A 53,820-nucleotide genomic window follows, 5' to 3' on the forward strand; every position below is an offset into this window, starting at 1 on the left:
GGACTAATCCTTTCGGGATTTTTCTGTTAGGTGTTAGTTTCTGCAGCCACATTTCTTGCGGCGGCGGTCACGATCGTCATCCCGATCATCCCGAGCACCGGCTACTAAATCCTCGATCAAACAACGGCGCACAGCACGGCAAAGGTCATCAAAATCAACAGTTGCCCTGACTCTGTCTCTGTCACGGTTAGGGTAAAATACGCCTGCTACATCATTGTCATTACGATTGTATCCCATTAGAAACTCAACTCCTTTCCATCATGAAAGATACTTACACAATATCTTATGTGGAAAGGGACAAGGTGTTAGGGTTCATGCCTATGTATTCATAAATGTGCTAGTCTCATATGATAAAAGTTCAATAGAAAGAAAAAAAGCAAGCGAAGCCCGCTTGCTTTTTTAATGCATATGCCGGTATACACCGATGACTTTACCAAGTATGGATACGTTTCGTAGGATGATTGGATCCATCGTAGGGTTTTCCGGCTGGAGCCTGAAATAATCCTTTTCTTTGAAGAAACGCTTAACTGTTGCTTCATCATCCTCTGTCATTGCTACAACAATATCTCCGTTATTAGCAGTTTTTTGCTGCTTAACAATAACATAGTCACCGTCGAGGATGCCTGCTTCAATCATACTGTCACCCATGATTTCCAGCATGAAAACCTGCTCATCATGTGGAACAAGTCGATCAGGAAGAGGGAAGTACTCTTCTACATTTTCTATGGCCGTGATCGGCATACCAGCTGTTACTTTACCGACAACAGGTACGTTCACCACATTATATTTAGGAATGCGGCTATCTTCTTCTATTTCCAGAATTTCAATTGCACGCGGCTTGGTAGGATCACGTCGGATCAAGCCTTTGCTTTCAAGTCTTGCAAGGTGTCCATGGACAGTAGAGCTTGATGCAAGCCCAACCGCTTCACCGATTTCGCGTACGGATGGCGGATACCCTTTTTTCTTGACTTCGCCTTTTATGAATTCAAATATATCTTGTTGCCGCTTAGATAACTTTGTCATATTCACGCACCTCGTATATTTTCTTGTCCTAATTATACCATGTCTATTTAATAGATACAAACATAAGTTCGAATTTTTGAGTTGACACAAAACAAGTGTTCGCTTTATAATAAAATCAACTAATCGAACATACATTCGTTAAGGGGTGCCGTAAATGAAAAAACTATGGGAAAACTATTCATATGCCTTGATCCTGCTTGCAGTCAGCTTAATCTTTACATTGGTAGCAAAAGCGCAATTAAATAACGAAGATGCATACATAACTGTTACTATAGAAGAAGGACAATCACTGTGGGAAATTGCAGAGGAGTTTGCCAGCGAACATAATTTTACCGAAAATGAATTCGTTAGCTGGGTAGAAAAAGAAAACGGAATTATCGGGGAAATGGTCTTTCCGGGAGATGAACTGGTGATCCCTGTTGTGGCTGAACAGATGGAGCCTACCCAGATTGCCGGAGCAGAAAGATAGATTGGACTAGAAATAAGGTGACAACATGAAAGCGATCATTTATTGCCGCGTAAGTACAACGAAGGAAACGCAGGAGACTTCGCTGGTCAGGCAGGAAGAAGAGTTGCTGCGTCTGGCAAGCAATTATGGTTTTGAAGTAGCGAGTATAATTAAAGAAAAAGCTAGTGGTTATGATCTTGAAAGGGAAGGAATCCTTGAACTGCTGGAATTGATCAAGGACAAGAAAATAGGGGCATTGCTCATCCAGGATGAAACAAGACTTGGAAGAGGAAATGCCAAGGTTGCGATTCTTCATTGTATCTTAAAAGAAAATGTGAAATTATATAGTGTCTCCCATAGTGGAGAACTTCAGCTTTCTGAATCAGATTCCATGGTGCTGCAGATTGTCAGTATGGTTGAAGAGTATCAGAGGAAAATCCATAATATTAAGATTAAGCGGGGCATGAAACGAGCGATTGAGCATGGATACAAGCCACAGCGCAATCTGAAAAAACAAGGTGTGCATACCGGCCGTGACCGGAAAGAGATGCCGGTTGAGGAAATCGTCAAGCTGCGGAATAATGGATTGACGTTTGCTGAAATCGCCGCCACATTAAGAGGATTTGGTTACAATGTATCTAAGGCTACAGTGAACCGGAGATATCTTGAGTACATAGAGACAAAAGAATAACGAAGCTCTATTCTTGTAAAATCGCAAGAAATTTAGTAAGATGTCATTTGACGTAATTTTTTACAAAGGAGCTTTACAATGCTATCAAGTGATAAAATTGCTAGAATCAATGAACTGGCAAGGAAAGCAAAATCATCTAAGTTGACGGAAGAAGAAGCGAAGGAACAGACGAAGCTTCGTGCAGAATATCTCCAGTCTTTCCGGTCTTCTATGCTCAATACACTTAAAGGTGTTACCATTGTGGATCCAGAAGGCAATGACGTTACGCCTGATAAGCTCAAGGAAGAAAAAGCGAAGAATAAGCTTCATTAAATATATACTAATTTGGAATACATGCGACATGTATTCCATTTTTATTTTTGTTGAATTTATAATAAATAATTCACTAGTTTGTTTCAACTCCCTAAATAATTGGGAAGTAGACTAAGGTAAGATACAGAGATAACCATGCGAGCACTAAAAAGCGCTTCTTAGGATTTATTTTTTTACTCACAAAGGCTATCATTTACATATCAACAGCGAGTTTGTGTCAAAATAGATAACAATACGGCCATTTCTGTCTCTTTCAGGCACAATTTGTTGTATAATAATTTCTCTCGCTATAATATTAAGGATGTAGCCAGTACCTATAGAAAGGATGTATATAATGTTTAAAGAAATTGATATGCTTTCAATTGATTCCATTCGTACTTTATCAATTGATGCAATTGAAAAGGCAAATTCCGGCCACCCAGGAATGCCGATGGGGGCAGCTCCAATGGCATACACATTGTGGACTCGTTACATGAACATCAACCCTAAAAACCCAGAATGGTTTAACCGTGATCGTTTTGTATTGTCAGCTGGACATGGTTCAATGCTGTTATACAGCTTGCTGCACCTTGCAGGATATGATCTGACAATGGATGATATTAAACAATTCCGCCAGTGGGGAAGCAAGACTCCAGGACACCCTGAGTTCGGGCATACTGCCGGTGTAGACGCAACAACTGGACCACTTGGCCAGGGTATTGCTATGGCAGTTGGTATGGCCATGGCTGAACGCCACCTTGCTGCTGTATACAATAAAGATAACTATAATCTCGTTGATCACTATACATATAGTATTTGCGGTGATGGCGATCTAATGGAAGGTGTATCTGCTGAAGCAGCATCACTGGCAGCTCACCTGAAACTAGGCAGAATGATCGTCCTTTATGATTCAAACGATATTTCTTTGGATGGAGATCTTGATAAGTCATTCTCTGAAAGTGTTGAAGGCCGATTCAAGTCGTATGGCTGGCAATACATTCGCGTCGAAGACGGCAACAACCTTGAAGAAATCGCAAGAGCAATTGAAGAAGCTAAGATGGATGAAGACCGTCCAACAATGATCGAAGTCAAGACGGTCATCGGATATGGTTCACCTAACCTTTCTGGTAAATCAGATGTTCACGGCGCTCCACTGGGTGCTGATGAATTGAAGCTTACTAAGGAAGCTTATAAGTGGACTTTTGAAGAAGACTTCCATGTACCAAGTGAGGTATATGAACACTTCAAACAGCAAATCGCTGATAAAGGTGAACAAACGGAACAAGCTTGGAACGAGCTTTTCGCAAAATATAAGAGCGAATATCCTGAACTAGGAGCCCAGCTTGAAAAAGCAATGAAGGGTGAGTTAGTTGTAGGATGGGATAAAGACATTCCAGTATACGAAGAAGGCAAGAGCCTTGCTAGCCGTGCATCTTCAGGAGAAGCACTTAATGGAATCGCGAAAAACCTTCCTTACCTGGTCGGCGGATCGGCTGACCTTGCCGGATCAAACAAAACAATGATCAAAGGAACGGGTGACTTCTTCCCAGGTTCATTCGATGGCCGTAACATCTGGTTCGGTGTTCGTGAATTCGCAATGGGTGCTGCAATGAACGGTATGGCACTTCACGGTGGACTTAAGGTATTTGGCGGAACATTCTTCGTGTTCTCCGACTATTTAAAGCCGGCAATCAGACTTGCTGCACTAATGGGCTTGCCTGTAACATACGTATTTACTCATGACAGCATAGCAGTAGGGGAAGATGGCCCAACGCATGAGCCAGTTGAACAGCTTGCTGGACTTCGCGCTATGCCGAACCTGTCTGTGATCCGTCCTGCAGACGGCAACGAAACAGCAGCTGCATGGAAGCTTTCAGTCGAATCAACTAAGACGCCTACAGCTCTTGTGTTGACTCGCCAAAACCTGCCAACAATCAAAGATACTGACAAGAATGCGTACGATGGCGTATCAAAAGGTGCTTACGTCATTTCTCCAGCTGGAAAAGAAACTGCAGATGCAATGCTTCTAGCGGCAGGTTCAGAAGTCGGCCTTGCGGTTAAAGCACAAGAAGCTCTTGCTTCTGAAGGCATAGACGTAGCGGTTGTAAGCATGCCTTCATGGGATCGCTTCGAGCAGCAGTCTAAGGAGTACAAAGAAAGTGTCATTCCTAAGTCTGTCAAGAAGCGCCTTGGAATCGAAATGGGTTCTTCTCTTGGCTGGCACCGTTATGTTGGTGACGAGGGTGAAGTACTTGCGATCGATACATTTGGTGCATCAGCTCCAGGAGACAAGATTTTGGAAGAGTACGGTTTCTCTGTTAACAATGTAGTAGCACGCGTAAAGGCATTGCTAGAGCAAAACTAATTAACACTTAAAATGACGAGTATGGGATTTGATTCCGTACTCGTTTTTTTTTGTTAAATAAAAATTTGTCCGGTAAAGATGATTATTGTATTCTAATGGAGTATATGGTAAAATTTAATATAGAACAAATGTTCCTATTTTAAAATTGAGGTGTTGTCATGATAACAGGTATTGTTCCTTATCTTGTAACAAACGGAAATGGCCAGGAAGCGGTACAATTTTATCAAGATGCTTTAGGCGCAGAGATCATCAGTCTGCAGACATTTGGAGAGATGCCTCCCAATCCAGAGTATCCTCTTCCTGAAGAAGCAAAAGATCGGGTAATGAATGCACAAATGAAAATTGGCAACGCCAGCATAATGTTATCGGATACTTTTCCCGGTCAACCATACCAGCTTGGATCCCAGGTAACGATAGCACTTTTGGTAAATGATGAAGCAGAAGCAAAAGAAATTTTTGAGAAGATACAGGTGGATGGAAAGGTTACCATGCCTATCCAGGAAACCTTCTGGAGCCCTGCATATGGCCAGGTAACGGACAAATTTGGCGTAGAGTGGCAAGTATCAACAGAGAGTGAAAAATAAAATTCAAAGGCCAGACTGTGCCTAGTCTGGCCTTTGAATCATAAATATCACCGATTACTTCATATTTTCATTAGTTTTATGATGCTCCTAATAATTTCATCTTTCCACAGCATTCTGTGTGTAATCCACCAATTACCTTTTCCTTCGAATCGACGAACAAATTTAATTACGCCATAAACACTTTTTACCACCACTCTTTTTATCCCTTTCCATTAATAATACTGAGGGAATTTGTTTTTAGTTTTCATTAATATAAAGATATTGGAGAAGCTATTAAAAAAAGCTGGAGTGTAACTCATGCATTTTATTTACAACGGCTTGTTTCTAATAGCGGGAATCATTTGGGGTGATTGGAAACAGTGGCGAGAATATTATCCTACAATCCTCTACTATATTATTGGAGATTTATTAAAGTTTGCTTTGCTTTACAATTTCTCCATGTGGACCTATCAAGAGACAATTTGGGGTGAGAACATCCTTATGAATCATACCATCATCTCCCTCATGATCATGGTCATTGTTTATCCTTCAACCATCCTTATATACCTCGGCAGATTTCCACAAACGAGGTGGAAGAAGCTAGCGTGGATTTCCTTTTGGGCATTCCTTTATACATTCGTTGAGTTCATCATGAAAAGTATTTAAATTTAATCAATCATCACCATGGCTGGAACATAGGTTGGTCCCTTTTGTTCAACTTCGTTATGTTTTCATTGCTAAGAATTCATTTCAAAAATCCTCTTTTAGCATGGGGATTGTCAATTCTATGGGTTATCTATTTACTGAACGTCTTTAATGTCCCGATTGATCGGATGAAATAAGCTGGATTTTTATATTATATTGCAACGGTTTTGATAAAGGCGCACTTACTAAAATTGGAGTTATAATGGATAAATATGAGTGATAACAAAATAAAAGGGGAAAAGCCAAAAAGATAGATGTGAGGAAGGGGTTTTACAGAAATGAGAGGAACATTAGAGGGAAAGGTAGTCATCGTAACGGGAGGATCGAATGGGATTGGCAGAGGAATAGCCGAGGCTTTTGTTAAAGAACGGGCCACTGTTTGCATTGCGGATTTAGATGAGGAAAAGGGCAAAGAAGTTATTCGACTGCTGGAAGGCATGGATGGACAAGCCGCCTTTTATAAAACAGACGTCAGGAAAGAAGAAGATATTTTAAATCTAGTAGAAAGTGCAATTAAAGATTTCGGCAAAATTGATATTTTAATCAATAATGCTGGGGTTTCGAGATTCAAGCCTCTATTTGAACTGACGACTGCAGAGTGGGAGGATGTCGTGTTTACTAATCTCAGGAGTGTTTTCATCGGTTCACGTGAAGCTGCCCGCAGGATGAAGGCAGGAGGCCGGATTATCAATATAGCATCAACAAGAGCAACCATGTCCGAACCCAACTCAGAAGCTTATGCTTCATCTAAAGGCGGAATCATTGCATTGACCCATGCTCTGGCAGCTTCTCTTCAAGAGAATGGGATCACGGTCAATTCCATAAGTCCTGGCTGGATTCAAACAGAAGATTATGACCAGCTCAGGGAGAAGGATCATAATCAGCATTGGTCCAATCGTGTAGGAAAACCTGAAGATATAGCCAAAGCCTGCCTCTATTTAGCGGACCCAGATAATGATTTTATTAATGGACAGGATCTGATCATCGATGGTGGAATGACTCGTAAAATGATTTATGAAGAATAATTAAATGAAAGGGAGCTGCAAAAATGATTGCGGCTCCCTTTCAACTTTCAATATTTTTTTATAAAATAGGAGGAGGAGAAAGTACGCAATTGGGAGAGAAGTAATCGATGAAATACACGAAAAAGAAGCCCAAAAAGAAAAAGCAAGTCCAGAGAAACTTCAATCTGGCAATCTTATTCTTTATTGCCTTTATTGGTTTTTTCCTGCTTGATAGATTCCTGGATTTATATAATCAGAGTTTCAAAAAAATGAATGTTGGTGGAAATAGTTCAATTGGAGAAGTTGCCAAGTATACTCCGATGATTGAGGAGGAATTAAAAAAGGTTGGACTGGACGGACATACCGTCACAGTCGCAGCTTTAATGATGCAGGAAAGCCGGGGGAAGGGCGGGGATCCTATGCAAGCCTCTGAATCTGCTGGCCTTGCACCAAATACAATTCAGGATCCTAAACAAAGCGTCCAACAAGGTGTAAAGTACTTCAATCGAGTTGTTGAATATGGAAATAAGAAGCAAGTGGACTTCCCCACAGTCATCCAGTCATACAATATGGGAATCGGCTATATTGACTTTGTAGCAAAAAATGGTGGTAAGCACAGCGAGGAGCTGGCAAAGAAGGCTTCGATGATCCAGGTTGAAAAAAATCCGCAAACATATAATTGCGGCGGTGATAAGAACAATTTCCGTTATCCTTATTGCTATGGTGACTTCACCTACAGCACAAAGGTTGCTAAACATATGGAATCAATTACGGTTAGTAATCCAGCTAATTTAAACGAGGCAACTACGAAGCGTTCTTTTTAAAGTCAAAACATCCGAGTATTCGGGTGTTTTTTTATTTAGAAAATTTTTCAGATAAAGCAGGAAAAAAGAATGGACACGGTAAATATATTAGTAACAAATACCTATACTAATGATCAGGAGGTGTGTATATATGTTTGAATATGGCAAGGACATTCCACTGGACGGGGCGGCAGTAACTCAGGCTACTCAACAAGCGAAATCTAATGAACAGGCAATCTCGGAAGGTGCTGTTTACAGTTTCGACCATCGGATGGACATTCCATTGGATGAAGTAAAATAAAACAGTAAAAAAGCCTGGAAACAGGCTTTTTTTACTGTTTTAAAATTGTTTCGCAAGCTCGTTCGCGCGTTGAATTGCTTGTTGTTTGATATCCTGAGCTTTATCAGGCGTAGCTGCCATACCTTCTACCGCCAGTGTTTCAACATCAGTCACACCCATGAAGGCAAGAACCGCACGAAGATAACGATCGCCAAATTCCAGATCTTTAGCAGGACCTTCTGAGTAAACACCGCCTCGTGCCTGGATATGAAGGGCTTTTTTACCACCAAGCAAACCAACAGGACCTTCTGCCGTATACTTAAAAGTCTTACCGGCGATTGCAATATTGTCAATGTAAGCTTTCATTTTTGGAGGGAAACTGAAATTCCATAAAGGAGTTGCAAAGATGTACTTATCCCCTGCGATAAATTGGTCTGTCAATTGATTAATCGAGCTGACTTTTTGTTTTTCATCGTCACTAAGCTGTTCGAAAGCAGATCCTTGCTGTAATTTGCCCCAGCCGCTGAAAACGTCGGTATCAATGAAAGGCACGTCCATTTTATAAAGGTCCAATCTGACAACCTCATCTTCAGGGTTAATTTCACGGTAGGCTTTAATGAACTCCTCCCCAACCGATAAACTGAACGATTCTTCAACCGGTTTTGGATTCGCTGTAATGTAAAGTACTGTAGCCATGCATAGTCATCCTTTCTCTTTCTAATTAACATTGATATATTCCCCTGATTACATGCGAGTATTCCATTTTTGAAAGAAAAACTGTATAACCTCTTATTTCGTGACAAAGGAATTGGTGAAAATTATAATAAAAAGTGAGAAAGTTTTGAATTCGACATAATTAGTGGATTTTTTCGGCATCTTTAGACAAACGCAGACTGAACGTTTTCCTATAATAAAGACAAAAGCTTGTCTGCAGAGGAGGGGATCATGTGAGATCCTACCAGCTATATCTAATAGAAGATGAATTTGCCTCCCATTATTTCGGAAGAGAACGGATGTTTTATCAATTGTTTTTGGAATATAGTCAAGCTAACGATGACCTTAAATCTATCATTGCCAAGCAAGTCAAGTTCGTTACAAAATCCATTCCTGTCCTTCGCATCCATCAGCTCCTGCATCAACAGCTTGCCAAGGCAAAAGGGTTCCATGTTGACAACGGCACATATATTTATGAAAATAACACAAATAACAGTTCAGCCACGCTTAGAGTCCATGAGAGATGGCTAGAACTGGACTCCCATGGGCAAGTAGACGCGGAAACAGTCTTTTTTGAAATCCTCCGGAAATGTGAATCATCATTCCTGGCTATCGATCTCGAATCAAACAAATACGGCTGGCTCAAGCCGATTAAAGAACGTAAATATGTATAATGAAGGCTGATGCACTTAATGCTGATTGCTTTTAGCGTATTTAATGCAAAAAGTTTTCTAAATAAGCTTATTTAATAGAGAAAAAAACCTACAGATATTGTATAATAGCTGTTGGTTTAGTACACTGTATGTTAGACAACATGAAGGAGGAAGTTTTTATGTGGACGTATATTCTAGTTGGTATACTGGCATTAATTGTCGGTGTAGCGCTAGGATTTTTCATTGCTCGTAGATACATGGAGAGCTACTTAAAGAAAAATCCGCCAATCAACGAACAAATGCTTAAAATGATGATGATGCAAATGGGTATGAAACCATCCCAGAAGAAAATCAATCAAATGATGTCAGCAATGAACAAGCAGACAGGAAAATAATAAAGGACAAGCACTCATTTCTTTCGCGATGGGTGCTTTTCTTATTTGGAGAGTATCTTAAGGACATTTTATGGTTGGTTGGAATCAAGATGTCTAAGAAGAAGGGTTTAATGGACATTTTGAGGTGTGGATTAGATTGAAATGTCTAAGAAGAAGGGTTTAATGGACATTTTGAGGTGTGGATTGGCTTGAAATGTCTAAGAAGAAAGGTTTAATGGACATTTTGATGTGTAAATAGAATTGAAATGTCTATTAAGAACTTAATACATCGCGACCATTAAAATGTTTGGATAAAAATAACGCCGAAAATGGCGTTATTTTTGCTTCTTTGCTAGGTCTCCATCTTTATTCTTAGTACCTTGCTGAAAAATAGAATCGAAAAATTCGTCCGCAGTTTCCATTACGCCTCCATGAAGCTGGCCGTCAGCACCGGCTTTGTTTTTATCGCCTTTAACTGGATTATGGATTCTTACCATAGAAAATACACCTCCTATAATTAGGCTTTGTTATCAAAGAACAAAATAACCAGGCCTGTAGCGAATGTTAAACAATGGCAGGACATCTGATGGTAAATACAGAATATGAAACCTAAGGAATTTTTAAAAGGGGATTATATATGTATCAATATTTCAACGGACTTGTCATAAGGGAAGGCACGGAAGGAATACCGGCGGAAAAGGTTGAGAAGCTTTTTGAAGACGCGGGCTGGGTAAGGAATACTCCAGATTGGCAAAAGGAAAAGTTTTCTCTGATATTCAAAAATTCCACCTGGGCGTTTACAGTGTGGGACCAAAATGAAATGGTCGGAATGGTCAGGGTCATTTCGGATCAGATTATGGCAGCGAATATTATGGACCTGGCCGTTTTAACGGAATATCGTGGAAAAGGCATTGGCCAGAAGCTCGTGCAGCTTTGCGTTCAAAGACTTCCCCATGGAGACTGGTTTGCCCATACTTCTGCCAACAATTTCAGCTTCTATGAAAAATGCGGTTTTGAGGTAAAGGACCTTTCGCAAAATGGTACTTGTGCGTATTATGGGTATATTCAGGCGCGTAAAGATGGGCATAGATAGGAGTGCTGTAATTGAATCAACGTGAATTTGATGCAGTCATCAGGCAGCCAGCTGCTGTAAGGTACGAATACTTCATAAAAAAAGCCGCAGATTATGAAGAGGTATGGGGACTATATAACGAAGGCTTGGCAACTGCTCAAGATGATTTCGGCAATACGCTTCTCCCATTATTCCCTAATGAGAAGTTCGCAAAAGCCTTTGCGAAGAAAGAATGGGAAGGCTATAGTCCGAAAAGAATTGAATTGGACCACTTCCTCGAAAAGTGGCTTCCGGGAATGGAATCTGGCGGAGTCAAACCTTCCATTTTTCCAACGGACACAGATTCTGCCGTAATTGATGTGAACACATTAAGGGAAGATTTAGAAACTGAGCTGGAGAACTATTGAATCTACGATTGAATTTAAATGATATTCAAATTATACCCAATGTGGTATAATTGCTGCATCTTGGTTTTAAGAAAGTGAGAGCTGGAAAATGTCACATCAAACAGATGATGCAGCGGCTTTGGAGAGTCAACCCGAGTGGCTGCAAGCTTATGTTGAATCACCTGAAAAACAAAAAACATTGTATAAAAAGACATTATTAATAGTTGTTTTATCTCAGATTTTCGGCGGAGCAGGTCTCGCTGCAGGTATTACCGTTGGTGCGCTGTTGGCTAAAGATATGCTTGGCACGGATAGTGTCGCCGGTCTTCCAATAGCTCTGTTCACCCTGGGATCTGCTGGAGCGGCTCTCGTTGTCGGACGTCTTTCGCAACGCTATGGCAGGCGGGCGGGCCTTGCTTCAGGATTTTTAACAGGCGGAATTGGCGCCATTGGGGTAATCATTGCCGCGGTAACGCACAATATCTTTTTGCTTTTTGCGGCGCTTTTAATATACGGTGCGGGAAGTGCGACAAATTTACAGGCGCGGTATGCGGGGACAGACCTGGCCAGTTCGAAACAACGTGCGACAGCAGTCAGTATCGCGATGGTGTCCACGACGTTTGGCGCTGTGGCCGGTCCTAATCTTGTCGAGGTAATGGGGGAGTTTGCCATTTCTGTAGGGCTACCGGCTTTGTCCGGACCATTCATTCTCGCAGCCGCAGCTTATATCGTTGCTGGATTAGTGCTATTGTTTTTCCTCCGACCCGATCCGTTTGTGGTCGCAAGGGCGATTGCATTGGCAGAACGAAATGCTAAAGCCAGTTCCCCTGATTATGTAGAGGAAGAACTCGTAACGGATAAGAAGGGTATCGGAGTTGCCGCCCTTATTATGGTCCTCACACAAATGGTGATGGTAGCGATCATGACGATGACTCCGGTGCATATGGGCAGCCATGGACACGGTTTAAGCGCTGTTGGGATGGTAATTGGGTTCCATATTGGGGCTATGTATCTGCCTTCTTTATTGACTGGTGTACTTGTTGATAAAGTTGGGCGTGCGACGATGGCGGTCGCTTCAGGCGTTACACTGCTGATTTCCGGTGTGATGGCTGCTGTTGCTCCGGGTGAATCCATGCTCTGGATTACTCTTTCACTCATTCTTCTCGGTCTCGGCTGGAATTTTGGCCTGATCAGCGGAACCGCATTGCTTGTCGATGCAACTAATCCAACCAACCGCGCTAAAATGCAAGGAACTGTAGATGTGATGGTCGCGTTGTCGGGAGCCACGGGCGGGATGCTTTCCGGGATGGTTGTAGCGAATTCTAGCTTTGCCTTCCTGTCACTGGCAGGAGGCGTACTATCCTTAGTTTTAATACCATTTGTGGTTTGGTCAAATAAAAAGTAATAGTTCAATCTTAAGAGTCTGGATGGCCCAGGCTCTTTTTATTTGGCACTTTTGCAGGTTTTTACAGTTTTATTAGCGAACTTATCATGATGAAAAATTTGCAGAAAGAGTTGGTCTAGATGAGTAAATTAGTGTTGCTGAGTGATTTAAGAAACATGAATCCTGCGTTAAAAAACAGAATCAAGGAATTAACAGGCTCTAAGCCTTTTAAGTTAGCTTATATCCCATCACGAACTGATAAAGAAAGATGGTATTTCGAAAAGGCCAAGCCAGAGTTAACGAGTTGGGGTGTTACAGAATTCTTCTATTTTGATGTAGACGATGAGTTCGAGGAATCCAAACTGAAGGAGTTCAGAGGCTGTGACGGCATTTTCCTGTCAGGGGGTAATACATATCATTTTTTGAAAAACCTGAAGGAATGGACCGTTGTTAAATATATTAAAGAAATGGTGAACGAGGGAAAACCTTTAATCGGTGTTAGTGCGGGAAGCATCATGATGTCAAAGTCGATCAAGATTGCCGAATTCCATGATGAAAATGAAGTTCAGTTAAAGGAATTAAATAGCTTAGGATTGGTGGATTTTGAATTTATGCCACATTGGAACAGAGAATATAATCAGCTGGATGAGCTATTAAAATATTCTCTTCTCCAGGAAGAAAGCATATTTACCTGCCGTGATGGCGATGGAATTGTCATTGAAGGAGATACAATCGAGTCTTACGGAGAAATAAAAGAAATCCGAAAAGGTAAATTGTTATAAATTTAAAAAAATGCATGATAAACAGTGCTCTAACGGACAAACGGAAGGCGGAGACCGAGAAAAATGTCCGATAGAAGAGCTCTAATGGACAAACGGCAGGCGGAAATCAGCAAAAATGTCCGATAGAAGAGCTCTAACGGACAAACGGAAGGTGGAAACCGAGAAAAGTGTCCGATAGAAGAGCTCTAACGGACAAACGGAAGGTGGAGACCGAGAGAAGTGTCCGATAGAAGAGCTCTAACGGACAAACGGAAGGTGGAGACCGAGAAAAATGTCCGATAGAGGTCTAAACTATAACAGGTCTTTTACTTTCGAAACTACATCCTTCGGGCTGAATGGCTTTAGGATGTATTCACTGGCCCCTAATTCTTCTCCTCGTTTGAGGTCATGAGCTTCCCCTTTGGCAGAAAGCATGATCACGGGTGTGTTTTTAGTTTTCCTGATTTCCTCTAAAACTGAAAAACCATTTCTTCCTGGCATTAAAATGTCCAGGATGATGATGTCAAAGGAATCTTGGAGCGCTTTCTCCAAAGCTTCGTCGCCATTGTCCGCGACTTCCACAACAAATGCTTCTCTTTCTAGGTACATCTTTAATAAATGGCTAATTCTTTGCTCGTCCTCTGCAACTAGCACTCTTTTCCCCATTTTTTCCCCCTGAAATGTCTTTGTTTATAGTAAGTATACACTATTATTGAGTTGTTTTCTTCGATGCAAAGGGAATTTCATCCCGATAAAATAAATTGATTTAGAAAATTGAGTATGCTAATATGTGACCTATACTATTTTAATTCATACTATACATATAGGAATTATAATAATTAAAAAGTGGGTGAATATTTTGGGCAGAGAATTTATCCCCTTGTTTGACGAATGGGCAGAGTTTTACGATGAAACGGTCTCTGGGCAAGACGCTGAATATAAAGATGTTTTTGAGAATTACGAGGCAATTTTAGATTTAGTAGCTCGAAAGTCAAAGGGGAAGGTGCTTGAATTTGGTGTTGGAACAGGGAATCTTACAGAGAAACTAATCGGCTTGGGCAGAGAGGTATATGGAGTGGAGCCTTCAAAAGTCATGAGAGAAAAAACGAAGGCTCGGTTCATGAAGCTAAAATTATACGATGGAGATTTTATTCAATTTTCAAATCTTCCTGAAAAAATAGATTCAATTGTCAGTACTTATGCTTTTCATCATTTAACTGATGATGAGAAGAATACCGCCATAAAGCTATACAGCGAAATGTTAGAAACAGGTGGAAAGATCGTATTTGCGGATACTGCTTTTTTAAATGAAAGTGACCGCAATGAAAGGCATAGGATAGTAAAGGAACAAGGCTACGAGAATCTCCTCAAGGATTTGGAGAGGGAGCACTATACGACTCTGGAGGTATTAAAGCAAATCTTTGAGATACATGGTTTCCAGGTTAATTTTGAAAAGTTAAACTCCTATGTTTGGCTAATGGAAGCCGTGAAAGAAAAGTAAAATTAAAGATAGTATGGGGGAGAGGCACGATGAGAGTTGGGATTATCGGTGCAATGGATGAAGAAGTAGATTTGCTTCGCAGCAAACTAGAAAACAGGGAAGATCTCTATCTTGCAGGAAGTGAATTTTACCAAGGTGAAATTGATAGCTTGCAAGTAGTCCTGCTGAAGTCAGGAATCGGCAAAGTAAATGCGGCAATGGGGACAGCGATCCTTATTGATAAATTCCAACCCGATGTCATCATCAATACAGGTTCTGCAGGCGGATTTCATAAAAATCTGAATGTCGGAGATGTCGTCATCTCGACAGAAGTAAGGCATCACGATGTCGATGTCACAATCTTTGGATACGAATATGGCCAGGTACCAAGGATGCCTGCTTACTTCGCCCCAGATGAAAAGCTTGTCACTGTCGCGTTAATGAGCGCTGAAAAGATTGACGGCATTCAGATAGTTAAAGGCTTGATCGCTTCAGGTGATTCCTTCATGAATGACCCGGAGAGGGTAGAGTTTATCAGAACCAAGCTTCCTAATTTGTATGCAGCAGAAATGGAAGCAGCAGCGATCGCCCAGGTAGCCCATCAGTTCGAAGTTCCATTTGTCATTATCAGGTCGCTTTCCGATATTGCAGGAAAAGATTCAAATATCTCGTTTGATCAATTCCTTGAAACGGCCGCAAAAAATTCCGCAGAACTGATTTTACTAATGTTAGAGGAGCTGAAGAAGCAATGGTAAAGAAAATGAATGTAGAAAGCTTTAATTTAGATCACACGAAGGTGGCGGCACCATATATCCGTTTGGCGGGAACAACACAAGGAGCAAGTGGCGATGTCATCCATAAATATGATATCCGATTTTGCCAGCCGAACAAGGAGCATATGGAGATGCCTGGTCTTCATTCACTTGAACATTTAATGGCAGAAAATATTCGTAATCATCATGCCAGTGTCGTAGATATCAGTCCAATGGGTTGCCAGACTGGGTTTTATCTATCGGTAATCAACCATGATGATTATGACAATATTCTTGAAGTGTTAGAAAAAACTCTGAATGATGTGCTTGAGGCAGATGAGGTTCCTGCCTGCAATGAAATTCAGTGCGGATGGGCTGCGAGCCACAGCCTGGAGGGTGCAAAAGAAATCGCAGCGAAAATGCTGGCAAAAAAAGATGAGTGGCGCCAGGTATTCGCTGAATAAGGAGAGTTAAATGCAATGACGGTTTACCGCAGTATCCATGAAATTATAGGGCATACACCCATGGTTGAGCTTACCCAATTCCCTGTTCCTGACGAAGTTCGAATATTTGCGAAGCTGGAATACTTAAATCCGGGAGGGAGTATTAAAGACCGACTGGGATTAGAGTTGATCGACGAGGCGTTCCGTTCAGGGAAACTGATTAAAGGCGGTACCCTAATTGAGCCAACTGCAGGTAACACGGGGATCGGGCTGGCGTTGGCTGCAATCAATAAAGGTATTGATGTTGTTTTTGTAGTGCCGGAAAAATTCAGCATTGAAAAACAGACGATGATGAGGGCTCTCGGCGCTAATATCGTCCATACACCTACTTTGGAAGGGATGGCTGGAGCAATCCGCAAAACTGAACAATTGCTGGAAGAAATTCCTGATTCCTACTCACCATCCCAATTTTCCAATCCGTCAAATCCGGAAACTTACTATAAAACGCTGGGACCTGAGATTTGGCAAGACTTAGATGGTGAGATTGATATTTTCGTAGCTGGTGCCGGTACCGGAGGAACATTCATGGGTACTGCGAAGTTTTTAAAAGAAAATAATCCAATGATAAAGACCGTCATTGTTGAACCTGAGGGGTCAATCCTAAATGGAGGCCAGTCAGGGTCCCATAAAACAGAAGGAATCGGCATGGAATTCATTCCGCCTTATATGGATTCTGCTTTATTTGATGAAATCTATACTATTTCCGATAAAGATGCATTTAACACCGTGAAGGAACTCGCGGCTAGAGAGGGAATACTCGCTGCAAGCTCGTCTGGCGCAGCTCTTCACGCAGCTTTACAAGAAGCATGTAAGGCCCCTCCTGGCACAAACATCGTTACGATCTTCCCAGACGGAAGTGAGCGGTATCTTAGCAAAAAAATATACGAGGGGGGAATGTAAATGAAACGCAAAACAAAAATGATCCACGCTGGTATTCCGGGAGATAAAACTACGGGAGCCGTGTCCTTTCCAATTTACCAGGTAAGTACTTACAAGCAAGATGATGTTGGAGTCCATAAAGGCTATGAATATTCACGGACAGGGAATCCGACGAGGTTTGCCCTGGAAGAGTTAATCAAAGACTTGGAAGAGGGGAAAAGAGGATTTGCCTTTGGTTCCGGAATGGCGGCAATTACTGCAGTGATGATGTTATTTAACTCAGGTGACCATATCATCCTGACTGACGATGTATATGGCGGGACATACAGGGTTATGAACAAGGTCCTTAACCGGGTCGGAATTGAATCGACATTCGTGGATACAACAGACCTTGAAGCGGTAAAGGCAGCGATTCAGCCGAATACCAAGGCTCTATATATCGAGACACCAACAAATCCACTTTTAAAAGTAACAGACATTAAAGCATGTGCAGAACTGGCAAAAGAAAATGACTTGATGACAATCGTGGACAATACTTTCAGCACACCATACTGGCAGACTCCGTTGACTTTGGGTGCTGATATGGTTCTTCACTCTGCAACTAAGTATCTTGGCGGACATAGCGATGTAGTGGCTGGATTGGTTGTCGTGAACGATGAACAGCTGGCTGATGAGCTTCATTTTGTCCAAAACTCGACCGGAGGAATCTTAGGGCCTCAGGATTCCTGGCTGCTTGTGAGGGGAATTAAAACTTTAGGTCTTCGGATGGAAGCGCATGAAGAGAACACCAAAAAGATTGTCGAGTTCCTAAAGGACCACAAGAGTGTGGAGAAAATTTATTATCCTGGTCTCGAATCTCATCCTCAGCATTCAATCGCAAAAGAACAGGGAGGAGGATTCGGAGGCATGGTCAGCTTCGATGTAGGAAGCGGTGAAAAAGCAGCAGAGGTATTGAGCAAGGTTAAATATTTCACCCTTGCTGAAAGTCTTGGAGCAGTTGAAAGCTTAATCTCTGTTCCGGCAAAAATGACCCATGCATCCATACCAGCTGAGCGCAGGGCGGAATTAGGCATTACAGACGGGTTAATCAGAATCTCTGCTGGAATTGAAGATGTAGAGGATTTGATTGAGGATTTGGAACAGGCATTAAAATAGAATACACTTGAGCCGATTGGCGCCCTAAAATTGAGGATTTGAGAAAAAGAGGTCACCAATGAAGCCGATTGACGCCCTAAAATTCGAAATTTGAGAAAAAGAGGTCACCAATAAAGCCGATTGGCGCCCTGAAATTCAGGATTTGAGAAAAAGAGGTCACCAATGAAGCCGATTGGCGCCCTGAAATTCAGGATTTGAGAAAAAGAGGTCACCAATAAGCTGATTGGCGCCCAAAAATTGAGGTTTTGAGAAAAAGAGGTCACCAATGAAGCTGATTGACGCCCAAAAATCCGAGATTTTGTAAACACAGGTCATCAATAGAATAATAAAATGAAAATAGGCACCGGATTCAACCGGTGCCTTAATTTTATGCCCAGGTATGTATTAAAACCTTCAAGATGCCTTCTGTTCAGCAAAAGAAGATTGCTGGGCTGCTTGATTACTTTTAAATACATTGAACACCAGATTCAAGACGATGGCGGTTAAGCTTCCGGCGACAATGCCGTTTTCTGTCAGGATCCGGATGCTTGAAGGCATTTTGGCGAATAATTCCGGTACCGCTGTCACACCGAGTCCCATTCCGACCGAGCAGGCAATGATCAATAGATTCTCCTGAGATGAGAATTCTACCGTGCTAAGCATTTTAATCCCATAAGCGACAACCATACCAAACATAGCAACCATTGCTCCTCCTAAAACAGGGGTTGGGATAATCGTAGTCAATGCGCCAATTTTCGGTACGAGCCCGAGCAACACTAAAAATGCGCCTGCTGAGTATATGACATTCTTTGTTTTCACACCGGACAGTTGAAGAAGACCCACGTTTTGTGAGTAAGTTGTATAAGGAAAAGCGTTAAAAAATGCTCCGAGGATAATCGCAAGTCCTTCAGCACGGTAGCCACTTGCAAGATCTTTTTCTTCAAGCTTTTCTTCGCAAATATCTCCTAGAGCAAAGTAGACTCCTGTAGATTCCACAAGGCTGACCATCGCTACGAGAATCATTGTCAGGATTGCTGATAACTCAAATGTTGGCTGGCCAAAATAGAACGGTGCTGGCATATGCAGCCATGAAGCTTCCGAAACAGCACTGAAATTCACCATTCCCATAAAATATGCAACGATTGTTCCCCCAGCCAATCCCAACAAAATAGCAATGGCACGAACAAATCCTTTAAAGAAACGGAACAACAGAATAATGAACAGCAAAGTGCCGAATGCAAGTCCGATATTTGTAAGGGAACCAAAGTCTGGGCTGCCCTGTCCACCTGCCATATTATTCATCGCAACCGGAATTAAAGTGATCCCGATGATGGTTACAACAGATCCCGTCACTACCGGAGGGAAAAACCTGACAAGCCTGCCAAAGTACTTTGAAATCGCGACGACAAATATACCTGAGACAAGGATGGAGCCATATATAGCAGAAATACCATATTGTCCGCCAATCGCAATCATCGGTCCTACGGCAGTGAAAGTACAGCCCAGTACCACCGGAAGGCCGATGCCGAAGAATTTATTGCGCCATACTTGCAAAAGGGTAGCGATCCCGCACATGAAAATATCGATCGAAACTAAATAAGTTAACTGTTCTCCTGTTAAACCAAGGGCTCCGCCAACAATTAGCGGAACAATCACCGCTCCTGCGTACATCGCCAGTACATGCTGAATTCCCAATGAAGCTATTTTTATTGGATTCTGATTCATCGTGTCAATTCCACCTTTGTCTCAATTGTATGTTGTTCAAAACGGACAAAGCCATCTTTAAGGGAGCTTATAATCGCCAAAGATTCAACTCGATAGCCTTTTCTCCTCAGAAGGGATCCACCATCCTGAAATCCTTTTTCGATCACAATTCCGATACCCGCAATGGAGGCTTTTGCCTTGGTGGCTATTTCTGCAAGCCCAAGAGCTGCTTGTCCGTTGGCAAGGAAATCGTCAATGATCAATACCTTATCGTTTTCTGATATGTACTGATTTGAAACAGAAATTTCGCTTGTTTCTTCCTTGGTAAATGAATAGACAGAGGCTGTAATCAAATTATTTACGAGAGTAAGAGATTTTCTTTTTCTGGCAAAAACAACTGGTAGATTTAGCTGCAGTCCAGCCATTACAGCGGGAGCGATACCGGATGATTCAATCGTCAGTATTTTGGTGATTCCACAATCCTCAAACCGTCCAGCAAACTCTTTCCCAATTTCAAGCATCAGCTGCGGATCGATCTGGTGATTAAGGAACGAATCTACCTTTAAAACTGATGATGATAGGACGCTTCCTTCTTTTTTAATTTTTTCAATAAGCAATTCCATCGTATTCCTCCTTGTAAATGAGGGCTGTAAAATACAAAAAAGCCCAAAGCATTGCATTCACATCATAAAATGAGTGAAGCAATGGCCTTGGGCTATTAAAAAGCTGCGGGCAAATAGAGGTTGAGTACGTCCCCTGCATTGCTCACTCATAGTCGAATTATTTACGGTAATCCGGTAGAAACTTGCAGGCCATATCCCCGCGATTATATGAGTGAATCTATTGATTTATTGATATTATATCACTATTTTAAATTCAAACAACCATTAGTGTCAAAAAAACCGAACGAATTATTGAATTTCAAAATAAACATTCGTTATTTTGAATCCAGTGGAATTTCTCTCTGGTTTATTCAAAAGAAAAAATCTTCCCCATTTTACAAATATTTGATAAACTATTTAAGCATTTGAGGGGTTTGGGGGATATACATATGAGCGTATTCAAAGATTTATTATGGTATTTTAAGTCAGAGAAAAAGGCTTACTTGACAGGGATTTTCCTGCTGTTATTTGTGGCGTTTCTCCAGCTTGTCCCGCCGCGCGTCATTGGAATAATCGTAGATGAAATTACCAATGGTACGCTTACGGCTGGAAAACTTGGAAAGTGGATTGTAGTCTTAGCCGCTACTGGCCTGGCGATGTATTCGCTTCGTTATTATTGGCGGATCATGATTTTTGGTTCTGCTGTAAAGCTGTCGCGATTATTAAGGAATCGGCTGTATAGCCATTTTACCAGTATGTCGCAGTCTTTTTACCAGAAAAGACGGACAGGGGATCTGATGGCTCATGCCACAAATGACCTTTCGGCGATCCAGCAGACAGCAGGTGCTGGAGTCCTGACATTTGTTGACTCTGTCTCAACCGGGGGCTTCGTCATCATCGCGATGGCAGCGACAATCAGCTGGAAACTGACCTTGATCGCTTTGATTCCAATGCCGTTCATGGCACTGCTGACAAGCTGGTACGGGACGATGCTTCATAAAAGATTCCATAAAGCCCAGGAAGCTTTCTCTGATTTGAATGATAAGACACAGGAAAGCATCACTGGGATAAAAGTCATTAAAACATTTGGCCAGGAACAAGAGGATATTGAGGATTTTCGTAAACAGTCTGAGGATGTTGTGAAAAAGAACATTTCTGTCGCGAAGGTTGACGCTTTATTTGACCCGACGATTTCTATCATTGTAGGTATCTCATTCTTCTTGTCGATTGCTTTCGGGGCAAGGTATGTCTTGAACGGCGAACTGACAATTGGACAGTTGGTATCTTTCACTTCATATTTAGGCTTGCTGGTTTGGCCGATGCTTGCATTCGGCTGGTTTTTCAATATTGTTGAACGTGGAAGGGCTTCCTATGATCGTGTTTCGGCCTTGCTTGATGAGAAAATCGACATCCAGGACAAACCGGATGCCCTGGATATGGTCCCGAATGGCGATCTAAAATACGATATTGAGTCATTTACCTATCCTGGCGACCAGGAACCTTTATTAAAAGATATCAAATTTGCGCTAGGGAAGGGGCAGACGCTGGGAATCGTCGGAAAAACCGGAGCCGGTAAAACGACATTATTGAAGCTGCTGATCCGGGAATTCGACCTTTCAAAAGGAAGCATCAATATTGGCGGAAGGAACATCCAGGACTATAAGATGGATCGATTGAGACAGGCAATTGGTTATGTTCCACAGGATCATTTCCTTTTCTCTGCAACTGTACACGATAACATTGCTTTCGCAGATCCTGCTGTCGATAAGGAGGTCATCTACAATTCAGCTAGAGTGGCAAACATCCATGACGACATTCTCGAATTTACCGATGGCTATCAAACCGTTGTCGGGGAGCGTGGGGTTTCTCTCTCAGGCGGCCAGAAGCAGAGGATTTCAATTGCCCGCGCATTGGTGATGAATCCCGAGATCCTGATTCTTGATGATTCCCTATCTGCGGTTGACGCGAAGACCGAGGAACAGATTTTATCGGCATTGAAAGAAAATCGAAAAGATAAGACAACAATCATCACTGCACACCGCTTAAGCGCCATCCACCACGCTGATCTGATCGTTGTCCTTGAAGATGGACGGATCGCTGAACGTGGCACCCACGACCAGTTGATGGAGAATGACGGCTGGTACAAAGATATGTATTTAAGGCAGCAGCTTGAAGAGCTTGTCGAGCAGGGAGGGTGACCAATGGAAAAAACGCCTGTACTAAACGCTAAAGAGCAGCGTTCCGTGCTGTTCCGGCTTCTTGCTTATGCAAAGCCGCATTTAAAAATGATTTTTGTCGCCTTCGGATTCCTGCTGCTCGCCACTGTGGGGGATGTGCTCGGACCGATATTGGTGAAAATTTTTATCGATGATTATCTGAGGGAAGGCTATATGCCATTCAAGCCATTGTTGATGCTCGGTGCAGCTTATATCGGTATCCAAATCCTTAATGTGTTGGTCTCTTATTTTCAGCTTCTAAAGTTCCAGGAAATTGCGCTGAAAATCATCCAGCAAATGAGGATTGATGTCTTTACAAAGGTGCAGCAGCTAGGACTGAAATATTTCGATAAAACACCTGCCGGCTCACTTGTATCCAGAGTGACCAATGACACCGAAGCAATCAAAGATATGTTTGTCAGCGTCATAGCGACTTTTATCCAAAGCGGCTTCTTGCTGTTCGGAATATTTGTCGCAATGTTCATCCTGAATGTGAAACTGGCTTTGTTCACAATGCTGATATTGCCTTTCATTGTATTTATCATGAGTCTGTACCGGAAACTGAGCTCAAAGTTTTACCAGGATATGCGTGAACGGCTGAGCCAGCTGAATGCGAAGCTAAGCGAATCACTCCAGGGTATGTCAATCATCCAGATGTTCCGCCAGGAAGAAAGATTGAAAAGGGAGTTCGGTGAAATTAACGATAAGCATTTTGACGCGGGCATGAAAAACATCAAGGCAGATGGGCTGTTGTTACGCCCGGCCGTTGACCTGGTCTATATTTTAGCGTTAATGATCGTACTCAGCTTTTTTGGGATCACTTCTTTTGACAGTCCAATTGAGATTGGGGTATTGTATGCATTCATCAATTATCTGGATCGCTTTTTCGAGCCAGTGAACAATATGATGATGAGACTTTCCATGTACCAGCAGGCGATTGTCGCTGCATCACGCGTTTTCAAACTGCTTGATGAAACTGAGCTTGCTCCGGGACAGACTGGAAATGAAGCTGACAAAATCACTGATGGAAAAATAGAATTCAAGGATGTCAGTTTTTCATATGATGGAAAAAGGGATGTCTTGAAAAATATCAGTTTCACCGTGAAACCTGGGGAAACTCTTGCATTTGTAGGCCACACCGGAAGCGGGAAAAGTTCAATCATCAACCTGTTGATGCGTTTCTATGAGTTTGAACGCGGCGATATTTTCATTGATAATCATTCGATTAAAAATTATCCGGTAAAAGAGCTGCGCCATAAAATGGGACTTGTGCTTCAGGATCCGTTCTTGTTCTATGGAACTATTGGGGATAATATCAGGCTTCACAACAGCGATTTGCCTGAAGAGGATATAAAAAGGGCCGCAGAATTTGTCCAGGCAGATACTTTTATTGAAAAACTGGAGGATGGCTACTCACAAAAGGTCACGGAGCGAGGCTCGACTTTTTCGAGCGGACAGAGGCAGTTGATCGCATTCGCTAGGACGATTGCCGCTAATCCGAAAATCCTTGTCCTCGATGAAGCGACTGCAAATATCGATACGGAAACCGAAGAGGCCATCCAGACGGCACTCGCCAAAATGCGCAAAGGCAGGACGACGATTGCCATTGCCCACAGACTGTCGACCATCCAGGATGCAGACCAGATCATCGTCCTCCATCATGGAGAAATAGTCGAACGTGGAACACATCAAGAACTGCTCACTCAACAGGGGCTTTACCATAAGATGTATCTCCTGCAGAATGGTTCAGTAGAACGATTGGAAGATGTGGTTGGATAGATAATTATATTATGTAAAAGGCGATTACTAATAGGTAATCGCCTTTATTTTGATTTAAAATCGGAATATGAAAATACTGTCCTTTCTTGACTGGCAGGTTAGACCACAAGGGTTATTATTTATTTTTATCAAGGCAGAAATGAAACTTTTTTGCCTAAAGAACCGTACTATTATCCAATCAAGTAATTATATTTTGGGGAAGAGGGAAAAAGATGGGATTGAAGAGCATGATCAAGAGGGAAATTAAAAAACAAGTGAAAAAGCAGGTAACAAAGAAAGCTGGAAAGAGTGCAGGGAAAATAATCGGAAAAGTAATGAAAAAGTTTTAGTTTTGTTTTGGAAAAAAATGTAGCCGTGCATATCATGAAATGAGGCTGCACAAAGTTTTCTACACTGCATGCATGAGGGCGATGGATTATTTGGAGATACACAATGTATCCATTTGTAAGAAACGAATTGCACGAATGCTTCATCCAAAATAATGATAAAACACAAAAATAAAACAGCTATAACGCTTGTGGCGTTTAGCTGTTTTTAATGTGCTGCTATCTTTTTAATGTATACGCGGTTATATTCATTTAACAGTTCATCAAGTTCCTGGCTGTAATGAATGGCGATTGTAGAATTGAGGCCGTTCTTCGATGCGATTTGAATCAGCTCTTCGCGTTTCTTTTCAATGAGGGTAATCAGTTGCTCTTTAGACAATGTGAAAATCCTTTCTTGTTTCAACTATCGGCAGTATATCAAACAATCTTATGTAAAATCGTTATAAATATAGAAATTATTACAAGTGCTATATTAGTATATAGCATATACTGCCAAATTTCAAAAGAAACATTTGTAAAATATTTTCCTGTAAAAAATATACACCGTACTATATTACCCAACTAAAAAGTAGTTAAACACCTTTTTTATAGAAATTAATAAATTGTTCACAGTTTTACTATAATAATAGTAAATGGTTTTGTTAGAATGGGACTAACGAATATGGACTGGGGATGGAATTATGACAGATATAAATATTTTCATTGCTATGGGAGCTGGATTCCTTAGCTTTATTTCTCCATGCTGCTTGCCGCTTTATCCGGCATTTTTGTCTTATATTACTGGGATGTCTGTAGGAGAACTGAAGAGCGAAAATGCGATGCTGCAAAGACGCAGCCTGCTGCATACATTGTTTTTTTTGCTGGGTTTTTCGGTGATTTTCATTGCGATTGGCTTTGGGACATCTTTCGTAGGCCAGTTCTTCATGCAGTACCAGGACCTCATCCGTCAGCTGGGTGCAATCTTTATTGTTGCCTTCGGGTTGATGGTTATTGGCTTCTTTAAACCTGAGTTCTTAATGAAAGACCGGAAAATAGAATTCAAGAACCGCCCATCGGGTTATTTTGGATCCTCATTGATTGGAATGGCTTTTGCTGCTGGATGGACTCCGTGTACTGGCCCAATTCTGGCTTCGGTCATCCTGCTTGCAAGCTCAAACCCTGGGTCAGGAATGCTTTATATGATTGCGTATACTCTGGGTTTTGCGATTCCGTTTTTCATTCTTTCATTCTTCATTGGAAAAATGCAGTGGATCCGCAAACATAATGTGAAAATTGTAAAAATCGGCGGCTATATCATGATCTTAGTCGGAATCATGTTGTTCTTCGACTGGATGACGAAGCTGATTTCGATTCTATCAATGTTTTTTGGAGATTTTACAGGATTTTAACAAGCACATTGAAGTTTGAAATCAGAAGGCTCAGTGTGAGAGTATATTCCTGGGATTTCTTTAGGTGAGAAATTTGTCGGTGTCTTTACATTGAAAATATTGGTTAAATATAGTTATATAGTAATGAAGAGCAAATTAAGCAGATTAATATATATGTTGTGATTGTCGGGGAGGATACAGCGATGGCCAGAATTTTGATAGTTGACGACGCAAAATTTATGAGAATCACCTTAACCAATATTCTGAAGAAGGCGAACCATGAAATAGTAGGGGAAGCTGAAAATGGACGTGAAGCAGTCGAGCTGTATCGTGAGTTGAAGCCTGACCTTGTGACAATGGATATAACAATGCCCGAAATGAGCGGACTGGACGCCGTAAAAGAAATCAAAAAGGATTTCAAAGATGCAAAAATCATCATGTGCTCAGCGATGGGCCAGCAGAAGATGGTGGTGGATGCAATCGAGGCGGGAGCAAAGGATTTCATTGTAAAGCCATTCGATGATTCACAGGTAGTCGATTCCGTAACAAGACTATTAAGATAAAAAACAGCCATTTAAGTCTATCTTAAATGGCTGATTTTCATTATAATAATGTGGATACTATAAATAAGGGATGAAATATAGAATGAATTATGTTTTGGCGTCAACAGTTGGAGCAATTGGCATGGCCATTTTTGTGACATTCATGAGGATGAAGGCTGCCAAAAGACCAGCATCTGCCAAGAAAATTATTTTACCGCCAATCTTCATGAGCACGGGTGCGCTCATGTTCATCTTCCCGATGTTCCGGGTTCATTTTTTACAGATTATAGAGGCACTTTCAGTAGGGATACTTTTCTCAATCCTGCTCATCAAAACCTCGAAATTTGAAGTCAGAGGACGGGAAATCTTTCTCAAAAGATCCAAGGCTTTCGTCTTTATTTTAATCGGTCTGTTGATCGTACGTGTAATAGCAAAACTGGTGCTCAGCAGTTCAATCGATTTCGGTGAGTTGAGCGGAATGTTTTGGATTCTTGCTTTTGGAATGATTGTCCCATGGCGAGTCGCTATGTATCTGCAGTTCAAGAAGCTTCAGAATGCATTGCGTAATGGTTAGTAAAAAAATAAGGTTAAAACGGGTCTCCTTGCCATATGGTGAGGGGATCTTTTTGTGGTTTCCTTCTAAAATGGAAACTTTGGATATAAATGTATTTTAGAGAATGGTATGATGGAAATAGTAGAATTTTCAAAAAGAATGCAGGTGCCAGATGATAACGATTACATCAAAACAGCCCCCAGTAAAATTACTTTTAAGGGGAGAATTGATCAAAAACGTCAAATTAACTAAAGCCCAACTGACAGTATATATGAATGACGGAATGCCTCATTATCTGATTGCGAATGAATACAGATTCCTGGAAGGAGAAGTGAAAGAATGGCTGAGGTCATACACACCTTCACAGGAGCGTTTGGAAAGGGAATTTCGTGACAACAAAGGGCGCTCGTTGGAAGAGTATGTCACTGAAGATAGTATTCTCTCAATCCTAAGAATTACAAAGGATCAATTCATAAACTTAAAGAAAAATGGGCTCCCGTTTCAGCATGTAGGAGAAAAGGATTTTTATCATGTTCAGGATATCCTCGACTTTTATCGTAAAGGAGATCATGTCGGTAAGCCGGTATTGAAAAACCTGCTTATGCCATTAGTCGAAAAAGTCCCCGCTGATGTTCCATTCTTAATTGTCGATGGCTCCTATAATTTTAACAATGCCACTGCTGGAACTGGAGTTGTCATCGTCAGGAACGGAGAAGGAGCGGCTGGTTATTCAACAGTGAGAAATATTAAAACCACTAAACCGATTGTATGTGAATTGCTAGCAATTCTCGATGCATTGAAGCTGATGAAAAAGAAAAAATTCAAGAAAGCAATTATTCTAACAGATCAGAAAGCCTGGACCTCAAGTTTCTCTATTGATTTGCAAGCTTACCAAGGACCCGTAAAACAGTACATAAATGAATTGAATCAAGTGTGAAATCAGTACAAAGGGAAAGTGGAGATTAGGTTTATCGGAGATTTGAAGGAAGGAAAGAATAATCCGCTTTATAAGAAAGCTCACGATCTCAGCCAGGAACACAGGGCTTGCGTTATTGAAAGGCTAAGGTTTTAACGGGATTGCTGGCAGAAAAGTGAGTTCGGAGGGGGAGGTATTCTGTTGAATATCCAGGCAGTTTTTATCGACCGGGACGGGACTCTTGGAGGAACTGACAAAGTGATCTATCCTGGAGATTTTGAGTTATTCCCCGGTGTCCAGAAATCAATCAAGCTATTAAAAGAAAACAATATCTTAGTCTATTCGTTTACGAACCAGCCAGGGATTGCGAATGGAGAAGCCACAGTTGACCAGTTTGAGAGTGAGTTGAAAACGTTTGGGTTTGATCAGGTATACGTTTGTCCTCACCGCCATGATGATGGCTGTGCCTGCAGAAAACCTTCTCCCGGAATGCTGAAAAGAGCTGCAGTTGAAAACAAGCTGGACTTAAATCGTTGTGCAGTAATCGGAGATAGATGGACGGACATGCTGGCTGCTGATGAAGCGGGCTGCTTAAAGATTTTGGTCAAAACGGGCAGCGGCCAGGATGCTTATGATAAATACATAAACAAGCAGTATTTTGGCAAATGGAAAGAAATTCAACCGGATTTTATGGCAAGTAATTTGAATGAGGCCATAAGCTGGCTTATGGGGGAAGGAGTAACGAAGTGTTAATCATTATAACGATTGTTTTATTGGTATTCATGTTTGATTTTACAAAGCTAAGGCAGCAAAATGAGGAAATGATTGAACAAAACGAAAAAATGATTTCTTTGCTTGAGGAACTGGTGAAAAGAGGAAGAGATGAGTAGACCGAACATTAGGTTGTGGGTGACGATTTTCTTCATCATACTGGTCATATTTTTACTCAGTATATTCGGAGTCCTCAAAGTGTTCCAAAAGGAACTGAATGCAAGGACTGGTGAGAATGAAACTTTTTATACAACAGCTAAAGCTTTTTTACATTAAATTATGACAGTGAGTTAGAGAAGAAACTAAAAGCTGAAAGCATGAAGAATGAGTACCAACATGTTTCGATATTCTATCAGGAAGAGAATGAAAAGTTGATTCCAATGACAGTTGAAACGCTAAAGTGGGCAGAAGATGTGTCCAGTGGATTACTTGGAAGTTACGAAAAAAAGCCAGCCGATCTGATTTTTATGGATAGAGAACATCTGCAAAAACTATCAAATTTGGATGGGGTATCCGGATATTATTCCAATTTTGACAAAGTAATGGGAATCCATGTTCATCCTGACAATGTGGAGAGCATTTTAGAAACACCGCTAAACTATTTACAAAGACCGATTCTGCATGAATATGCGCACTACGCTACATTCAGAAAAATAGAGGAAGCCGGCGCTTTGCTGATTTGTTTCCCCTATGGTTCATTGAGGGGATTGCAGAATATGTTGCGAGCGATCAGACAGGGGTACATTATGATGTAAATCAATACAAAATCCTGCCTCTTGAAAGCATCACTTGGGGAGATGGCTGGAAGGAAGCACGCCAGATTGAAACAGCAGACCCCTATATGCAAAGTTATTTATCAGTAAACTATTTGATACAGGTATATGGCGAAGATATTTTAGTGGAATTAATCCAAAAGACGAACAATACCGAAGGGTTTAATACAGTTTTGGAAAAAATCACTGGAACGCCGGTTGCAGAATTTGAACAAGATGTACTGGAGTATTATCGTTAAAAGAACTCTATGAAAGGTGGAGATTGAGAGGAAACAGGCAAGAAGAATCAGGGATATCAAAAAAATAATGGGGACATCGCAGGGGAATTGCCAGGGAGTGCTCGATGTTCTCGGAAATTTGAAGGAGCATTCATGTTAAATAAACAAGGTTTTAATTTGTGGGCAGACGGCTATGACAAAACTGTACAAGTTAGTGAAGAAAGTGGAGTATATCCATTTGCAGGCTATAAAGCGATCTTGAATACGATTTTTAATGAAGTCATGGAAAGAGTAAATTCAAGAATTTTGGATATTGGTTTCGGGACAGGAGTTCTGACGGCCAGATTGTATGAAAATGGACATCGAATTGATGGAATCGATTTTTCATCGAGAATGATTGCTCTGGCGCTGCCTAAAATGCCGAATGCCAACTTAATAGAATGGGATATTGTCAAAGGCTTGCCTAATGAAATTAAAATGAAAAGTTACGACTACATTGTAAGCACCTACGTATTGCATCATTTAACAGACGAAGATAAAGTTTCATTTATAAAAGAATTACTGCCAATGCTATCAGAGGGCGGCAAAATTCTGATAGGCGATATTTCCTTTCAAACGAGACAGCAGCTCGATACTTGTAAAAATGGCAGTAAAGAATTTTGGGATGACGATGAATTTTACTTTGTTATTAATGAGATCCGTTCTGTGTTGGAGGATTACTGCAAACTGGAATTCTTGCCTATTTCGCATTGTGGCGGAGTAATTGAGATTACAAAGAGATAATGAAGGTAGCACTGCTTTATTAATGGTAAGGCAGTGCTCGTTTTATCTATGGAGGAAGAATGGAAGGATGAAATATTTTAAATTAATATCCGTTTTTATATTAGCTTTTCTTTTCGGTGCGGTATTTACAACCTTCCCCACAGTCAGCCATGCTTGCAAATGTGTGGAACCGCAAAGTGTTGAAAAAGAGCTGGAAAGCTCTGAAGCAGTATTCAGCGGAAAAATCATAGACATTAGAACCGAGAAAAATAGTAGAAAGATATTATTTGAGGTTGAAGAAACATGGAAAGGTGTATCACAAACACAAATCTTTTTGAAAGATGAAAGGTCCAGCTGTTCTCTTGATTTTTTCAAGGGAGAATCCTACTTGGTGTATGCGTATGATTTCCAGGATGAATTGACAACCAATATATGTGACCGAACAAAGGAATTAAGCGGTGCAGGGGAAGACTTAGCGGCGCTAGGAAAAGGGACAATGCCAACCGAAGAAGCGGATCTGAAAAATCAGTTACGAAATCCAGTAGTCCGCTACAGCTATATCTGGCTTCCGTTGGTTAGCCTTTTAATAGTAGCTGCTATATTAATTAGAAAGCGGCCAGGGAATTGACATGATGATGGACAGAAAGAGTGAGGTTGAGGGGGAAAGTGTCCGTCATGGACGTGATGACGGAAGAAAGAGCAGGATTGAGAGAAAAAGTGTCCATCATTTTAGAGTTTAAAAGAGATAATACGTAAAAATTTCTAGGAAGTGTTCTTTTAAAGAATCGCTTTTTATTTATGGTAAAAAGAAGGAAATAAGCTGCTTCTGTCGAATTCTGTTTACCTAGAAAATTTTTACTTATCAGGGAGGAAATATGGGATACATAGAGGACTTGCGGAAGGATATCGGTCACCAGCCTTTGATCTTGGTTGGGGTTGCAGTGGCAGTAATCAATGAAGAGGGAAAGTTTTTACTTCAGAAAAGACGCGATGGGCAATGGGGTGTTCCAGGCGGGTTTATGGAGTTAGGTGAATCAACCGAGGAAGCAGGCAGAAGGGAAGTATTCGAGGAAACTGGACTGGAAATCGGCCAACTAAATCTGGTTGGTGTTTTTTCGGGTAAGCAGCACTATGTAAAGCTGCCAAATGGGGATGAATTTTTATCCAGTAACTGTTGCCTATGTATCAAAAGAAATCCTGGGTGGAGTACTCAGGGCGGATGGTGTTGAAACAACCGAAGCTCGCTTTTTCAGTGTGAGTGAATTGCCTGACCAGCTGAATCCGTTAATAAAAAATATGATGAAACAATTTATGGTAGAGGTTTAAGGATTTTTGCATGCAAAAAAGAGTGAAGAAAAAGTTAGTTAGTTTGTATACCGGGGAATTGTTTGTTGTTTTCACTTTTGCTCTCATTTGGATCCTGTATGTTCAGCTTTTTGAATGGTCAGTCCCCTACTTAACCTCTTATTCGTCATTATATGCGTTTGCTCTGCTGGAATTTATTTTGCTGCAGGGGAGCTATTACTGGTATTTAAAGCTAAAACAGGTTCACCAAAATGATTTTACACCCTTGCCTGGTCGTCAGTTAAAAATTTTTGCGAATTTAAAAAGGCTGAATACCTGTTTGATTGTAATAGGTTTGTTTGTATTAATCTATCAAATAATCAGCAAACCAATTGAATTGTATTGGTTTGTTTTTGTCTTCCTTTTTGCTGTAATCGAACATATTAACTACTACTATGTTCGCCTATCCTATCAAACGATAGAAGAAATAAAGGAATTAAAGCGACAAAAGGGCTTCCGAAAATCAAGATTGGCAAAAGAACTAGATAGCTTAAAATGAGGAGGACGAACAATGGATGCAACTTTTTACATGGAAAAAGCCGTGTTTAATTACCGGGTAGCGGCGGTTATGATCGTGGACAACCATGTGCTTATACATAAACAGGTGAAGGACGAGCACTGGGCGTTGCCAGGAGGACGGGTCGAGCTACTGGAGGATTCACAGACAAGCGTCGTGAGAGAAGTGAAAGAAGAGTTAGGAATAGATATAAAGGTGGACAGACTGCTCTGGTTCACTGAAAACTTCTTTGATTACAACAATAAAGATTATCATGAAATTGGACTGTATTATAAAGTTGCCCCTCTCAATGGCAGTTTTAATTTTCACAAAGATGAGTTCTTTGGTGAAGAAGGTGAACGGTTGATTTACCAATGGGTGCCGATTAGCAATCTTGAAAAAATCAAGCTATATCCTGAGTTTATTAGAACATCTTTGAGTGAGTTGCCTGAAGTTCCGCAGCATCTGATTGTTCATAAGTATAGTATTTGAGGTTTAGGTCATGCCGTTTGAACGATTGCCTTGTAATGGCAATGTGTTTTGGTTAAAAGGATTTTCAATTTGAGGTCAATGGGTTCTAGCTTTCACATGGGGGAAGAAGGCAGCCTCGCTTGGCGGGGAGGCTGCAGTTACCTTTTTCAATCAGTAGGGATTTCTTCCTTCCAAAGCCGTTCGCAAGATATTAATTCAAAACGGTCATTGATTATTAGTTTATAAATATCTGGTTTGGTGGTTTTCTTCCAAAATTCAAAATCATATTTTTTATCAAAGTAGTTCATGGTGCAGGTCATAATATTTCCATGGATGCCTATTGCGATTTTTTTGCCTTTATATTTCTTTATAGTATCTCTTAAGCCATCAATTCCTCGCTGTTGCACTTCATGATTGGATTCTCCTCCAGGGTATTTGAATACAGGGTTTGAGAATACCATTTGCATGGCTTCTTCTGGATTTTCAAATTGGTGATTCCGGGCAGCTAAATCCCGTTCTCTGAACCGGGAATCTATTTCAATTTCCAAATCCAACAAATCTGCCAGTCCTTCGACCGTTTGCTTTGCTCTGACATATGAACTTGAAATAATATGATTAATATTTTCATGTGAAAGAATTTCAGTAATTTTCTCTGCATCTCTCCAGCCTTTTTCAGAAAGTTCCCGTGTCTCTTCATGCTCGAGGGAGAAGACCGAATGAGCGTGTCTTACAAAATATACTTCTGTCTTCATTATTAACCTCTCATACTATTAATTTTAAAGTTTCTAATACCCTGGAAACGTGAAGATCATCCTTCATGGATTCAAGTGAATGCCATTTCACTTCTTTTAAGGTTTGTTGCTCGCCAACTTCGGGGTCGTAACCGAGCGAAGCTTCTTTGTCGTTTATTGAGCGAACTAAAAAACACCTTTCCTCTCCATGGCTGTATTGACCAGTGAATAGATAATCCACCACTTCCACATCCAAATTAACTTCTTCCCGTACTTCTCGAATGACTGCATCTTCGAATGTTTCGCCTGCTTCAAGACCCCCACCTGGCAGTGTCCAGAAGGAACCGTCTGGATAGACATGCTTTGTCATAAGTATATAATTGTCTTTAATGATTGCAGCAAATGCTCTTGGTCTAGTCAAAATGATATACACCTCACTGGTTGTATTTTGGGTATTTTACTATATTTTAACATATAAGAGGAATCTATTGACCAAATGGAAGTTGCAAAGCGGGAAAAGTGTCCGATAGGAAGGCTCTATCGGACAAACGGAGGGTGGAAAGTGGGGAAAATGTCCGATAGAAGAGCTATATCGGCCAAATGGAAGCTGCAAAGCGAGAAAAGTGTCCGATATGAAGGCTATATCGGACAAACAGAAGGTGGAAAGTGGGGAAGATGTCCGATAGAAGAGCTATATCGGCCAAATGGAAGTTGCAAACCGGGAAAAGTGTCCGATAGGAAGGCTCTATCGGACAAACGAAGGGTGGAAAGTGGGAAAAATGTCCGATAGAAGTGCTCTATCGACCAAATGGAAGGTGAAAAACGAGAAAAATGTCCGATAGAAAGGGGCGAACAGAATGATTAATACTACAGAAAAACTAGATACTGCCATTATCGGGGCTGGAATCGGAGGAATTTCAGCAGCGATTGCTTTGCAACAGCATGGCCAAAAAGTTTCAGTTTTTGAAAGAGCTTCGGAACTAAAGGAAATGGGTGCCGGTATAGTTCTGTCTGCAAATGCAATCAAGACATTGGAAAAGCTCGGAGTTGCGGATCAGGTACGCCAGGCAGGTTCGCCGGTGAAAAAAGCAGAAATCAGGTCACCCGATGGCCAACTTTTGGTGAATATGCCGGTTCACAAACAGGCTGAACGATATGGAACGTACAGTTATTTGATATACCGGCCCGACTTACAGAGAATTTTATCTGAAAAATTAGAACCCAATACAATGGTGCTTAATAGAAAGTTTTTAAGATTGGAACAGGACGGGGATAAAACGACCAGTTTTTTTGAAGGTGGCGAATCTATTGAATCTGAACTTCTTATAGGTGCTGATGGGGTACATTCTCAAGTGAGAGAAAATATTGTTGAGAAATCGAGAATGCGTTATTCAGGATTCAGCGCATTTAGAGGAATTTCTCACTATGAAGATCCTCGTTTTCCAGCCGAGCTTGGTGGGGGATTCGAAGTCTGGGGAGAAGGAAAAAGATTTGGCTTTTCCCATATAGGAAAGGGGCGTGTTTTTTGGTTTGTGGCTGTCAACGCTCCTCAAGGGACATTTCTTTCAGGTGAAAATAAAAAACATATCGCATTGCAGCATTTCAAAGGCTGGTGGGGCCCGATTGAAGATGTCATTGGTACTACAAGTGAGGAAAACATCCTTGTTCATGAGATCTTTGACCGAAAGCCATTAAAAAGATGGCACAAAGGGAGAGTGACTCTGTTGGGGGATGCAGCTCATCCGATGCTTCCGAATCTAGGGCAGGGTGGAGCACAGGCGATGGAGGATGCATTAATTCTTTCACGCTGTCTCAAGCAATTTCCTCAGGATCTTGAGTCAGCTTTAAGTCGCTATGAGCAAGAGAGAGTACCACGCGTTACAAAGATTGTCCAAGGTTCCAGGATGATGGCAAGGATGATGCAACTTGAAAATCCGGCGGCGATGAAGGTCAGAAATCAGTTTTTAAGGATAGTGCCCGATGAACTAAAAATAAAAAGGCTGGATTGGATACTTGGGTATGAAGTGTAAATATTCATAATATCTGGTTTTGGCAATTATTTTAATATGAAATGAATTTTAAATATGGTTAACAAATGATAAGGAGATAAATGAATGAACTCAATTAAAGGGATAGACTTTTTAACGTACTACTCCAATCAATCGAAAAACGAATCAGATCCCTGTCCGTTATTTAATAGGAGGAAAATTCGGGAGGAATGAAGAAACCCTTCAAGATGGGAGTTGGAAGTTACACGAGAAAGCAGGCAATTTTGTGAGGCTAAAAAACTTCGGTGAATTGAACATCTGGTGAAAACGACAAAGGAAAGTCAGGAGGCAATAATGAATATTTTTGAAATGACTTACCAGGTACGAGTTACTGATTTTGATGAAGGCCTAAAGTGGTATAAATCTCTATTGAAAAAAGATCCTGATTTTACCCCGCATGATGGCTTTGCCGAGTGGGAAGTGATTCCTGGCTGCTGGCTGCAGGTGGCAGAAGGAACACCTGCTGAGGGAAGCGGTCCACTGCGTTTAGGTGTTAAATCAATAGAAGAAGAAAGATTACGATTGATCAATGAGTTACATATCGAGTCATTTGAGATTTTTGTAAGAGATGAAGTTCCAGTGAAATGGGCAACCTTTTCCGATCCGTGGGGCAATCTAATTGGTTTTTTTGAATACATCGCAGAGCAAGCAATGAATGGAAGAATAAAGGTTATCTTAGGTAAAGATGGTTAAAGTGGCCCCAACAAAATATATTGAGATAGGTATAGGTAATCCCTGGCTTATACGAACGGAAGTTGAAAATGAGAACGGAGAAGAATATGAGGAAAAGTGGATAAAGGGCCCAGTACATTTCCATTCAGCCTATATTAGATTGTGGGTATGGAAATCAGTAATCATTTTCGATTCTAAAGAAGGCTTAAAAACCATGGAGAAGAACAGTAAAAAATTCAAACTCATATTCGGAATCGTCAGCAAGCAATAAAGTTTGTCCAAAGGGAGGGAGAACGTAATCTTCAGACTGAAAGTATCTGAAGATTAGTGCCTCCCATTCACCTGTGAAATCTCCAGGTATTTCTCCTTCCGGTGTTATAGAGGAGATCAGATGTTAAAAAAACACCTACAGGCGGAATAGCTCCTGTATTGATTGGCGGACCGGTCAAAGCTGTATCAGTGGTAGCAATCCAGTTGCCTAATTCACCGGCTTGTAAGGACGGAGGCTTCATCAGAAACTTGCCGCTTAACACCAAATGGCGGACATTGATACCCGTATCATCATAAATCGTCAATTGGCCAGCAAATGAAGCGTAAGGTGAATCGAATCGGATTGTTTTCGCATTTTCATCCCAGGTTCCCTGGATTGGGATGGGATTCCCCCGAAAATTAGCGGTTCCAGTCAAGGTATTTCCTGAGAGGGAATTAAACGTAATTGTCCCTCTGACAATCGGTTTCCCAGCAATCTCCGCGTCGATCCCCCAGCGTGATGGAACCGGCAAAATTTGCGTCGCATTCTGTCTAGTGTGCAACTTGATCTCTCCTTATTTTATAAGTAAGGGTTTCAGCCTAATAAAGAGTATATGCAACAATCATTTAAATGGGGAATGTGCGAGCATAGTGGCTAATTAGAAAGGGAGATAAAATGAACGATTAAATCAACTATAAACTTTGGACAGTGTGCATGATTCAAAATGGAGATAAAGTTTTACTTATCGACCGGCAACATGATCATTTTAAAGGGTATATTCCTCCAGGCGGTAAAGTAGATTTTCCGGAAAGTATCATGGAAAGTGCGATTAGAGAGGTAAAAGAGGAAACAGGTCTAGATGTGTGGAAATTAAAATATAAAGGTCTATATGAATATGTAAATCCTGTCGCTATGGATCGTTATATGATTTTTAACTATATAACCAGTGATTTTAAAGGAGAACTATTGGAAAACGGGCCAGAAGGAAGAGCAGTGTGGGTTGACATAGAAGAGGCGTACCACCTTCCTATGCAGGAATCAATCAGAAGAAGGTTCCCGTTGTTTTTCCAGGAAGGAACGTTCGAAATCCAGGTGAAGTGGAATCATGAAGAGAACACAGAAGGAAAAGTTGTGGTTAAAAATACATAAGTTACTGGATTTTTATTTTAGGAGCGGTAATTATGTCAATCGTTGAAAAAGAAGCCGTTACTTTGGTACCTTACAAACCGGAATATAAAGAGAGGCTGTCGAATTACAGTTTATCTGTGGAACAGCAAAGATATACGGCATTTCCTGTAGATGCTCTGCAATTATGTGAATCAGAGCCAGACAGGCACCCAATTGTCATCTTATATGGCAATCAGCCAGCTGGTTTTTTTGTCCTGCATGGATGGGAAGGGGTAAAAGCTTTTAGTGAAAATAAAAAAGCGATATTATTGCGTGCTTATTCAATAAATGCAGAAATCCAAGGAAAAGGGATTGCATCACAATCTATAAGGCTATTGAATCCATTTGTAAAAGAGCATTTTTCAGAGGTAAATGAAGTCATATTGGCTGTAAATCACGGAAACATAGTTGCTCAATCTGTCTATAAGAAAGGCGGCTTCGTGGATAAAGGCATTCGTGCAATGGGAAGAGAGGGAGAAATGTTTATTTATCATTTAGATGTTTAGTTCGGAGGCCAACTTCGGACAGGTTTGGTGGTGGAAGAGGAAAAGCTGTCAGAACTAAGGAGCTTAGACAAGAAGGAGAGGGGATTCAGTTATGCCAGAAGTAAAGCAGTTACCAGAAGTGAAGCTGGTGGGGATTCGGGTGTTGTGTCCAGGTGACCAATATGTCATCGAGATTCCAAAAGCTTCGAAGGTGTTGAGTGAGCGGGTGGCGGAAATTACGAATGTGGTGAATCCAGCTTTACAGCATGGAGCATTTGTTGTTGATAACAGTGCAAGTGAGGAAGATGGGTATTGGGTTTGTGTTGAAGTATCAGAATTTGAGGAGATCCCCAAAGACATGGTTACCCTGACCATACCTGCTCAAATGTACGCCGTTTTAAGACACAGAGGTGCTAACGTTGAAATTAAGCAGGCGTATAACGAGTTACATCAATGGATTGAAGCAAACGGTTATCAGAGATTAACAAATAAATGGCATTTAGAAGCTTTTCATGAATGGTCTGATCCTGCGAATATAGATGTGGAACTAAGGGATACGGTAGCTTATAAAGTGTAAAAAATGGAAGGATTTGAAACTTTGTGTCTCCCTCATGCGTAAAGATAAATACATATAGATACATACAGGGGGAGGATGCATGATGGTAGAAACACAAGGAGATTTTATGTTTACATTTGCTCCGATTTTTATGGGTGCCATATTCATTTTAGTATTTGGAATAATCATTTTTACAATTATTAAAAGCATAGGGACCTGGAGTAAAAATAACCAATCGCCTCGATTGACTTCAAATGCTAAAGTGGTCACGAAAAGAACGAGTGTGCGAGGCGGTGGAGAAACTAATGCACGCAGCCTATATTATGTGACGTTTGAATTTGAAAGCGGCGACAGGCTCGAACTTCAAGTCAACGGCCAAGAATATGGACAGCTGGTTGAAGGGGATTATGGAGAACTGAACTTTCAAGGAACCCGCTATTTGGGATTTACAAGACACCCTTTGTAATTGCCGTCAATAAAAGCTAGAAGACCAAATCAATATGGATTTGGTCTTCTTTACATTTATTTAGAATCTTCACTCGAAGTATTTATAGAAAGCTCCTTATCATTTATAATCCGGATCATTCCAATAATCCAGCGGCATATTAAAAATTTTAAGACTAAACTAATAGCAGAGTGATACCATGTCCACCCCTTTTTCCAATCGATCAGCTTTGTTTTCTTGGCAGCAAATGTCTCAATCAGTACCTGTGGAATGATAAATGGAAACAGTTTAAGAAATATACCTATTGGTTTACTATTTAGCGTCCATTGGTTGTAATACAGGAGCATCAGTGGATAATGAACATAGTCAAAGGGCAAGTGAATCTTGAATTTTTTCTTGAACGGCCTGATTTCGTATTTTAGATATCCTTTTGAAACAAGGTACCGGTCTGCCCATGAGTTCCCAATTATACTTACCAGGTAAACGATGATCCAGTCTTTGAAGGAACGTTTTACAATGGCAAAAGGCAATAAAATTAAGGCTACTACAGCGGAAGTGTATAGCATTGTTGCAGATAATCTTTGTTTTTTTCTACGCAAGAATACCACCTCATAATTAAAATGCAACAATATGATTCCTTTATGTATCCTCATTTTAAAGTTCACTTCGAGTATTGAAATTTAATCAAATATGAAGGCAGGGGGAATAATACAAATAAACCAAAAAAAGAAGGTGAGATCTTGCCACGAAAGCCAGCAGCAATTTCTGAAGAACACGCAAACGAAATGGAAGAAACTGACCCTGTGGTGAACAATAAAAAAGATGAAATTGAAAACTTAAACCGCTTGCTAGCCGCGGTTCTTGATTACCTTTCAGATGATGAAGTGGAAGTTATTGATATTGAATATTTATTGGAGAACACCGAGGGATTGCGTGAATGGTGGAATCAATACCGGGAGAAGAACAGAAAAAAGATCGAAGAGGAAATAACACAGGCTCTTGGAGACCTTTCAATTGAGGAACTCGAAAACCTAAGGGAAAAAATTAGAGGGAACGAAAAAGAATGAAGGGTTTTGCTTATGATCGGACTACTCTTATCAGTTTTAATTTTTAACCTGATTGCTTTTAAGTTTAATAAAAGATTGCTCCCCAGTCAGATTGTGCAGATTTGGACATTCACGATTGCTTTCCAGATGCTATTCGATTTCATCGTAGAATTCAAATACCACAGTTATTGGTATTTTTCACCAGGATTTGATTGGGTAGGTCTGATTCCCAGGACAGTGTTGATTCCGCCGGTGAACATGATATTTTTGAATCTATATCCGTTTGAAAAAAAAGTATTAAATAAGATTTTATATGTAGTCTTCTTTGTTATTTTAATTTTAGTATATGAACTCATCACCTTGCTGCCGCAGCCCTGGGGTTATTTTCATTATGGGTGGTGGAAAATTTGGGATTCTGCCATCGTTGACCCTATCATTTTATTCTGTTTGTTAGGTTTTTATAAATGGATTCAGTGGCTTGATCGCAAACAAGAAGAGGTGAGATAGAAGCGAGTGTATAACAGTATGTATTGGGCACCATATCTGGCTTTGGTCATCAACCTGCTAATTATTAGGTTTATGCCGAAGCACCTTACAAAAAGAGATATATATGTTACCTGGGCTGTAATTGCATTAGTCAATTTAAGTACCGATGTTACTTTGGATTTGTATTTTAAGCTTTACGAAATAGGTGGTCCTGGAGTTCAGATTGGAGTGCATCTTATAGAATTAACTCTTGGAGCGTCTTTTGGGATAATCTTTCTCAACTTCATGCCAGGAAAGATGAAGGCATTTGCTTCATATATGGCAGCCTGGTTAGTTATGACAATTCTTTTTGAGCTGCTCATGGTCAAAGTGGGATTTATTCGATATACAGGCTGGGAATGGTGGTATTCTGTTCCTTATTACATAGCGGCTTTCTACTTTGTTAGGTGGCATTTATTTTTTATAAGAAAAGAAAATTGAACCGTATGGATTTTAGTTGAAAGCTATAATCTATGCGGTTTTGTATTTTTTAAAGCTACTGAAGTGGAAAACAATTATTAACAAGGAAGGTGAAAAGAGAGAATTATAGAATCTTAAATAGAGGGGTGATTGTAGTGGATAATCAGTTAATCCGAGTGGGTACGATTTACATTCCGGTTAAGGACCCGGTGAGTTCAGCAGAATGGTACAAGGAAAAACTTGGTGCAGAGTTAAATTACCTGGACGATGACAAAGCTATTTTGGATTTGGCTGATATTAGTATGTTTTTGGTTAAGGCAGTGGAACAGAACTCGAACTTTCTTGATGTAAATGGTGTGGAACGGTTCGTTCTTACATATGAGGTCGATGGTTTGGAAGCTCTTATTTCCATTCACGCAGATTTTACAGAACGAGGAATTGAAGTCGGGGACATTGAAAACAGGGGTCATGCAGGCAGGAATTTTGTGTTTTACGACCTGGATGGAAATAAGTTCGATGTCTGGAGTGAGTTGAGCCAGGTGTTTAAGCGAAGGTTTGTTAAGGAGGAAGTATGAAATTTGTTTTAATATTTGGGCCGCAGGCTGTCGGTAAAATGACGGTAGGGCATGAACTTGAAAAAATTACAGAATTAAAGCTTTTCCATAACCATATGACGATTGAATTAGTGAATCCTTTCTTCGACTATGGAACTAAGGAGGGGAAGCGATTAGTCAGACTCTTCCGTCAGGAAATCTTTGAGGCGATGGCGAAAAGCGATCAGTATGGCTTGATTTTCACCTATGTCTGGGCATTCGATATGAAGGAAGACTGGGAGTATGTGGACAAAGTATGCCAGATTTTTGAGTCAAAAGGTGGAACGGTATATTTTGTCGAACTGGAGACTGAATTGGACGAAAGACTGGAGCGCAACAAAAGCCCTCATCGACTCCAACACAAGCCCACAAAGCGGAATCTGCAAAGGTCGGAACGGGAACTGGTGAAAACGATGGATCAATATCGCCTGAATTCAATTGAAGGTGAGATAGAAAGAGAGAACTATATTCGGATAAATAACATGAATTTAAGCGCTAATGAAGTTGCTCAACATATTAAAGAACATTTTGATTTGTAATTGAAAGGGGAGTGGAAGAATGAATTCTATTAAACAGTTAGAAAAGGAAATAGAGAGCAAAGAGAAAGAGTTAATGAGTATAAAACAAGAGCTGGCAGCGTTAAGAAAACAGCATCCTTCATTTACGGTAGAAGATTATACAATGACGAATACAGAAGGTGAAAAGGTTCTATTGAGTGAGCTTTTTGGCGAAAAAGATGAAATGATTGTTATACATAATATGGGGAAATCCTGCTCTTACTGTACACTTTGGGCTGATGGGTTCAGTGGTTTTACCCAACATCTTGAGAACAAAGCAGCATTTGTCTTAACCAGTCCGGATGATTACCAAACTCTATCAGACTTTTCAAAGGAACGCGACTGGTCATTCAAAAGCGTTTCGACGAAAGGGACGACTTTCAAAGAAGACCTCGGGTTTAAAAATAAAGACGGTTTTTGGCCTGGTGTTTCTATTTTGTTAAGAGGCGAAGATGGAACAATCACTCACTATTCCAAAGCAGCATTCGGTCCCGGTGACGATTATTGCAGCATTTGGTCACTGTTTGAATTGTTGCCGGAAGGAAGCGGCGAGTGGGGACCGAAACATAGTTATGGGGAATAGAGTGATTTTATAGATATAGGGTTTCCAATGAAGAGTTCCGTTATTTTCAATTTTAGGAGGCTTATAAATGTGCCAGGTTGTGAAAAGAGAATTCAAAGTGATTGCTGCGAAACATAGAGGGCTTTACAAGGATTTTGCCGAGCTAGTACCAAAGGCAGCACATCAATTTTTACAGCGTGTACCGAACCTTGCAGGAACTGAGGTTACCGTGTACGAGCCTAAAGCGAGTGAGAGCCATACTGAGGGAACTTTCTATGTTGGGTTATTGGTTAATACTGCGCTGGACACCTTACCGGAAGGTGCGGAATTTCTCGATATTCAGCATTCATATGGAATGATCAGAGGGAAAGGGACAGAGATGGGTAGCTTATATTCATCGCTGGATCAATGGATTGATGAGCAGGGCTACACGCGGGACACTTTTAAGGATTTTATTATAGAAACCTACCATCCGATGGAAAATGATGTGGAGGAAGTAGAAATATATATTCCTATTAAAGACTAGGGCAACGTTTTTCGTTGTCTTTTGTATTGTTTATGGTAATGTATTAAAGATTTGTCTTTCTTTTGAAAATGGAGGGGATAGGATGGAGTTCAGAGGTGCCTCTGTATATGACGAAGAAAAATTTTACGAGAATTATATGAAGCGGAGAAACCGGCCGGAAAGTCCAAACAACATCATTGAAAAGCCCATTTTATTAGAGATGATTGGGGATGTGGCTGGAAAAAGGATTCTGGATTTGGGATGTGGTGATGCGGAAATTGGGGTTGAGCTATTACAGCAAGGCGGAGATTCTTATCTCGGGGTGGACGGTTCGAAGAATATGGCTCGAGTTGCAGCTTTAAGTCTGGAAAGAACTACTACTGGCCAGGTTCTACACTCTTCTATGGAAGCATGGCAGCCGCAGCCAGGGCAATACGATTTGGTCATTTCTCGATTTGCCCTCCACTATTTAGCGGATTTAAATGGTGTTTTTACTAAGGTTCATGACTCACTGGTGCCTGGTGGGAAGTTTATTTTTAGCGTGCAGCATCCGGTTCTCACTTCCTCCGCGAAAAGTGTTGAAGGCTCGGGCAGGAGAAGTGATTGGATAGTGGATGACTATTTTAACCAGGGCGAACGGGCCGAGCCGTGGATCGGAAAAAAGGTAATTAAATACCACCGAACAATCGAAGAATACTTCAAGCTCTTATTGCAAGCCGGCTTCGCGGTAGATGATCTTAGAGAAGGCACGCCAAGAGCGGATAGTTTCTCCAGCAAGGAAGAGTACGAGCGTCGGATGAGAATTCCACTGGTTTTGTTGATCTCTAGTACGAAGCGGGGAGAATAAGTTATCAGAGGAGTTCTAGTTGTTTTATTTTCCTGAAGAGGAGGGGTAAGGTGGAGGCTATTTTTAAAGAAATCGTACATATTATGCACCATGACTACGCAGGATGGAATGACAAGCAGGGATGGGATCGGCCTGATTACTTTCTTGGCAAACTGAAGGATGCTAACTTTGCGGATGCTGTAAAAGAATATTTACTGGACTTCAGGGATAAGCATATATATTTTACAGATTTGAATGCAGAGAGGAATGTTGATCAGGATCGAGGATTCAAAGTTAGAAGATTTGAAGATAAGTTATATGTAATCGAAGTTGGTTCCGAAACGCGACTTGAAAAGGGAATGGCGTTTGTAACGATTGGGGGCCATTCGATTTTGGAGCTAAGGGAGCGGCATGAGAGGCTTCTGAATGAGAATCATGCTGAACGGGAAAATTGGACTCCTATTCTTGCTCTATATGAATATGGGAAAACGGAAGATGGGCAGGAATTTTGTTTTTGTTTTTACCAAAAGGCAGAGTATCGGCCGGTTTATTCAGTTAGAAAGTTAAACGAAGAAACGCTGCTTATGACCATGACGGACTTTGCAGATCCCGATGCAATAATACGGATGATTAATGATCATAAAGACCTCCTTGAGTCTGTGGAAAACTGGATTATTGATGTAAGAGTGAATTACGGCGGCGGTGACGCAAATTATTTTAATCTGCTTCCATACTTGATGCCAGAAGAAGGAATAGATCGCGCAGATCCTGATGAAAAAATGCTTTTTAACTGTACCGAAGCTAACTCGCAGAGACAGCTCGCAGGAGTCAAGGAGCAGATGAAAGGCGTCCAGGATGAACAAACTCTGGTTTTCTTGAGAGCCTGGCAGCGGGAATGGGAACGTAATGCAGGCAAAGGTTTTGTTGAGTTCGATTTTAGTGAATTCATTCCTGATACTTTTGTAAAAGGAAAGGAAGCACCTGAAACCATCATTGTAATGACAGATGTTTATTGCGGCAGTGCTGGAGACTCGTTTATCGAGAATTGCAAGAAATCCAGCAAAGTTACGGTTATTGGGAGACCAACTGCGGGGTTGAATGATTATGCGAACCTGGCGATCCAGCGTTGGGATGAGGGTTATGAATTATGGTATCCGACATCACGGTTATCCAGGATTGATAGTGGCCAGGGAATGACAGGAGTAGGGGTCGAACCTCATATTTATATCCCCTGGTCTCCACAACATCTGAAAGAGGACGTGGATCTAGCCGCAGCTTTAAAGTTGGTAGACTCTAACTTACCTACATATTAATAGAAAATAAGGTAAAAAGTTTACAAAATAGCCGTATTTATTTTAATTCAGCTTTACAATACTGTGTTAAAGTATAAATGTAAGGGAACTCACAATTAAGGAGTGTTGGAGATGATTAAAAAAGTCATCATAAATTTCTTATTGGTATGTGCCCACTTCTATCTGCTTTAACAAATGTTTATAATGTCTTAACAAATTACGGCAATGAACTTTATTTTAGTCTTTTAAAATAAATACTAGGCGGGATAGCAAGTGTGGCTATCACAGCAACCGGCGAAGGTGGGGCCGGTTGCTATTTTTGTGTTTTGAGCATTAAGAACAGAGCGGAGAGAGTTCTATTGGACAAAGTGGAGACGTGAAGTGGTAAAAGTGTCCGATAGAAGAATCTATAGGAAAAACAGAAGACGTGAGGCGCGTAAGATGTACAATAGGCGAGCTCTATCGGACAAACAGAAGACGTTCAACGGTAAAAGTGTCCGATAAAAAGCGCATATCGGACAAACAGAAGGCGTGAAACGGCAAAAGTGTCCAATAGAAGGGCCCTATCGGACAAACAAAAGGTATGAAGCGGGAAAAGTGTCCAATAGAAGGGCTCTATCGGACAAACAGAAGGCGAGAAACGGCAAAAGTGTCCAATAGAAGGTCTCTATCGGACAAACAGAACCCATGAAGTGAGAAAAATGTCCAATAGAAGGGGTCTATCGGACAAACAGAAGGCATGAAGCGTTAAAAATGTCCAATAGAAGGGCTCTATCGGACAAACAGAAGCCATGAAGTCGTAAAAATGTCCGATAGAAAGCTCTATCGGACAAACGGAAGGCATAAACAAGGAAAATCGTCCGATAGTATTGCCGAGACTAATATCATCTTCTGCTTCTTCTATTTATAATTAGTCCATTTTCTGGTGCCTTCAATATTAAGGTGTTTTGCTAGAATTCTTCTAATTCTTTTACCATCTTGAATTACTACACACCATTCTTTAATAATACTTGTTTTTATTGCTCGTTCTGGAAATAGCAATCTAAACTCCTCCACTGTCCTCATTACTGCTGATTCTACTAATTCTTTGCTCCCACAATCCCTACAAACTAAATACTTATGATTAACTTCTACCGAAAAAGATTCACACTCACTACAAGTGATGCCTTTCTTGAGTTCATCATAATTATACTTAGGCAGTTTATCGAATGAGGTGTCAATCCGATGCAGGGAGACTAGTTTGGCTGCAAGTTTTTTATGGTTGCTGGTTACTTCTCCTGGCTGGTTATTGAGATTGTCGAGGAGTCGTTTGATCTGGGTGGGGAATATGAATGGGAGGTCTGGGTGTGCGTGATACAGGGTAAACTCGGGGTTAATAAACACGACTGAACCTTGTAATTTAGAGTTGTAGCCTAGTTGATTTAATAGTTTTTTAAAAAGCAGCTTAGCACGGTTGAGTTGATCGAGTGGATTCTTGATTGTTACTCCAGTTGTTGTTGAGGTTAGACCTTCTTGTTTGTACAGGTAATCCCCCTGGTTCGTCTTTATTTCAAAGAGATATAATGTGCCGGCGAATATAATTAAAGTATCGATTTGAAAGGTTGTTTTTTCTACTTCCAGCAGCAAATCATTCAGGATCAAGCAGCTGCTAGTCAGTTTTTCGGTCATGGCATCGAATTGTAATTCGCCTTTATATCCCTTATCGAGGTATGAAAAATACCTTTTTTCCTCTTCTGATAACTCAAGTCGCTTATTCAAAATTCTCATCTTTGACAAAATAATAGGTTCCGTGCGTTCCTTAAAAGCCACAAGCATCTTCCTTCCGATATTAGTCTACTTAATCATACTATTTTACCAAAAATAAAATATTGAATCTTTTGTGAATTTAGACAAGCCTGCTTGAATACAATGATAAAACCACTCGATTAAGTCAGGAGGAGTCGGGATGTCATTGAAGGTTTATGCGATTTTACTGAAAACTGCGGGCCTTGCCGTTTTCCTTGTACCAATGTTTATGAAGGGGATGGGATATATAGCGACCATTTCTCCTACGCTAATGTTTAGTTTGATCGCAATAGGGATCGTTTTATTAATCGTCGGAAATGTGTTTGAAGCAAAGGCAATGCGCAATGGCGAATACTTTAGACGGAGAAGATTCAGGAAGTGAGGAACGAGTTTCAGTATCTGAAACTCGTTATTTTTTTAACGAAAGAATAAACCAAACAAGCAGGTAGAGATATCCTGCGATAATGAAAATCGCCCAAAGTGCTCCTTGCTTCAACTCCCTCGCCAGGTATTCGAATTCACTCATATCCAATGGCCGGCCGATACTATTCATCAGACTGACCATAGGCACCGAAATAATGACGAGGATCGCAATCATGGCCAGCGGAACTTGTTTTTTCTTAATGACACTATAAATAGCCCTTACAAAAATAATCATTAACAACAAATATAAAATAATCCAAAAGACAACTTCCATCATAAAAATAACCTCCCTTTGGAATTCTATCATTTTTTTATCTCAAATGCCTGTTAGAATGTGGTAAAATTGCCTGAGAGGTGAGCATTTTGACAGTAATCAATATTTGGTTAATCGTCATTCTGGCGGTTGCCTTTCTCGCGGCAATTGGTGCCTGGTATAATACAAGAATCATCATAAGAGATTTGGCCGTAATAAAAGCGCAAATGGGGATCAAAGATGAAAAACCTCCTTCAGTTTTTGACAATGATCTCGATAAAGACTAATTAGCAGGGTGGAAGACAGTGACGAGAATACATATTATTGGCGGGCCTGGAAGTGGCAAATCTTACATAGCAGGAAAACTTTCAAAAATGCTGGGACTGCCTAAGCATGAATTGGATAACTTTTTTTGGGATCATGAGTCCGAGTATTTCGGTTCGCAAACCCCTCCAGTAAAAAGGGCGGAAAAGCTGAATAAGGTGATCGGTCAGGAAAAGTGGATTATTGAAGGGGTGTATCATAGCTGGCTGGAAGAGAGTTTCCGCCAGTCAGATTATATTTTCATTCTAAAGACGAATGTCTATGTGCGTGACTGGAGAATTGTAAAGCAGTTCGTGCTCAGAAAAGTTAAACTGGTTTCTTCTCCGCGAAAAGAGAATCTGAAGACGCTGACTGACTTGCTAAAATGGAACCATCAGTATGACGGAACTAATCTGGTAGAGGCAATCAAGCTGATGAAGCCGTATAAAGACAAGGTCATCATACTAACTAAAAATGATGATGTATTCAAGCTTTTTAAAAAGCGGAAGAAGTCAGTGGGCAATCCATGAAAAAAACTGCCTTATCGCAAGGCAGTTTTAGAACAAGCTCTCATATGGTGCGGTGCTGATTTGCTTTTCAGCAAGCCGCTTTCGCAAAAATTTATGGTCACGCTTTGGTGTGGCGAGGATATAGCCGCGAATGACAAGCTCCTGAGTGATCCTGTCCGCTTTTTCCTCAAGTGCGAGCTCACCAATTTTGCCTGCGATCTTGTGTCTTGCCACATCCCTGAACAATTCAGGAACTGGACTCACCAAATTTTCAAGCAATGCCTTCTGATCATCGTGCCACAAATGCCGCGTTTGATTCACATAATACTCTTCCCAGTCCATATCTGATTTGCCATCGTTCTTTGGCAGCTTTTTCAAAAACTTGCGGAACATGAAATATCCGCCAATCGCGAATAAACCAACCAATACAACGACCCAAAACATCATAAACCACAAAAACCAACCTTCAAGCTGATACATAACCCTTCACCCACGCATTTCTAATATCTTTTCTTATTATAGTACCAGCCATCAAAGGAAGACAAGTCTTGTGACAATTTGAGTAACTCTCTTGTAAAATAGCCAGCTTCTAAGTATAATAGACCTTGTTCTTCAAAATGGGGCTGAATGGGGTACTGGTGTCCCCCACGGTCTTCAAAACCGCTTGTGACCTGCGTGCCAGGTTAGCTGGGTTCGATTCCCAGGCGGTCCCGCCATATACATAAATTAGTAACCGCTCAGAATGCTGGGCGGTTTTTTTGTGAAAATGAAAACCCCGGGCTAGGCCCGGGGTTCCAAAAAGCTTTCAGCGTGGTATTAAAAAAACTTCCCCACGGTGCTAAAATATTTTTTGGTTCGCCAACCAAAAATATCAGCACGGAGGAAGTCCTATGTCTAAAGACAATAACAGTTTAGCACACACTACCTGGAATTGTAAGTATCACATCGTATTCGCCCCAAAGTACAGGAGACAGATCATTTATGGGAAGATCAAAAAAGATATTGGGGAAATACTTCGCACACTATGTGAAAGAAAAGGTGTAGAAATAATTGAAGCAACCGCGTGTAAGGACCACGTACATATGTTAGTGAGTATACCGCCCAAAATAAGTGTATCCTCTTTTGTCGGTTACTTAAAAGGGAAAAGCAGTTTAATGATTTTTGATCGGCACGCAAACCTGAAATACAGATATGGAAATCGAAAATTCTGGTGTACAGGATATTATGTCGATACAGTTGGAAGAAACAAAAAGGTAATAGAAGAATACATTCGAAATCAAATACAAGATGATATAGTCGCAGAACAATTAACGATGATGGAATACATTGATCCATTCACAGGAGAAGAAGTGAAGAAAAAGAAACGAAGTTAGAAGGTGAGAAGGCCTTTGAGGTCTGGCCAGTAGAAGTAGTACAATTGGCGAACCTTTCAGTAGCCCTTTAGGGTTTGGTCAGTAACAAAGGCTTTCAGCCGCAGAGAAAACCACCCGTTCTCACGGGTGGTTTTTATTTATTACTTGGAAAGGTAAGCATCTCTTTCTATTAGGAATCTAGGTACGTCCCTCTCCTTCCTTTATAGTATAATAGAAGAAATTAGTAGAATATTACTAATATTTATTATATTAATAAAAAGGGGTAAAATAATGCAATATTTCTTTGATCACCTAGTTTGGTTCTTTAAACATCCAGAGAAAGCAATTTCTCCCTTAAACGAAAAAGGACTTCATGTTGTGAAGGGTGGCCGTCATGAGCCTTGGGGAACATATAATACCCTAACTTATTTTGGCTTAAGTTATATTGAATTTTTAGGAATTGAAAATCTATTAATAGCTGAAAAGCATGATGAAAATAGATTGATTACGCAAATTGTTGAACAGTTAGCAAAAGAAAATCGGGAAGGTCCTGCGACAATTGCGATCCGAACAAATCAAATAGAAGAACTAGCAATAAAACTTAAGACAGAAGGACTTACAGTATATGGGCCGCTAGCTGGGGAGAGAGTTCGTGCTGATGGTCAAGTAATCAGGTGGTCATTGTTATTCCCTGAATACGCAGAAAACAAGGTTCCTTTACCGTTTTTTATTCAATGGGAAAAATCAGATGAAGAAAGGTATTTGGAATTAGAAAAACAAGGAGTCATAGGGTCACACATAGTCGGCCAGCCGAAATTAGAAAGTGTTGGGTTTGTCGTAAATGATTTGGATAAAACACTTGAAATTTGGAGTAAAATGTTTGGACTTAAACAAGGTGAAGAGTATATCGATACGGAGCTGAATGCGCGTTGCAGAAGTTTAGTGTTAAACAGTACTAATTTATTATTTTTAACACCAATTGGTGATGGACCGGCTGCTACAGTACTAAAAGAAAAAGGGGAGACTCCTTTTTTAGTGAACCTGATTGACACTTATCAAAGTCACTTCTTTGAAATGCTGGATGGTTATTGGAGATTCCAGTAATATTCAAAATCATTATATAGTAAATCACCCTTGATCTATCAGTACATCTGTATGCATTGAGGTACTAGAAAACAAGATGCTATTAAAGTTCAAAACCGCTTTTGACTGCGTGCGAGGTCAGGTGGGTTCGATTCTCACGCAGTCCCGCCAACATACATCAATCAGTAGCTGCTCAGCATGCTGGGCGGTTTTTTTTTTGGTGAAGTATAGTTGTTCCAGGTCAATCCGAAATGTGAAGTCCCTTTTTCAATTTATGGTGCGTCTTAGATATTATATTTCGAATAACGAAGTTTTTTCTAAATTTAAAAGGAGATTGTCTTACTTTGTCGAAATAGTTTCTTTATCCGAATTTTTTTACATAGGAGGATTTTTTCATGCAGTTTAACGATTATCCATATACCAGACCAAATATTGAAGAGGTGGAGGGGAACTTTAATCAATTACTTGAGAGGTTTCAATCTGCTGAGTCCTTTGAGGTTCAGGACGGAGTAATGAAAGAAATCAATGAGTTGCGCTCTGAGTTTGAAAGCATGAGACAGATTGTGCAAATTCGTCAGACGATTGATACAACTGATGAGTTTTATAAGAAAGAGAAGGGTTTTTTCAATGAAGTAGGACCGGCCTACAAGGGTCTGATCACAAAATACTACGAGGCACTTACAGGTTCTGAATTCCGCTCTCAGTTAGAAGATAAGTGGGGCAAACAGTTATTTTTATTAGCTGACAGTCAATTAAAGACGTTCTCTCCTGATGTGTTGAAAGACATGCAGGAAGAAAACAAACTGGTTAGTGAGTATGTCGATTTACTTGCTTCAGCTAAAATCCCATTTGATGGGGAAGTGAAAAATCTTGCACAGTTAGTTCCTTATCAGCAATCAGCTCATCGAACCATTAGGAAGGAATCTAATGAAGCGAAGTACAACTTTTTCGTTGAGCATGCCGATCAATTAGATGATTTATACGACAAGCTTGTAAAAGTACGTACTAGTATTGCTAAGAAGCTAGGATTCTCTTCTTTTACAGAGTTAGCCTATGCTCGGCTTTCTCGTACTGATTATGATGCTGAAATGGTAGCAAAGTTCCGTGACCAGGTGAAAGAGTACATCGTACCTTTAGCTACGAAACTAAAACAACGACAGCAGGAACGCATTGGTGTCGACACATTTAAATATTACGATGACAGCTTCAGCTTTAAAACAGGAAATCCTGATCCAAAAGGTGATGCGGAGTGGATTGTACATCAAGCGAAGAAAATGTACGAGGAAATGTCTCCTGAAACGAATGAGTTTTACACTTATATGGTAGAAAACAACCTAATGGACCTCTTAAGTAAAGCAGGTAAGGCTGGCGGTGGATACTGCACCTATATTAGCAAACATAAGTCACCTTACATTTTTGCAAACTTTAATGGAACAAAAGGTGATGTTCGTGTATTAAAGCATGAAGTAGGGCATGCGTTCCAAGTATTTGAAAGCCATGTGTTTGAAGTGCCTGAGTATGGGTTCCCTACACTAGAAGCGTGTGAAATTCACTCGATGAGTATGGAATTCTTTGCTTGGCCATGGATGGACCTTTTCTTCGAGGAAGATACGGATAAGTACAAGTTCTCTCATTTAAGTGAAGCGGTTCTATTTATTCCTTATGGTGTAGCAGTTGATGAATTTCAGCATTTTGTGTACGCCAACCCGGAAGCAACTCCAGCTGAGCGCAAGCGAGCATGGAGAGAAATCGAGAAGAAGTACCTGCCACATCGCGATTATGAAGGAAATGACTTCCTTGAAAACGGTGGTTTCTGGCAGCAACAGGGACATATTTACAAAGTTCCTTTCTACTATATTGATTACACACTAGCTCAAATTTGTGCGCTGCAATTCTGGAAACGTACGCAGGAAAATACAGAGGATGCCTGGAAAGACTATCTGCACCTTTGTAAGCAAGGTGGAAGCCAATCATTCACAGAGCTTGTCAAAGAAGCGAACTTAATTTCACCATTTGAAGATGGTTGTGTGAAATCTGTGATTGACGAGATTGAAGCTTATTTGGATACAGTTGATGATCAGGCTTTATAATGGTGATGCTATCAAACTTCAAAACAGCTTGGAATATCACTTTGGATGTTTCTTGATTAGTTGATTTCATGTATTTTACCTGAAGCTTCTCATAAGTTGAGCAAACTTAAGGGAAGCTTTTTTTTTTATTATTGCCGTGTCGAGGAAATAAACGAATTAAAATAAAAAGACGAACAATACAAATCTTGTTCGTCTAAAGTGTAATCTTCAACCTTGAATTTTAGAATGATGATTTCT

General features: G+C 40.7%; 74 protein-coding genes, 1 tRNA gene, 1 pseudogene and 1 riboswitch (1 of these 77 cut by a window edge). Of the genes and pseudogenes, 60 read left to right on the forward strand and 16 right to left on the reverse strand.

Going from position 1 to position 53,820, the window contains the following annotated elements; genetic code table 11:
• Positions 1-33: 33 nt before the first annotated feature.
• Together J7E32_RS01150 and lexA are read right to left on the reverse strand one after the other, a co-directional pair.
• Positions 34-237 carry a hypothetical protein gene (locus tag J7E32_RS01150; protein ID WP_214902374.1) on the reverse strand — a complete coding sequence of 68 codons (204 nt, stop codon included), beginning with the start codon at positions 235-237 and terminating at the stop codon, positions 34-36.
• A 162-nt stretch (positions 238-399) separates the two neighbouring features.
• Complete coding sequence (gene lexA / locus J7E32_RS01155; RefSeq protein ID WP_102262342.1) at positions 400-1,023, reverse strand: transcriptional repressor LexA; 624 nt, start codon at positions 1,021-1,023, stop codon at positions 400-402.
• A gap of 154 nt (positions 1,024-1,177) precedes the next feature.
• Between lexA and yneA the strand changes: the two genes are divergently transcribed.
• The 9 genes from yneA (at position 1,178) to J7E32_RS01200 (ending at position 8,194) form a co-directional block, all read left to right on the forward strand.
• A complete protein-coding gene (yneA, locus tag J7E32_RS01160; RefSeq protein ID WP_214902376.1) occupies positions 1,178-1,492 on the forward strand; it encodes a cell division suppressor protein YneA in 315 nt (104 codons plus the stop codon).
• 25 nt (positions 1,493-1,517) lie between these two features.
• Positions 1,518-2,162, forward strand: coding sequence for a YneB family resolvase-like protein (locus J7E32_RS01165; protein WP_214902379.1), 645 nt, complete (start codon positions 1,518-1,520; stop codon positions 2,160-2,162).
• Between the two features lie 78 nt (positions 2,163-2,240).
• Positions 2,241-2,474: a DUF896 domain-containing protein gene (locus J7E32_RS01170; RefSeq protein ID WP_214737807.1), complete on the forward strand. Its 234-nt coding sequence runs from the start codon at positions 2,241-2,243 to the stop codon at positions 2,472-2,474.
• 334 nt (positions 2,475-2,808) lie between these two features.
• The gene (gene tkt / locus J7E32_RS01175; protein WP_214902382.1) at positions 2,809-4,818 is read left to right on the forward strand and encodes a transketolase; all 2,010 of its coding nucleotides are present in this window, start codon (positions 2,809-2,811) and stop codon (positions 4,816-4,818) included.
• A gap of 158 nt (positions 4,819-4,976) precedes the next feature.
• Positions 4,977-5,402 carry a VOC family protein gene (locus J7E32_RS01180; RefSeq protein ID WP_214902385.1) on the forward strand — a complete coding sequence of 142 codons (426 nt, stop codon included), beginning with the start codon at positions 4,977-4,979 and terminating at the stop codon, positions 5,400-5,402.
• A gap of 297 nt (positions 5,403-5,699) precedes the next feature.
• Positions 5,700-6,047: a CBO0543 family protein gene (locus J7E32_RS01185; protein WP_286182557.1), complete on the forward strand. Its 348-nt coding sequence runs from the start codon at positions 5,700-5,702 to the stop codon at positions 6,045-6,047.
• 317 nt (positions 6,048-6,364) lie between these two features.
• Entirely contained in the window at positions 6,365-7,111 is a 747-nt protein-coding gene (locus J7E32_RS01190) for an SDR family NAD(P)-dependent oxidoreductase (RefSeq protein WP_214902387.1), read from the forward strand.
• A 107-nt stretch (positions 7,112-7,218) separates the two neighbouring features.
• The gene (locus J7E32_RS01195) at positions 7,219-7,914 is read left to right on the forward strand and encodes a lysozyme family protein (protein WP_214902391.1); all 696 of its coding nucleotides are present in this window, start codon (positions 7,219-7,221) and stop codon (positions 7,912-7,914) included.
• A 130-nt stretch (positions 7,915-8,044) separates the two neighbouring features.
• Positions 8,045-8,194, forward strand: coding sequence for a hypothetical protein (locus J7E32_RS01200; RefSeq protein WP_214902394.1), 150 nt, complete (start codon positions 8,045-8,047; stop codon positions 8,192-8,194).
• Positions 8,195-8,233: 39 nt separating this feature from the next.
• On the opposite strand, the gene J7E32_RS01205 is transcribed toward J7E32_RS01200, so the two are convergent.
• Positions 8,234-8,869 carry an FMN-dependent NADH-azoreductase gene (locus tag J7E32_RS01205; RefSeq protein ID WP_214902396.1) on the reverse strand — a complete coding sequence of 212 codons (636 nt, stop codon included), beginning with the start codon at positions 8,867-8,869 and terminating at the stop codon, positions 8,234-8,236.
• 251 nt (positions 8,870-9,120) lie between these two features.
• Here J7E32_RS01205 and sirA point away from each other — a divergent pair, with 251 nt between their 5' ends.
• Complete coding sequence (sirA, locus tag J7E32_RS01210) at positions 9,121-9,561, forward strand: sporulation inhibitor of replication protein SirA (protein ID WP_214902398.1); 441 nt, start codon at positions 9,121-9,123, stop codon at positions 9,559-9,561.
• A gap of 158 nt (positions 9,562-9,719) precedes the next feature.
• Positions 9,720-9,935, forward strand: coding sequence for a YneF family protein (locus J7E32_RS01215; RefSeq protein ID WP_483297588.1), 216 nt, complete (start codon positions 9,720-9,722; stop codon positions 9,933-9,935).
• A gap of 314 nt (positions 9,936-10,249) precedes the next feature.
• Here the strand turns inward: J7E32_RS01215 and J7E32_RS01220 are convergent, their stop codons facing one another.
• Positions 10,250-10,411 (reverse strand): hypothetical protein, encoded by a 162-nt coding sequence (locus J7E32_RS01220; protein ID WP_214902402.1) that lies wholly within the window; start codon positions 10,409-10,411, stop codon positions 10,250-10,252.
• A gap of 140 nt (positions 10,412-10,551) precedes the next feature.
• Between J7E32_RS01220 and J7E32_RS01225 the strand changes: the two genes are divergently transcribed.
• The 4 genes from J7E32_RS01225 (at position 10,552) to J7E32_RS01240 (ending at position 13,538) form a co-directional block, all read left to right on the forward strand.
• A complete protein-coding gene (locus tag J7E32_RS01225; RefSeq protein ID WP_214902404.1) occupies positions 10,552-11,007 on the forward strand; it encodes a GNAT family N-acetyltransferase in 456 nt (151 codons plus the stop codon).
• 11 nt (positions 11,008-11,018) lie between these two features.
• A complete protein-coding gene (locus tag J7E32_RS01230) occupies positions 11,019-11,393 on the forward strand; it encodes a DUF2750 domain-containing protein (protein ID WP_214902406.1) in 375 nt (124 codons plus the stop codon).
• An 88-nt stretch (positions 11,394-11,481) separates the two neighbouring features.
• Positions 11,482-12,777: an MFS transporter gene (locus J7E32_RS01235; RefSeq protein ID WP_214902408.1), complete on the forward strand. Its 1,296-nt coding sequence runs from the start codon at positions 11,482-11,484 to the stop codon at positions 12,775-12,777.
• 119 nt (positions 12,778-12,896) lie between these two features.
• Entirely contained in the window at positions 12,897-13,538 is a 642-nt protein-coding gene (locus tag J7E32_RS01240) for a Type 1 glutamine amidotransferase-like domain-containing protein (protein ID WP_214902411.1), read from the forward strand.
• Positions 13,539-13,829: 291 nt separating this feature from the next.
• Here the strand turns inward: J7E32_RS01240 and J7E32_RS01245 are convergent, their stop codons facing one another.
• Positions 13,830-14,183: a response regulator transcription factor gene (locus J7E32_RS01245; protein WP_214902413.1), complete on the reverse strand. Its 354-nt coding sequence runs from the start codon at positions 14,181-14,183 to the stop codon at positions 13,830-13,832.
• 193 nt (positions 14,184-14,376) lie between these two features.
• Between J7E32_RS01245 and J7E32_RS01250 the strand changes: the two genes are divergently transcribed.
• From J7E32_RS01250 to J7E32_RS01270, 5 genes are read left to right on the forward strand one after another with little or no spacing between them, the layout of a single operon-like run.
• Positions 14,377-15,018, forward strand: a complete 642-nt coding sequence (locus tag J7E32_RS01250; RefSeq protein ID WP_214902416.1) for a class I SAM-dependent DNA methyltransferase — start codon at positions 14,377-14,379, stop codon at positions 15,016-15,018.
• Between the two features lie 29 nt (positions 15,019-15,047).
• Positions 15,048-15,752 (forward strand): 5'-methylthioadenosine/S-adenosylhomocysteine nucleosidase, encoded by a 705-nt coding sequence (gene mtnN / locus J7E32_RS01255; RefSeq protein ID WP_214902417.1) that lies wholly within the window; start codon positions 15,048-15,050, stop codon positions 15,750-15,752.
• Complete coding sequence (locus tag J7E32_RS01260; RefSeq protein ID WP_023614705.1) at positions 15,746-16,213, forward strand: S-ribosylhomocysteine lyase; 468 nt, start codon at positions 15,746-15,748, stop codon at positions 16,211-16,213. The genes mtnN and J7E32_RS01260 overlap by 7 nt, the downstream gene beginning before the upstream one ends.
• Before the next feature lie 15 nt (positions 16,214-16,228).
• On the forward strand, positions 16,229-17,152 hold the full coding sequence (locus tag J7E32_RS01265; RefSeq protein ID WP_214902426.1) for a PLP-dependent cysteine synthase family protein: 924 nt from the start codon (positions 16,229-16,231) through the stop codon (positions 17,150-17,152).
• Positions 17,153-18,286, forward strand: coding sequence for a bifunctional cystathionine gamma-lyase/homocysteine desulfhydrase (locus J7E32_RS01270; RefSeq protein WP_214902428.1), 1,134 nt, complete (start codon positions 17,153-17,155; stop codon positions 18,284-18,286).
• 393 nt (positions 18,287-18,679) lie between these two features.
• On the opposite strand, the gene J7E32_RS01275 is transcribed toward J7E32_RS01270, so the two are convergent.
• Together J7E32_RS01275 and J7E32_RS01280 are read right to left on the reverse strand one after the other, a co-directional pair.
• Complete coding sequence (locus tag J7E32_RS01275) at positions 18,680-19,990, reverse strand: nucleobase:cation symporter-2 family protein (protein WP_214902430.1); 1,311 nt, start codon at positions 19,988-19,990, stop codon at positions 18,680-18,682.
• A complete protein-coding gene (locus J7E32_RS01280) occupies positions 19,987-20,592 on the reverse strand; it encodes a xanthine phosphoribosyltransferase (RefSeq protein ID WP_214902432.1) in 606 nt (201 codons plus the stop codon). The genes J7E32_RS01275 and J7E32_RS01280 overlap by 4 nt, the downstream gene beginning before the upstream one ends.
• Positions 20,593-20,721: 129 nt before the next feature.
• A riboswitch (purine riboswitch) is annotated at positions 20,722-20,823 on the reverse strand.
• A gap of 197 nt (positions 20,824-21,020) precedes the next feature.
• Between J7E32_RS01280 and J7E32_RS01285 the strand changes: the two genes are divergently transcribed.
• On the forward strand, positions 21,021-22,769 hold the full coding sequence (locus tag J7E32_RS01285; protein WP_214902434.1) for an ABC transporter ATP-binding protein: 1,749 nt from the start codon (positions 21,021-21,023) through the stop codon (positions 22,767-22,769).
• A gap of 3 nt (positions 22,770-22,772) precedes the next feature.
• Complete coding sequence (locus tag J7E32_RS01290; RefSeq protein ID WP_214902437.1) at positions 22,773-24,566, forward strand: ABC transporter ATP-binding protein; 1,794 nt, start codon at positions 22,773-22,775, stop codon at positions 24,564-24,566.
• Between the two features lie 534 nt (positions 24,567-25,100).
• Here the strand turns inward: J7E32_RS01290 and J7E32_RS01295 are convergent.
• The gene (locus J7E32_RS01295) at positions 25,101-25,271 is read right to left on the reverse strand and encodes an aspartyl-phosphate phosphatase Spo0E family protein (protein ID WP_102262370.1); all 171 of its coding nucleotides are present in this window, start codon (positions 25,269-25,271) and stop codon (positions 25,101-25,103) included.
• 301 nt (positions 25,272-25,572) lie between these two features.
• On the opposite strand from J7E32_RS01295, the gene J7E32_RS01300 reads away from it, so the two are divergent.
• The 15 genes and pseudogenes from J7E32_RS01300 (at position 25,573) to J7E32_RS01365 (ending at position 33,126) form a co-directional block, all read left to right on the forward strand.
• On the forward strand, positions 25,573-26,280 hold the full coding sequence (locus J7E32_RS01300) for a cytochrome c biogenesis CcdA family protein (RefSeq protein ID WP_214902440.1): 708 nt from the start codon (positions 25,573-25,575) through the stop codon (positions 26,278-26,280).
• A 182-nt stretch (positions 26,281-26,462) separates the two neighbouring features.
• A complete protein-coding gene (locus J7E32_RS01305) occupies positions 26,463-26,822 on the forward strand; it encodes a response regulator (RefSeq protein ID WP_214902443.1) in 360 nt (119 codons plus the stop codon).
• Between the two features lie 82 nt (positions 26,823-26,904).
• Positions 26,905-27,375 (forward strand): CcdC family protein, encoded by a 471-nt coding sequence (locus J7E32_RS01310; RefSeq protein WP_214902447.1) that lies wholly within the window; start codon positions 26,905-26,907, stop codon positions 27,373-27,375.
• Between the two features lie 108 nt (positions 27,376-27,483).
• Entirely contained in the window at positions 27,484-27,606 is a 123-nt protein-coding gene (locus J7E32_RS22695; protein ID WP_286182558.1) for a hypothetical protein, read from the forward strand.
• Between the two features lie 19 nt (positions 27,607-27,625).
• Positions 27,626-28,291 carry a reverse transcriptase-like protein gene (locus J7E32_RS01315; protein ID WP_214902449.1) on the forward strand — a complete coding sequence of 222 codons (666 nt, stop codon included), beginning with the start codon at positions 27,626-27,628 and terminating at the stop codon, positions 28,289-28,291.
• 177 nt (positions 28,292-28,468) lie between these two features.
• A complete protein-coding gene (locus J7E32_RS01320; protein WP_214902620.1) occupies positions 28,469-29,023 on the forward strand; it encodes an HAD-IIIA family hydrolase in 555 nt (184 codons plus the stop codon).
• Positions 29,017-29,160 carry a hypothetical protein gene (locus J7E32_RS01325; protein WP_170029959.1) on the forward strand — a complete coding sequence of 48 codons (144 nt, stop codon included), beginning with the start codon at positions 29,017-29,019 and terminating at the stop codon, positions 29,158-29,160. Before J7E32_RS01320 ends, J7E32_RS01325 begins: the two co-directional genes overlap by 7 nt.
• Positions 29,153-29,317, forward strand: coding sequence for a hypothetical protein (locus J7E32_RS01330; protein WP_214902452.1), 165 nt, complete (start codon positions 29,153-29,155; stop codon positions 29,315-29,317). The genes J7E32_RS01325 and J7E32_RS01330 overlap by 8 nt, the downstream gene beginning before the upstream one ends.
• Before the next feature lie 41 nt (positions 29,318-29,358).
• The gene (locus tag J7E32_RS01335; RefSeq protein WP_214902455.1) at positions 29,359-29,796 is read left to right on the forward strand and encodes a hypothetical protein; all 438 of its coding nucleotides are present in this window, start codon (positions 29,359-29,361) and stop codon (positions 29,794-29,796) included.
• Complete coding sequence (locus tag J7E32_RS01340) at positions 29,721-30,053, forward strand: hypothetical protein (RefSeq protein WP_214902458.1); 333 nt, start codon at positions 29,721-29,723, stop codon at positions 30,051-30,053. The genes J7E32_RS01335 and J7E32_RS01340 overlap by 76 nt, the downstream gene beginning before the upstream one ends.
• 132 nt (positions 30,054-30,185) lie before the next feature.
• Positions 30,186-30,815 carry a class I SAM-dependent methyltransferase gene (locus tag J7E32_RS01345; protein WP_214902461.1) on the forward strand — a complete coding sequence of 210 codons (630 nt, stop codon included), beginning with the start codon at positions 30,186-30,188 and terminating at the stop codon, positions 30,813-30,815.
• Between the two features lie 67 nt (positions 30,816-30,882).
• A complete protein-coding gene (locus tag J7E32_RS01350; protein WP_214902464.1) occupies positions 30,883-31,422 on the forward strand; it encodes a hypothetical protein in 540 nt (179 codons plus the stop codon).
• Positions 31,423-31,669: 247 nt separating this feature from the next.
• A pseudogene (locus tag J7E32_RS01355) lies at positions 31,670-32,120 on the forward strand (NUDIX hydrolase).
• A 10-nt stretch (positions 32,121-32,130) separates the two neighbouring features.
• Complete coding sequence (locus J7E32_RS01360; protein ID WP_214902474.1) at positions 32,131-32,637, forward strand: hypothetical protein; 507 nt, start codon at positions 32,131-32,133, stop codon at positions 32,635-32,637.
• A gap of 12 nt (positions 32,638-32,649) precedes the next feature.
• Positions 32,650-33,126: an NUDIX hydrolase gene (locus J7E32_RS01365; RefSeq protein ID WP_214902477.1), complete on the forward strand. Its 477-nt coding sequence runs from the start codon at positions 32,650-32,652 to the stop codon at positions 33,124-33,126.
• A gap of 146 nt (positions 33,127-33,272) precedes the next feature.
• On the opposite strand, the gene J7E32_RS01370 is transcribed toward J7E32_RS01365, so the two are convergent.
• Positions 33,273-33,857, reverse strand: a complete 585-nt coding sequence (locus J7E32_RS01370) for a histidine phosphatase family protein (protein WP_214902480.1) — start codon at positions 33,855-33,857, stop codon at positions 33,273-33,275.
• A 10-nt stretch (positions 33,858-33,867) separates the two neighbouring features.
• On the reverse strand, positions 33,868-34,257 hold the full coding sequence (locus J7E32_RS01375; RefSeq protein ID WP_214902483.1) for an NUDIX domain-containing protein: 390 nt from the start codon (positions 34,255-34,257) through the stop codon (positions 33,868-33,870).
• Positions 34,258-34,693: 436 nt separating this feature from the next.
• Here J7E32_RS01375 and J7E32_RS01380 point away from each other — a divergent pair, with 436 nt between their 5' ends.
• The 3 genes from J7E32_RS01380 to J7E32_RS01390 all read left to right on the forward strand — a co-directional run bounded on the left by J7E32_RS01380 (position 34,694) and on the right by J7E32_RS01390 (position 36,827).
• On the forward strand, positions 34,694-35,866 hold the full coding sequence (locus tag J7E32_RS01380; protein WP_214902485.1) for an FAD-dependent monooxygenase: 1,173 nt from the start codon (positions 34,694-34,696) through the stop codon (positions 35,864-35,866).
• 312 nt (positions 35,867-36,178) lie between these two features.
• Entirely contained in the window at positions 36,179-36,577 is a 399-nt protein-coding gene (locus J7E32_RS01385; protein WP_214902488.1) for a VOC family protein, read from the forward strand.
• Entirely contained in the window at positions 36,570-36,827 is a 258-nt protein-coding gene (locus J7E32_RS01390) for a DUF3977 family protein (protein WP_214902491.1), read from the forward strand. Before J7E32_RS01385 ends, J7E32_RS01390 begins: the two co-directional genes overlap by 8 nt.
• Positions 36,828-36,894: 67 nt before the next feature.
• On the opposite strand, the gene J7E32_RS01395 is transcribed toward J7E32_RS01390, so the two are convergent.
• Positions 36,895-37,368, reverse strand: a complete 474-nt coding sequence (locus J7E32_RS01395) for a hypothetical protein (protein WP_214902494.1) — start codon at positions 37,366-37,368, stop codon at positions 36,895-36,897.
• 152 nt (positions 37,369-37,520) lie between these two features.
• Between J7E32_RS01395 and J7E32_RS01400 the strand changes: the two genes are divergently transcribed.
• From J7E32_RS01400 to J7E32_RS01415, 4 genes are all read left to right on the forward strand, one after another.
• On the forward strand, positions 37,521-37,955 hold the full coding sequence (locus tag J7E32_RS01400) for an 8-oxo-dGTP diphosphatase (protein WP_214902497.1): 435 nt from the start codon (positions 37,521-37,523) through the stop codon (positions 37,953-37,955).
• 32 nt (positions 37,956-37,987) lie between these two features.
• A complete protein-coding gene (locus J7E32_RS01405; protein ID WP_214902500.1) occupies positions 37,988-38,479 on the forward strand; it encodes a GNAT family N-acetyltransferase in 492 nt (163 codons plus the stop codon).
• Positions 38,480-38,570: 91 nt separating this feature from the next.
• Entirely contained in the window at positions 38,571-39,035 is a 465-nt protein-coding gene (locus tag J7E32_RS01410; RefSeq protein ID WP_214902503.1) for a GyrI-like domain-containing protein, read from the forward strand.
• Positions 39,036-39,114: 79 nt separating this feature from the next.
• Positions 39,115-39,480 (forward strand): DUF2500 domain-containing protein, encoded by a 366-nt coding sequence (locus tag J7E32_RS01415; RefSeq protein WP_214902506.1) that lies wholly within the window; start codon positions 39,115-39,117, stop codon positions 39,478-39,480.
• A 56-nt stretch (positions 39,481-39,536) separates the two neighbouring features.
• Here the strand turns inward: J7E32_RS01415 and J7E32_RS01420 are convergent, their stop codons facing one another.
• Entirely contained in the window at positions 39,537-40,058 is a 522-nt protein-coding gene (locus tag J7E32_RS01420; RefSeq protein WP_286182560.1) for a CBO0543 family protein, read from the reverse strand.
• Between the two features lie 141 nt (positions 40,059-40,199).
• Here J7E32_RS01420 and J7E32_RS01425 point away from each other — a divergent pair, with 141 nt between their 5' ends.
• From J7E32_RS01425 to J7E32_RS23150, 9 genes are all read left to right on the forward strand, one after another.
• A complete protein-coding gene (locus J7E32_RS01425; protein ID WP_214902509.1) occupies positions 40,200-40,526 on the forward strand; it encodes a hypothetical protein in 327 nt (108 codons plus the stop codon).
• Between the two features lie 93 nt (positions 40,527-40,619).
• Positions 40,620-41,012 (forward strand): hypothetical protein, encoded by a 393-nt coding sequence (locus tag J7E32_RS01430; protein ID WP_353654000.1) that lies wholly within the window; start codon positions 40,620-40,622, stop codon positions 41,010-41,012.
• 6 nt (positions 41,013-41,018) lie between these two features.
• Complete coding sequence (locus J7E32_RS01435; RefSeq protein WP_214902515.1) at positions 41,019-41,471, forward strand: hypothetical protein; 453 nt, start codon at positions 41,019-41,021, stop codon at positions 41,469-41,471.
• 134 nt (positions 41,472-41,605) lie between these two features.
• Positions 41,606-42,025: a VOC family protein gene (locus J7E32_RS01440; protein ID WP_214902518.1), complete on the forward strand. Its 420-nt coding sequence runs from the start codon at positions 41,606-41,608 to the stop codon at positions 42,023-42,025.
• On the forward strand, positions 42,022-42,582 hold the full coding sequence (locus J7E32_RS01445) for a DEAD/DEAH box helicase family protein (protein ID WP_214902520.1): 561 nt from the start codon (positions 42,022-42,024) through the stop codon (positions 42,580-42,582). The genes J7E32_RS01440 and J7E32_RS01445 overlap by 4 nt, the downstream gene beginning before the upstream one ends.
• 19 nt (positions 42,583-42,601) lie before the next feature.
• A complete protein-coding gene (locus J7E32_RS01450; protein WP_214902522.1) occupies positions 42,602-43,183 on the forward strand; it encodes a DUF899 family protein in 582 nt (193 codons plus the stop codon).
• 67 nt (positions 43,184-43,250) lie between these two features.
• Entirely contained in the window at positions 43,251-43,688 is a 438-nt protein-coding gene (locus J7E32_RS01455) for a GyrI-like domain-containing protein (RefSeq protein WP_214902524.1), read from the forward strand.
• Positions 43,689-43,770: 82 nt separating this feature from the next.
• Positions 43,771-44,514, forward strand: coding sequence for a class I SAM-dependent DNA methyltransferase (locus J7E32_RS01460; protein WP_214902526.1), 744 nt, complete (start codon positions 43,771-43,773; stop codon positions 44,512-44,514).
• Between the two features lie 50 nt (positions 44,515-44,564).
• A complete protein-coding gene (locus J7E32_RS23150) occupies positions 44,565-45,806 on the forward strand; it encodes a S41 family peptidase (protein WP_214902538.1) in 1,242 nt (413 codons plus the stop codon).
• A gap of 879 nt (positions 45,807-46,685) precedes the next feature.
• Here J7E32_RS23150 and J7E32_RS01470 read toward each other — a convergent pair.
• Positions 46,686-47,594, reverse strand: coding sequence for a nuclease-related domain-containing protein (locus J7E32_RS01470; protein ID WP_353654001.1), 909 nt, complete (start codon positions 47,592-47,594; stop codon positions 46,686-46,688).
• A gap of 136 nt (positions 47,595-47,730) precedes the next feature.
• Between J7E32_RS01470 and J7E32_RS01475 the strand changes: the two genes are divergently transcribed.
• Positions 47,731-47,952 carry a hypothetical protein gene (locus J7E32_RS01475; RefSeq protein WP_214902541.1) on the forward strand — a complete coding sequence of 74 codons (222 nt, stop codon included), beginning with the start codon at positions 47,731-47,733 and terminating at the stop codon, positions 47,950-47,952.
• Between the two features lie 27 nt (positions 47,953-47,979).
• Here the strand turns inward: J7E32_RS01475 and J7E32_RS01480 are convergent, their stop codons facing one another.
• The gene (locus J7E32_RS01480) at positions 47,980-48,270 is read right to left on the reverse strand and encodes a hypothetical protein (protein ID WP_214902543.1); all 291 of its coding nucleotides are present in this window, start codon (positions 48,268-48,270) and stop codon (positions 47,980-47,982) included.
• An 86-nt stretch (positions 48,271-48,356) separates the two neighbouring features.
• Here J7E32_RS01480 and J7E32_RS01485 point away from each other — a divergent pair, with 86 nt between their 5' ends.
• Both J7E32_RS01485 and J7E32_RS01490 read left to right on the forward strand, forming a co-directional pair.
• On the forward strand, positions 48,357-48,533 hold the full coding sequence (locus J7E32_RS01485) for a hypothetical protein (RefSeq protein ID WP_214902546.1): 177 nt from the start codon (positions 48,357-48,359) through the stop codon (positions 48,531-48,533).
• A gap of 18 nt (positions 48,534-48,551) precedes the next feature.
• Complete coding sequence (locus tag J7E32_RS01490) at positions 48,552-49,079, forward strand: P-loop NTPase family protein (RefSeq protein WP_214902548.1); 528 nt, start codon at positions 48,552-48,554, stop codon at positions 49,077-49,079.
• Between the two features lie 27 nt (positions 49,080-49,106).
• Here J7E32_RS01490 and J7E32_RS01495 read toward each other — a convergent pair whose 3' ends face one another.
• Positions 49,107-49,538, reverse strand: a complete 432-nt coding sequence (locus tag J7E32_RS01495; RefSeq protein WP_214902549.1) for a DUF2621 domain-containing protein — start codon at positions 49,536-49,538, stop codon at positions 49,107-49,109.
• 139 nt (positions 49,539-49,677) lie between these two features.
• Between J7E32_RS01495 and J7E32_RS01500 the strand changes: the two genes are divergently transcribed.
• The 4 genes from J7E32_RS01500 to J7E32_RS01515 all read left to right on the forward strand — a co-directional run bounded on the left by J7E32_RS01500 (position 49,678) and on the right by J7E32_RS01515 (position 53,583).
• Positions 49,678-49,774 (forward strand) — tRNA-Sec (locus tag J7E32_RS01500).
• 174 nt (positions 49,775-49,948) lie between these two features.
• Positions 49,949-50,431 (forward strand): IS200/IS605 family transposase, encoded by a 483-nt coding sequence (gene tnpA / locus J7E32_RS01505; protein WP_079508195.1) that lies wholly within the window; start codon positions 49,949-49,951, stop codon positions 50,429-50,431.
• Positions 50,432-50,701: 270 nt separating this feature from the next.
• Complete coding sequence (locus J7E32_RS01510; RefSeq protein ID WP_214902551.1) at positions 50,702-51,514, forward strand: VOC family protein; 813 nt, start codon at positions 50,702-50,704, stop codon at positions 51,512-51,514.
• Positions 51,515-51,888: 374 nt separating this feature from the next.
• A complete protein-coding gene (locus J7E32_RS01515) occupies positions 51,889-53,583 on the forward strand; it encodes a M3 family oligoendopeptidase (RefSeq protein ID WP_214902553.1) in 1,695 nt (564 codons plus the stop codon).
• A gap of 207 nt (positions 53,584-53,790) precedes the next feature.
• On the opposite strand, the gene J7E32_RS01520 is transcribed toward J7E32_RS01515, so the two are convergent.
• Positions 53,791-53,820, reverse strand: the end of a protein-coding gene (locus J7E32_RS01520; RefSeq protein ID WP_214902555.1) for a lactate/malate family dehydrogenase. 963 nt of this gene lie beyond the right edge of the window; only the last 30 of its 993 coding nucleotides appear in the window; the start codon falls outside the window, past its right edge — the gene reads right to left on this strand; the stop codon is at positions 53,791-53,793.

It is taken from the genome of Bacillus sp. ISL-55 (genome assembly GCF_018613155.1).
Lineage (GTDB): Bacteria > Bacillota > Bacilli > Bacillales > Cytobacillaceae > Mesobacillus.

Bases quoted from the DNA above. Each gene is read 5' to 3' on its own strand.
- J7E32_RS01300 (WP_214902440.1), top strand. From the start codon at position 25,573: ATGACAGATATAAATATTTTCATTGCTATGGGAGCTGGATTCCTTAGC.
- J7E32_RS01315 (WP_214902449.1), top strand. From the start codon at position 27,626: ATGAATGACGGAATGCCTCATTATCTGATTGCGAATGAATACAGATTC.
- J7E32_RS01150 (WP_214902374.1), bottom strand. From the start codon at position 237: ATGGGATACAATCGTAATGACAATGATGTAGCAGGCGTATTTTACCCT.
- J7E32_RS01245 (WP_214902413.1), bottom strand. From the start codon at position 14,183: ATGGGGAAAAGAGTGCTAGTTGCAGAGGACGAGCAAAGAATTAGCCAT.
- J7E32_RS01365 (WP_214902477.1), top strand. From the start codon at position 32,650: ATGGATGCAACTTTTTACATGGAAAAAGCCGTGTTTAATTACCGGGTA.
- J7E32_RS01270 (WP_214902428.1), top strand. From the start codon at position 17,153: ATGAAACGCAAAACAAAAATGATCCACGCTGGTATTCCGGGAGATAAA.
- J7E32_RS01170 (WP_214737807.1), top strand. From the start codon at position 2,241: ATGCTATCAAGTGATAAAATTGCTAGAATCAATGAACTGGCAAGGAAA.
- J7E32_RS01515 (WP_214902553.1), top strand. From the start codon at position 51,889: ATGCAGTTTAACGATTATCCATATACCAGACCAAATATTGAAGAGGTG.
- J7E32_RS01480 (WP_214902543.1), bottom strand. From the start codon at position 48,270: ATGATGGAAGTTGTCTTTTGGATTATTTTATATTTGTTGTTAATGATT.
- J7E32_RS01460 (WP_214902526.1), top strand. From the start codon at position 43,771: ATGGAGTTCAGAGGTGCCTCTGTATATGACGAAGAAAAATTTTACGAG.
- J7E32_RS01415 (WP_214902506.1), top strand. From the start codon at position 39,115: ATGATGGTAGAAACACAAGGAGATTTTATGTTTACATTTGCTCCGATT.
- lexA (WP_102262342.1), bottom strand. From the start codon at position 1,023: ATGACAAAGTTATCTAAGCGGCAACAAGATATATTTGAATTCATAAAA.
- J7E32_RS01200 (WP_214902394.1), top strand. From the start codon at position 8,045: ATGTTTGAATATGGCAAGGACATTCCACTGGACGGGGCGGCAGTAACT.
- J7E32_RS01215 (WP_483297588.1), top strand. From the start codon at position 9,720: ATGTGGACGTATATTCTAGTTGGTATACTGGCATTAATTGTCGGTGTA.
- J7E32_RS01475 (WP_214902541.1), top strand. From the start codon at position 47,731: ATGTCATTGAAGGTTTATGCGATTTTACTGAAAACTGCGGGCCTTGCC.
- J7E32_RS01310 (WP_214902447.1), top strand. From the start codon at position 26,905: ATGAATTATGTTTTGGCGTCAACAGTTGGAGCAATTGGCATGGCCATT.
- tnpA (WP_079508195.1), top strand. From the start codon at position 49,949: ATGTCTAAAGACAATAACAGTTTAGCACACACTACCTGGAATTGTAAG.
- J7E32_RS01380 (WP_214902485.1), top strand. From the start codon at position 34,694: ATGATTAATACTACAGAAAAACTAGATACTGCCATTATCGGGGCTGGA.
- J7E32_RS01225 (WP_214902404.1), top strand. From the start codon at position 10,552: ATGTATCAATATTTCAACGGACTTGTCATAAGGGAAGGCACGGAAGGA.
- J7E32_RS01390 (WP_214902491.1), top strand. From the start codon at position 36,570: ATGGTTAAAGTGGCCCCAACAAAATATATTGAGATAGGTATAGGTAAT.
- J7E32_RS01400 (WP_214902497.1), top strand. From the start codon at position 37,521: ATGATTCAAAATGGAGATAAAGTTTTACTTATCGACCGGCAACATGAT.
- J7E32_RS01265 (WP_214902426.1), top strand. From the start codon at position 16,229: ATGACGGTTTACCGCAGTATCCATGAAATTATAGGGCATACACCCATG.
- J7E32_RS01290 (WP_214902437.1), top strand. From the start codon at position 22,773: ATGGAAAAAACGCCTGTACTAAACGCTAAAGAGCAGCGTTCCGTGCTG.
- J7E32_RS01275 (WP_214902430.1), bottom strand. From the start codon at position 19,990: ATGAATCAGAATCCAATAAAAATAGCTTCATTGGGAATTCAGCATGTA.
- J7E32_RS01195 (WP_214902391.1), top strand. From the start codon at position 7,219: ATGAAATACACGAAAAAGAAGCCCAAAAAGAAAAAGCAAGTCCAGAGA.
- J7E32_RS01405 (WP_214902500.1), top strand. From the start codon at position 37,988: ATGTCAATCGTTGAAAAAGAAGCCGTTACTTTGGTACCTTACAAACCG.
- J7E32_RS01260 (WP_023614705.1), top strand. From the start codon at position 15,746: ATGGTAAAGAAAATGAATGTAGAAAGCTTTAATTTAGATCACACGAAG.
- J7E32_RS01180 (WP_214902385.1), top strand. From the start codon at position 4,977: ATGATAACAGGTATTGTTCCTTATCTTGTAACAAACGGAAATGGCCAG.
- J7E32_RS01240 (WP_214902411.1), top strand. From the start codon at position 12,897: ATGAGTAAATTAGTGTTGCTGAGTGATTTAAGAAACATGAATCCTGCG.
- J7E32_RS01350 (WP_214902464.1), top strand. From the start codon at position 30,883: ATGAAATATTTTAAATTAATATCCGTTTTTATATTAGCTTTTCTTTTC.
- J7E32_RS01410 (WP_214902503.1), top strand. From the start codon at position 38,571: ATGCCAGAAGTAAAGCAGTTACCAGAAGTGAAGCTGGTGGGGATTCGG.
- J7E32_RS01220 (WP_214902402.1), bottom strand. From the start codon at position 10,411: ATGGTAAGAATCCATAATCCAGTTAAAGGCGATAAAAACAAAGCCGGT.
- J7E32_RS01335 (WP_214902455.1), top strand. From the start codon at position 29,359: ATGAAGAATGAGTACCAACATGTTTCGATATTCTATCAGGAAGAGAAT.
- J7E32_RS01360 (WP_214902474.1), top strand. From the start codon at position 32,131: ATGCAAAAAAGAGTGAAGAAAAAGTTAGTTAGTTTGTATACCGGGGAA.
- J7E32_RS01445 (WP_214902520.1), top strand. From the start codon at position 42,022: ATGAAATTTGTTTTAATATTTGGGCCGCAGGCTGTCGGTAAAATGACG.
- J7E32_RS01510 (WP_214902551.1), top strand. From the start codon at position 50,702: ATGCAATATTTCTTTGATCACCTAGTTTGGTTCTTTAAACATCCAGAG.
- J7E32_RS01450 (WP_214902522.1), top strand. From the start codon at position 42,602: ATGAATTCTATTAAACAGTTAGAAAAGGAAATAGAGAGCAAAGAGAAA.
- J7E32_RS01205 (WP_214902396.1), bottom strand. From the start codon at position 8,869: ATGGCTACAGTACTTTACATTACAGCGAATCCAAAACCGGTTGAAGAA.
- J7E32_RS01190 (WP_214902387.1), top strand. From the start codon at position 6,365: ATGAGAGGAACATTAGAGGGAAAGGTAGTCATCGTAACGGGAGGATCG.
- tkt (WP_214902382.1), top strand. From the start codon at position 2,809: ATGTTTAAAGAAATTGATATGCTTTCAATTGATTCCATTCGTACTTTA.
- J7E32_RS22695 (WP_286182558.1), top strand. From the start codon at position 27,484: ATGATGGAAATAGTAGAATTTTCAAAAAGAATGCAGGTGCCAGATGAT.
- J7E32_RS01455 (WP_214902524.1), top strand. From the start codon at position 43,251: ATGTGCCAGGTTGTGAAAAGAGAATTCAAAGTGATTGCTGCGAAACAT.
- mtnN (WP_214902417.1), top strand. From the start codon at position 15,048: ATGAGAGTTGGGATTATCGGTGCAATGGATGAAGAAGTAGATTTGCTT.
- J7E32_RS01330 (WP_214902452.1), top strand. From the start codon at position 29,153: ATGAGTAGACCGAACATTAGGTTGTGGGTGACGATTTTCTTCATCATA.
- J7E32_RS01345 (WP_214902461.1), top strand. From the start codon at position 30,186: ATGTTAAATAAACAAGGTTTTAATTTGTGGGCAGACGGCTATGACAAA.
- J7E32_RS01305 (WP_214902443.1), top strand. From the start codon at position 26,463: ATGGCCAGAATTTTGATAGTTGACGACGCAAAATTTATGAGAATCACC.
- J7E32_RS01385 (WP_214902488.1), top strand. From the start codon at position 36,179: ATGAATATTTTTGAAATGACTTACCAGGTACGAGTTACTGATTTTGAT.
- J7E32_RS01495 (WP_214902549.1), bottom strand. From the start codon at position 49,538: ATGTATCAGCTTGAAGGTTGGTTTTTGTGGTTTATGATGTTTTGGGTC.
- J7E32_RS01235 (WP_214902408.1), top strand. From the start codon at position 11,482: ATGTCACATCAAACAGATGATGCAGCGGCTTTGGAGAGTCAACCCGAG.
- J7E32_RS01165 (WP_214902379.1), top strand. From the start codon at position 1,518: ATGAAAGCGATCATTTATTGCCGCGTAAGTACAACGAAGGAAACGCAG.
- yneA (WP_214902376.1), top strand. From the start codon at position 1,178: ATGAAAAAACTATGGGAAAACTATTCATATGCCTTGATCCTGCTTGCA.
- J7E32_RS01280 (WP_214902432.1), bottom strand. From the start codon at position 20,592: ATGGAATTGCTTATTGAAAAAATTAAAAAAGAAGGAAGCGTCCTATCA.
- J7E32_RS01185 (WP_286182557.1), top strand. From the start codon at position 5,700: ATGCATTTTATTTACAACGGCTTGTTTCTAATAGCGGGAATCATTTGG.
- J7E32_RS01285 (WP_214902434.1), top strand. From the start codon at position 21,021: ATGAGCGTATTCAAAGATTTATTATGGTATTTTAAGTCAGAGAAAAAG.
- J7E32_RS01370 (WP_214902480.1), bottom strand. From the start codon at position 33,857: ATGAAGACAGAAGTATATTTTGTAAGACACGCTCATTCGGTCTTCTCC.